Below are 54,844 nucleotides of genomic sequence, written 5' to 3'. Positions count from 1 at the left end.
GTCCTCGCCGTCGATGCGCGCGCCGTCATTGGCGATCATCAGCACGCGGCGATGGATCGCGCCGAATTTTGTAAGATAACCGTCATGCGATGTCGTGAGCAGCGTGCCGTTCTGCACGATCTCGCGATAGCTCTCGACCTCGACGGGGCCACTGGTGATCGGAGCGCCGTGCAAGAGCCGCTTCATCGCCGACATCTCCACGAACTGGCATGACGAGGTGTCGTGATAGGTCAGCGTCGAATGCGCCGCCGTGCCGCGTGCGAACGGCCGCCAATTGTCGCGGCCCGTGGTCGGCATGCCGCAATTGGTGACAATGCGGCTGATGCCGGAGGACAGTTCGAATGACAGGCAGCCGGCATGGGCGTCGTGGCTGACGCTGGCTGCCGGCGGCGGGCCGGTGTCGATGATCAAGGTGGTTTGGCCGGCATCGAGGCGCTGGAAACCGGTATGCGGCATGTTCGACATGGGCGCGCCGTGGGTGTCGTCATAGGCAAGCAGCGTCGCGAGCAGATCCGAGGGTGTCGCGCTCATGCCGTTGAACAGCGCGAAATTGCCGTCGCCGTGGCGGAAGAAGCGCAGCATCGGCATCATGCGGTCGATCGCGTTGAGCAGCGCGGGCGGCGGCGCGATGTTGCGCGCGGCAAAGGTCTGGCGCAGCGGCAACAGGTCGATCAACAACTCGATCAGCGCGCCCGGGTTGCGCGAGACATGCCCGCCGTCGGGCAGGATCTGCCGCTGCAATTCATCCGAGAGCTTTTTCGAGGCGCTGCGGATGTGACTTGCCTGGTTGGCGAGGCACAGCGCCGCATAGCACAGCGCGATCAGCACCTGGAGCTTCGGCACTCCGTCGGGAATGTTGACCATGGTGTAGCGCAGCAAGCGGATTTCGCGCGCCAGCGCGCGCAGATAGCGGCGGTAGAATTTGTTGTCAGTATCGTTGAGCACCAGCGGTGCCTGCGACAGCAGGGAGATCACGCGCCGCGCCAGCACGTCGGCGCGTCGCGCGACGGGGCGGCGCTTGCTGGCAGGATTGGCGATCCAGTCCTCGATCAGCGAGCGCGCATTCGCGCGCGTCAGCGCGGTGTCGGCGGCGCGCAAATGGCGCAGCCAGCCGAAGCCGAGCAGCGCAACCTCCCAATCCTCCGACGGCGGCTCGAGATCGAAGATCGAGCGGCCGTGGCAATTGACGATCTTGCCGGCGAAGACGAAGCGGCCGGCATATATTTCGGCGGCGCGGGTCGCATCCGCGGTGCGCAGATCATGCGGCGCGATGATCAGCCGGTCGGCGCGGCCGGGCCAGACCCGCGACAGGGCGACGGAACCGCCGCTCGCGCGCGCGAGCATGTTCCGCGCGAAGCGGTTCATCACCAGCGTCGAGATACGTCTGCGTTGAGCGACCGACACGCCTTGCCTTGATGGGGGAGAGGATTCCGACGAATCCTTATTAATCCCAAAATCGGACGGCCGACACCACCTTGAACGACGCGAATCAGCGCCGTGGTTGCAAAATCCAGTGCAAAATCAGGATTTAACGAGCCGGGCCGCGAAAAATCCGTCGAGCCCGCCGAGCTTGGGATCGGCGTTCGGCAGATGGCTGGGCAGAGTGCGCAAATCGCCCTCGGCGGTGACGATCTCGCTGAGCCCCGACACCTCGGACGCATCGATCGGGACCCGGCGAAGCCCAGGCTCTGTGGCCAGCAGCGCGGCGACCGCATGCTCGCCCTCTTCGGGTTCCAGCGAGCAGGTACAGTAGACCAGCGTCCCGCCGGGCTTGAGCAGGGAGACCGATTTTTGCAGCAGCCGCCGCTGGAGCACGGTCATTGCGGCGATGTCGGATTCCTGCCGGAGCCAGGAGACATCGGGGTGGCGGCGAATCGTCCCGGTCGAGGTGCAGGGCGCATCGATCAGGATGCCGTCGAAGCCATCGGCCGGACCCGCCCATTCCGCAGCGTCGGCGACGACAGTCTCGGCCTGGAGCGACAACCGCGTCAGATTCTCGCGCAGCCGCGCCACCCGGGCGGGTGAGCGGTCGATCGCCGTGACGTGCGCGCCGGCCTGCGCCAGTTGCGCGGTCTTGCCGCCGGGAGCGGCGCAGAGATCGGCGATGGATTTGCCCTTGATGTCGCCGAACAGCCGGGCTGGCAGCGCGGCGGCGGCGTCCTGCACCCACCATTGTCCTTCGGCGAAGCCGGGAAGCATGGTCACCGCGCCGTGCAGCACCGTGCGCACCGATCCGGTCGGCAGCACTTCGCCATGAAGCCGGCTCGCCCATTGCGCGGCGTCCGACTTCACGGTCAGATCCAGCGAAGGATCGTGGCTGAGCGCGAGCGCCATGTCCCTTGCGACTGCTTCGCCGTAATGCGCGCTCCAGCGTGCGACCATCCAGGGCGGCAGATCCAGTGACTGCGCCGCAACCTCGTCCACCAGCGCCTTGCCCTCGCGGGCGCAGCGGCGCAGCACGGCGTTGACGAGGCCGGCATAGCGCGCGGCGCGCCGGTCGGATTGCACGAGGCGAACGGAGAGATCGACGGCTGCGTGATCGGGCACGTCCATCCAGAGGATCTGGGCGGCGCCGATCAACAGCGCACTCTGCGCGCGCGGCGCATCGGAGGGAATGCCCTTGTCGAGCAAGCGGGACAGCACATGGCCGAGTGTGCCGAGCCGGCGCAGCACGGTAGCGACCAGGCGGCGCATCAGCGCGCGGTCGCGGTCGGGGAGCGTCTTCAGTCCGGGATGGGCGCCACTGCCGTCGAGCTGCTCGTCAAGCGTGCGGTGCTTTTGCAGCACGCCGTCGACGATGTCGGCGGCAATCCGCCGCGCCGCGAGACCGGGCACTTCGGATGGAGGAGCGAAACGTTGAGAAGGCATGCGGCTTAAGGTTCTTAGCGAGCGGCAGTTCCGCCGATACGGGCGCATGCCTTGAGAAGGCGATCTCTGGCACGCGAATATGCCAAATGTAAGAATCGCTTCCGGGTTTTTTAGCCCTTTCGGAGCCATTTCAGGAATGCGTTATTGGGCGTCGCGCCGCGGGCCGTCCCGCGCTAGAAAGGCGACGATGAGTGACCAGCCTTCCGTTCCCGACCGCAAGCCGCTCACGCCGGCCGCCCAGCGTGCGCTGGCCGAGGCCGAAGCGCGCCGGCAGGCTGCGGCAGTCCGAGCCAAAAATGACGGCCAGGCGGCGCCAAAGGAGTTGCAGGGCCCAAAAGGACCCGAGCCGACCCGCTATGGCGATTGGGAGCGCAAGGGCATCGCTTCCGACTTCTGAAGCTTGTCTTTTGAGGCTCGCTTGCCGGACTGCCCGACTCAGCCCTAGCGTGCGCGGATGTCGCGTTTCAATCCAAGCCATCGTTATCGGCGTTCGTACAGCGGCTCACCGTTTGGCTGCCGCTTCTCAGGCCTGTTGCCGTGGATGTTCGTGGTCGGAATCGTGGTGGCCGTGGTGTTCACGTTCCGGCACGGGATGAATTGGCCCTTCCCTCGTGCGACTGACGGTCAATCGCGAGACGCCGAAATCATCTTACAGCAGGCAAGTCCTGACCTCCGTGAGCCGGTCGACGTCATCCGCACCATCGACGGCGACACCTTCCTTGCGCGCGTGCATCAACGCGATGGCCGCGACCTCGTCGCGCGCGTTCGCCTGCGCGGCATCGATGCACCCGAGATGAAAGCCTCCTGCCAGGAGGAACTGGACAAGGCCGAAGCCGCGGCCCGCGCATTGCGCGACCTGCTCGGCCAAGGTGGCGTGACGATCACCAATCTCGGATCTGACAAATACGGACGCGTTCTCGCCGACGTCGCGACCAAACGCACGGCCAATGTCTCGGCGGCGTTGCTCGCCGGCGGTTACGCGCGAAGCTACAATGGCGGCCATCGCGACGGCTGGTGCGCGCGGAGCTGGCGCTTCTGGTAACAAAAAAGCCGCGTCGAAGGACGCGGCTCTTGCCGTCTCGCCCTGATGCCGGCGATCAGCGCGTCACGACCACCGTCGTGCCGACCGAGACGCGGCTATAGAGATCCGTGATGTCGTCGTTGAGCATGCGGATGCAGCCATAGGAGACGAAGCCGCCGATCGAGCCCGGCACGTTGGTCCCGTGGATGGCATATTCACCACCAGACAGCGTCATCGCGGCGACGCCCATCGGATTGCGCGGCGAGCCGCCCGGGATAACGTCCGGGATGCTCGGCTTGTCGCGCTTCACTTCGGCAGGCGGCGACCATGCCGGATTGCGGTACTTGCCGTCGATGCGGGTGGTGCCGGCCCACTGCTTGCCGGACTTGCCGACGCCGACCGGGTAGCGCACGGCGTGGCCGTTATCGAGGACGAGATAGAGCCGACGCTCGTTGGTTTTGACCACGATGGTGCCCGGCGAATAGTCGGCCAGGTGCGTCCCCACCATTTCCGGCCGCGCCTGCGCCGCCGTCGACATCAAGACCCCAGCCCCGACGGTGGCGGCCAGCGCCACAGCAATCCTCATCGACATCGATTTTCCCCTTGCCCCGAACGGACCGTCCAAAATTACGCAAAACCGGCAATCGCTGGCTCGCCAAGTCCTTGTTACAAGTCCTTGTCAGGGCACATTCTTAACCGCGCCTGTTAACCGGATGGTTTCCACGCACGGCCGCCAAGGGCCAGCCAGCAGGGGGAACAAAGGAAATGTTCGAAACAAAGTAAATGACCTGAAAACAACACTCAGCGGGAAAGATGCCCGGGCGCCGGGGCGCGGCCTGACAAGTGCGTGAGGTATGAACGGCCGTTGTTCGGGGAGGCGCGAACGCGGGGATGGGTCTCGTGTCCCCAGCGCAGCGCGAAGCGGTGCGACGCAGGGCCGGGACCGAGACAGCTACAGAGCCTGCCGTTGCATGGGCCCCGGCTCAGCAGCGCACCGCTAAAGAGCGCTGCGCTGCGTCCGGGGCACGAGACTGCCCTACGCGGACTTCTTGTTCTGCCGGTTCTTGACGAGGTCGTCGACCACGCCGGGATCGGCCAGGGTCGAGGTGTCGCCCAGGCTGCCCGGCTCGTCCTCGGCGATCTTGCGCAGGATGCGGCGCATGATCTTGCCGGAGCGGGTCTTTGGCAGACCCGGTGCGAACTGAATCTGGTCGGGCGAAGCGATCGGGCCGATCTCCTTGCGCACCCAGGTGACGAGCTCCTTGCGCAGATCCTCGGTTGGCTCGATGCCGGCCATCAGGGTCACATAGGCGTAGATGCCCTGGCCCTTGATGTCGTGCGGGAAGCCGACCACGGCGGCCTCCGATACCTTCTCATGCGCCACCAGCGCGCTTTCGACTTCGGCGGTACCCATGCGGTGGCCGGAGACGTTGATGACGTCGTCGACGCGGCCGGTGATCCAGTAATAACCATCAGCATCGCGCCGGCAGCCGTCGCCGGTGAAGTACTTGCCCTTGTAGGTCGAGAAATAAGTCTGCTCGAAGCGGGCGTGATCGCCATAGACCGTGCGCATCTGGCCCGGCCATGATCGCGTCAGGCACAGATTGCCTGATGTCTCGCCGTCCAGCACGTTGCCGTCGGCGTCGACGATCTCAGGCACCACGCCGAAGAACGGCTGCGTCGCCGAGCCCGGCTTGAGCTTCGTGGCGCCGGGCAGCGGCGTGATCAAAATGCCGCCGGTCTCGGTCTGCCACCAGGTGTCGACGATCGGGCAGCGGTCGTCGCCGACGACGCGGTGATACCACTCCCAGGCTTCCGGATTGATCGGCTCGCCGACCGAGCCGAGCAGGCGCAGGCTGGCGCGCGAGGTCTTCTTCACGGGCGCGTCGCCGCTCTGCATCAGCGCGCGGATTGCCGTCGGCGCGGTGTAGAAGATGTTGACCTTGTGCTTGTCGATGATGTTCCAGAATCGCGAATTATCCGGGTAATTCGGCACGCCTTCGAACATCAGCGTGGTCGCGCCGTTGGCGAGCGGTCCGTAGAGAATGTAGCTGTGGCCGGTGACCCAGCCGACGTCGGCGGTGCACCAGTAGATGTCGCCGTCGTGATAATCGAAGACGTATTGATGCGTCATCGCGGCGAACACGAGATAGCCGGCGGAGGTGTGCAGCACGCCCTTGGGTTGGCCGGTCGAGCCCGAGGTGTAGAGGATGAACAGCGGATCCTCGGCGTGCATGTGCTCGACCGGGCACTCGGTCGTCACCATCTTGGCGGCGTCGTGGTACCAGAGGTCGCGCGAGGGATTCATGTCGACCGCGCCGCCGGTGCGCTTGACCACGACAACCCAGTCGACGCCGTCTGCCTTGGCGAGTGCCGCGTCGACATTGGCCTTCAGCGGCACCTTCTTGCCGCCGCGCAGGCCCTCATCCGCAGTGATGATCACCTTGGACTGGCAATCGTTGATGCGCTGGGCAAGGCTGTCGGGCGAGAAGCCGGCGAACACCACGGAGTGAATTGCGCCGATCCGCGCGCAGGCCAGCATCGCGTAGGCTGCCTCCGGAATCATCGGCAGGTAGATGGTGACGCGGTCGCCCTTCTTGACGTTCCGGGTGCGCAGGATGTTGGCCATCCGGCAGACCTCGTCGTGCAGCTCCTTGTAAGTGATGTGCCGGGATTGGGAGGGATCGTCGCCTTCCCAGATGATCGCGGTCTGGTTGGCACGGCCGTGGAGATGCCGGTCGATGCAATTATGGGCGACGTTGAGGATGCCGTCCTCGAACCATTTGATGGAGATGTTGCCGGGCGCAAACGAGACGTTCTCGATCTTCGTCGGAGCGTGCATCCAGTCGATGCGCTTGGCCTGCTCGGCCCAGAAGGCGTTCGGGTCCGAGATCGAGCGGGCGTACATGTCCTTGTACTTGGCCTGGTCGACCCAGGCGCGCTTCGCCCATTCCGCGGGGACGTCGTAGATCTTCTCGGACATGCTTCCCTCCACATACGGCACGCCGAGCACAGACCACTGGCGAGCCGACTTGATCGTTGAACCGATTATGCGTCGGGCTAACCGGACCCGACAAGGTGCACAAGCTGGACCTTCGGCGAGCAGCCTGCCATGCGGAGGATCAAGCCGCTTCGAGCGACTGTCGCAGTTTTGAAACAGGGGCCACGGGCGGCTTTCGGGTCTTTGCCCCAGATCCTCTGAATGGGCCCGCGCAGAGCGCCATGCACCCAGCAGAGGTATTTAGAAACCGCCTCTCACTGATTCGGGACTCGCAATGCGGTTCGGAACACCCTAAGTGGCTAACCCGAGTCCAACGAGACCCCTTGGAACAAAAATCAGAACAGCGGCATTGACCGATAACAGACAGGGCTAAGGCATAAGACTATGATGGATCAGCAGAATCTCGGGACTTTGCGGCCCGCTTCAGCCGATCCTGCAGCCGTTGCGCTGGCCAAAGCCCTCGGACAATGGCCGAAACCGGCCGATTCCGGCCGCCCCAGCCCGAAAAAAGCGTTCGACTCGGCGCCTGCGGCGACGGTCGAGGCCCTCGCCAAGGAACTGGGCCTGCGGCTCGGCGACCAGAACGAGCTGACCATTCGCCGCATCAGGCGCGGCAAGGGCTATTCCTTCGTGCGGCCCAACGGCGTCCACATCCGCGACGCCCGCACCATTCGGCGGTTGCATTCGATGGCGGTGCCGCCAGCCTATCGCGAGGTGCGCTACTCGGCCGATCCGAGCACGCATCTCCAGGCGGTGGGACGCGATGCCGCGGGCCGGCTGCAATATCGCTATCACGCCGATTGGGAGAAGGTCCGCGAGCAACGCAAGGCGCATCGCCTGGAGAAGCTCGTCGGCGCGCTGCCCAAGATCCGGCGCAAGGTCTCGGCGTTCCTGTCGGGCGACGAGCCGACCCGCGAATTCGCGCTCTCTGCCGTCATCGAACTGATTGCGCGTACCGCGATCCGCCCCGGCAACGAATCCTATGCCCGTCTCAACGGCACCCGCGGCGCCACCACGCTGTTGAAGTCCAACGTCTCGCTGGAAGACGACAGCTTCGTGCTGACCTTCAAGGCAAAGGGCGGCAAGGCCGTGCGCAAGGAGTGCGACGCGGCCAAGCTCGTGCGCGCCATCGGGATTTTGCAGGGCGTTCCCGGCAAGCGCATGTTCCAGTATCGCGATCCCTACGGCATCGTGCGCGCGGTCAGCACCACGCAGGTGAACGCGTTTCTGCGCGAGATCGCCGGTATCAAGATCTCGCTGAAGGATTTCCGCACGCTGATGGCCTCTGCCGTCGTCGTGGAATCGCTGTCGCGGATCACGCCTGCGACCAGCCAACGCGGCCGCAAGAAGCAGGTGCTGGAAGCGATCCGCGGCGCGGCCGATCAGCTCTCCAACACGCCGGCGATCTGCCGCAAGAGCTACGTTCACGATACCATCGTCACCGCGTTCGAGGACGGCATCCTGGAACGCTTCGCCGCGACCATGAAGGGCCAGCGCTCGCAGGCCAGGCGTGAGCAACTTTTGCAGCAGGTGGTGGCGACCGCGGCGGTCTGACCCGCTCCCGTCGTTACGCCTTGTTGGAAACGCCGTTGTCGGCACCGGGATCGCCGCCCGCGGCTGCGGTCGTGAGCCTTCCCAGATAGTGCGCCCATCCCGTCGCGTGTGCGGCAGCCTGTTCCTCGGTCGGCAGCCCGCTATGGGTCATGCGCAGCAATGTGCCGCCGTCGCGTTCGATCAGGTCGATCTCGATCAGGCTCGAGCCGGGCGGCACTTCCTGGCCGCCATCCCATCCGAACGTGTAGGCGAGACGATGCACCGGCACGACTTCGCGGAACGCGCCGCGGGCAACGCCGCCGCGGGGGCCGATGCCTTTAAGCAGATACAGCCCGCCGGGATGCGGCTCCGTGGTTGCGTCGGAACCCATCCAGCTCAAAATCTTCTCGGGGTCGGTCAGGTAAGCGAAAACGGTGGCGCGTGGGGCGGCGATCTGGCTCTCGCGTCGCACTATGAACGGTTCGGTCATTGGCGATCATCCCTGGGCTGACTGTGGGACATGGCGGCGCCCGAGCGGCCCGTCAAGGATTGCCCGTGACAAAGACGGCCTGGCTTCGTCATGATCGGGCCATGCACCTCTCGCCGACGCTCGCCTGGCTTGTCGATGCCGCCGCCGATAGCACCGGGGCTGACCGCCTGCTCGCGGACCTCGGCGCACATCTGGTCGCCGACGGCGTGCCGCTTGCGGCAGGCAGCCTGACGCTGGAGGTGCCGCATCCGCTGATCGCGAAGCGGACCTGGTTGTGGCGCGCGGAGAACGGCCGGGTGATCGAAGCGCTCGGCTTCGCACCAGGCGGCCTCGCGCCCGACCCGCCCAACGACGCCGGCCGCCGCTGGTTGCGCGACATCGCGGACGGCGAGGTGCACGAGGACGTGGTCGGACGGGCCGACGGGCCGTTGCTCGGCTGGATCGGGCCGCGTCCGTTCACCACGGACGAGACCGAGCATTTGCGCCAGGCCGCGCGCTTTGCCGCGACACCTCTTGCGGTGCTTGCCGCGCGTGCAACCTTGCGCGCGACGCTGGATGCTTATCTCGGCAAGCGTAGCGCGGAGCGGGTGCTGGCGGCACCCCTGCGGCGCGATCTCGGCGAGACCATACAGGCCGCGCTGCTCTATGCCGATCTGCGCAGTTTCACGCTGCTTTCGGAAACCACAGCGCCTGCCGAAGTCATCGCGGCGCTCGATGCCTGGTTCGATCGCATCGCCGGCGCGGTTCACGCCTTCGGCGGCGAGGTGCTGAAATTCATCGGCGACGGTGTGCTCGCGATATTTCCGGTGGTCGGGGCGTCACCGCGTCACGCGTGCGAGGCGGCTCTGCGTGCCGCGAGCGCAGCCGAAGCCGGGATGGCGTATCTCAACGCGGAGCGCCGTGCCCAAGCTCTGCCGTCGCTCGCATTCGGCGCGGCGCTGCATCTCGGCGAAATGCTGTGGGGCAACATCGGCGCCGCCAACCGGCTCGATTTCACGGCGATCGGTCCCGCCGTCAATCTCGCCAGCCGGCTCGAAGGGTTGTGCAAGCCGCTCGAAAAGCCCGTGCTGGTGTCGGGCGCGCTCGCCGCCGAGACGGACATGCCTCTGATCGCGCTCGGATCGCATTCGCTGCGCGGCATTGCCGCGCCATGCGAGGTTTTTGCGTTGCCGGAGAAACAAGCTCCGATATCGTAGCCCGGATGGAGCGGAGCGCAATCCGGGTCTTGTGCCACATGAAGACTTCCCGGATTACGCTGCGCTCCATCCGGGCTACGGCAGCACTACATCCCGCCCATCTTGCAGACGAGCTTCCATTCCTCGGCCGTCACCGGCTGCACCGAGAGCCGCGAATATTTCACCAAGGCCATGTCGGCGAGTTTCTTCTCGGCCTTGATCGCGGCCATCGTCACCGGACTCTTCAACGGCTTGTCGGCCTTGATGTCGACGCAGACGAATTTTTCCGTCTTGTCGGTCGGATCGGGATAGGCTTCCTTGATAATTTCCGCGATGCCGACGATCTCCTTGCCCTCGTTGGAATGATAGAAGAACGCCTTGTCGCCCTTCTTCATGGCGACGAGGTTCTGGCGCGCGGTGTAATTGCGCACGCCGGTCCAGGCTTCGCCCTTGGCGCCCTTCGCCACCTGCTGGTCCCAGGACCACACCGATGGTTCGGATTTCATCAGCCAGTATGCCATCTTCATTCCTCTGCCTTGAAAGGTCGCGCCATCAGCCCCGAGATCGCGGCATCGATCGTGCTTCTGCCGGTCAGGATCGATGCGACGGCTTCCGATACTGGCATTTCGATGTTTTGCGAAGCCGCGAGCTCGATCAGGACCGGCGCGGTGAATTCGCCTTCAGCAAGCTTGCCGGTGGGCGGCTGCTCGCTGCGGCCAAGCGCCAGGCCGAGCGCAAAATTGCGCGATTGTGGGCTCGAGCAGGTCAGGATCAGATCGCCGAGGCCAGACAGGCCCGTGAGTGTTTCGCTGCGTGCGCCGAGCGCGCGGCCGAGGCGTGTCAGCTCGGCAAAGGCGCGGGTGGTGAGTGCGGCCTGGGCGGAAGCGCCGAGCTTGCGCCCGACCGCGATGCCGACCGCGATCGCCAGCACGTTCTTGGCGGCGCCGCCGATCTCGACGCCGCGGACATCGGTGGAGTGATAGGGCCGGAAGGTCGTCGAGCCCAGCGCCTGCACCAGGCTGTTGGCCAGCGCTTCCTCCCTCGCCGCCAGCGTGACCGCGGTCGGCAGGCCACGCGCGACATCATCGGCAAAGCTCGGGCCCGACAGGATCGCCGGCTGCGCGTGAGGCGCGGCCTCGGCGATCACGTCGGTCATGAATTTATGGGTGCCGTGCTCGATGCCTTTGGCGCAGGCAATGATCGGCACCGGCTTTTCCAGGTGGGAGGCGAGCATGTTGACAGCACCGCGCAGATGCTGCGCGGGCACTGCGATCAGCAGCATGTCCGCCTGCGCGGCGAGGGCCAGATCGCTCGTCACGACGATCTCCGGCGCAAGCCGCACGCCCGCCAGCCGCGGATTGTCGCGGGTCGATGCGATCCGCGTCGCGTGCTCGGGATTGCGCGCCCACAGCGTCACGTTCCGTCCGGCCCGCGCCGCCACCATCGCCAGCGCCGTCCCCCAGGCGCCCGCGCCGATCACCGCGACGGAGTGGAATGCGGCCATCGCTAGAATCCGGCGCGCGTTTTGCCGTATCCGGCCGGTGCCGTCGCGTTCGCATCGAGCAGCCAGCGCGCGCGGGGCTCTGCTTCCATCGTGTCGGTCATGCCGAGTGCGAGACGTTCGGCGCCGGCCCAGGCGATCATTGCACCATTGTCGGTGCAGAGCGCCGGCGGCGGCATGATCAATTGTGTTCCGGCTTTCCTCGCAACCTCATCCAAGGCGCCGCGGATCGCCTGATTGGCGGCGACACCGCCGGCCGCCACCAGCGCACGCGGCGCATCGAACTGCTCGCGGAAAAGTTTCAGACCCACGCTCAACCGGTCGGCGGTGGAATCGAGCACGGCAGCCTGGAAGCTCGCGCAGAGATCGCTGACGTCCTGCGGTGTGATCTCGACCAACCGGCTCGCTTCGTTACGCACCGCCGTCTTCAATCCCGACAGCGAGAAGTTGGCGTCGGGGCGTCCCTGCAGCGGCCGCGGAAATGCAAATCGCGCGGCATCGCCGCTGGCTGCCGCGCGCTCGACCTGCGGCCCGCCCGGATAGGGCAGGCCCAGCATCTTCGCGACCTTGTCGAAGGCTTCGCCGATTGCATCGTCGACGGTGGTGCCGAGCCGCACATACTGTCCGACGCCGGTGACGGCAACGATCTGGGTATGGCCGCCCGAGGCGAGAAACAGGCAATAGGGAAATTCGAGTGCGTCGGTCAGGCGCGGTGTCAGCGCATGCGCTTCCAGATGGTTCACCGCGACCAGCGGCGTGTCGTGCACCATCGCGATCGCCTTCGCGGTGGTGAGCCCGACGATGACGCCGCCGATCAGCCCCGGGCCCGCGGCGGCCGCGACACCGTCGAGCTGGGCGAAGTCGATGCCGGCCTCAGTCATGGCGCGGTCGATGATGCTGTCGAGCCGGTCGACATGGGCGCGGGCTGCGATCTCCGGTACCACGCCGCCGAAACGGGCATGCTCCTCGACCTGCGACCACACGATATTGGACAGGATCTTGCCGCTGCCGTCAGGCGCACGCTCGATCACCGCCGCGGCGGTCTCGTCGCAGGTGGTTTCGATGCCCAGTACCAGCATTGGCGAATTGTTATCCAATTTGCGCCCTTCTCACCCCCCTTGCGCTGATCCGCAAAGCAGAGTTCTGGTACGTCCGGTAGCATTCCGGGGTCGGCCAACGCAATCGTCACGCGCGGCCGTCCCTCGTGAAAGCGCCACCGCCACGTGGCTCGGGAACACAAGCGATGTCCATTCTTGTCACACGGCCGCATCCCGACAATGAGGCGACGTCGGAAAATCTGCGTGCACGGGGGCATGTGGTGCTGCTCGCGCCGGTGCTCAAGTTCGAGCCGGTCGCCTTCCATGACGAGAGTGAAGCAAGCTACAGCGCCGTCATTGTCACGTCGGCGAATGCAATTCGTGGTGTCGCACCGCAATTGCAGGACCTTGGTCTCCTGGAACTGCCGCTGTTCGCGGTCGGCGTGCACACGGCCGCCGCCGCGCGCGATGCCGGCTTTGCCGAGGTGGTCGTCGCCGGAGGCGATGCCGCCGCCTTGCGCGACAAGCTGATGCAGAGCGCGCGCGACAAGCGGCTCAGCAAAAAGAGCACGCTGCTCTATCTCGCGGGCGCGGATCTGTCGCGCGACCTCGGCAGTGAGCTGGGCGCCGAAGGCTTTAACGTCATCACGCAGACGACCTATCGCATGGCTCCGGTCAAGCTGTTGCCGCGCGATGTCTGTGAGGGCTTTGCCGCCCATGGAATCGAGGCGGTGCTGCATTACTCCCGGCGCAGCGCGCGGGCTTTCCTGGAGGCCGCGCGGGACGAAGGTGTCGAAATCTCGGCTCTGGCGATCCCGCAATGCTGCCTGTCCGAGACGGTCGCAGGCGTGCTGCGCGAGGCTGGTGCCTCGCAGGTTCTGGTGGCCGCGACCCCAGACGAAAATGCCTTAATTGACACCTTGGAGCGTGCTTTGCGCACCCGTTTGGCGTAAGAGGTCGGGCCGAATCCGACGCAATCGGGTCCGTTTAGGGCATGTAAGTGTGAGGAACCGTCACGATGGCCGACGACAAGCCTGAAGACGCAGGATTGGCTCCCGAGTCCGGCCGTGCCAAGCGCACTCCGCCCACCATTGACCTCGAGGCGACCGAAGTCTCGACCCAGCCGCAGGAGGTGGTGGGCGAGCCTGTGGCCGCGACCGAACAGGCCGCCGATGAGCAAGCCAAATTTGAAGAGGCCAAATCTGAAGAGGCAAAGTCTGAAGAGGGCAAGTCCGAACAGGCCAATGCCGCGCCGCAGCCCGAACCTGCCGAGGAAGAGTCATCCGTTGCGTCCGCGTCCGTATCGCCGTCGATTTCACCCTGGGTTATTGCTCCGTTCTCCGGCGCTGTCGCAGCCGCCATTGTGATCGCGGTCGGCTGGATGCTGGGCTGGCCTGCGGTGCAGGCGCCGGCTGCTCCGCAAGTGACGGGCGCAACGGTCGAGGCGCTGAGCGGTCGCGTGGCCGCGGTCGAAACCAAGGCGGGCAAGCCTGCCGCCGATCCGGCCATAATGGCGCGGATCGATGCGCTGGAGAAATCCGCAACGAGCCTGCGCAGCGACATCGCCACTCTGCGCGCGCAGTCCGACAAGACTGCCAGCGCCCTGAACGACGCGAAACCGGCGCCGTCTGCTGCCGCGCCAGATATTGCCGCTCTCAACGGCCGCCTCGCGCAGCTCGAGCGTGCCAGCAAAACCGAACGTGCGGAACTCGCACAGCAAAGCGAGAAGATCGCCGAGGCTAAGGCGATGGACGACAAGCCGCTGCGCCATGTGGTGGCGGCGGCCTTGCTCGATGTCGCCGTTCGCCACGGCGACGCTTACGAATCGCAGCTCGCCGCGGCGCGGTCGCTGGCAGCAAAGCCGGATATGCTTAAGCCGCTCGACACCTTTGCGTCGTCAGGCATTCCGACACCGGTCGCGCTCAGTCGCGAACTCCTCAACATCGTGCCGAAATTGTCGCCGCCGGCGGAAGCCCCGGCCAGCGGCACGGGAATCGTCGAGCGCCTTCAGGCGGGGGCGTCAAAACTCGTCCGCATCGAGCGTACCGATGGGGTGGGGACTGATCGCGGCGCCATCGTCGCGCGGGTGACGGCGGCTGCGTTGCGCAACGATTTCGTCGAGGCACGGCGCGAGTTGAAGACGCTGCCCGAGGCCGATCGCGCACCGGCACAGGCCTGGCTCGACAAGGCCGATGCCCGTGACGCCGCGCTCGCAGCCTCACGCAAATTCGCCGACGCCGCCATGGCGGATCTCGTCAAGCCTGGTCAATAAAGGTTCGCGCAACAATCTGCGCGTATAGGGATCGTCATGCTTCGCATCGTCCTCTTCCTCGTCCTGATCGCGCTGGCGGCGGCCGGCGCGGCCTGGGTTGCCGATCAGCCCGGCGACCTCGTCCTGACCGCGGGCAGTTTCCGCGCCACAACGACGCTTCCCCGATTCGTGTTCTTGCTTGGCCTCTTTGCCGCGGCAGTCGTGCTGGTCTGGAGCCTGCTGACGATGGTCTGGCGCGCTCCTGGGCGTCTGCGCCGCCGTCGTCACGAAAAGCGTCATGCGCGGGGCCGCCACGCCATTACCCACGGGCTGCTTGCGATCGGCCATGGCGACACCGCGCTTGCCCGTCGTCACGCCGATACCGCGCGGCGGCTGGCCGCAAACGATCCGCTTGCGCTACTCTTGCATGCGCAGTCGGCGCAGCTCGAGGGCAATCGCGACGAGGCCCAGCGCGTCTTCCGTGCCATGGCCGAGCGCGAGGACACGCGCCTGCTCGGCCTGCGTGGCCTGTTCATCGAGGCGCAGCGCGCCGACGATGCGGTCGGCGCCGTGATGATCGCCGAGGAAGCGATCAAGCTGTCGCCGTCCTCGACCTGGGCCTCGCATGCGGTGCTCGGCTTCCGCTGCGCGCGCGGTGACTGGAGCGGCGCGCTCGCGATCCTCGATTCGAATCTGTCCGCGGGCCTGATCGACAAGCAGGCCTATCGCCGCCAGCGCGGCGTGCTGCTCGCCGCCCGCGCGCTGGAATTGGAAACGATGGACCGCGACGTCGCGCGCGAGAGCGTGATGCAGGCGGTCAAGCTCGCGCCGACCCTGGTCCCGGCCGCGGTGCTCGCCGCAAAATTCGAGAGCGAGGCGCATCAGGTACGCCGCGCCATGAAGCTGGTGGAAACCGCTTGGCTCGCCAATCCGCATCCTGATCTCGCGGATGCCTATGCGCATGTGAAGCTCGGCGATTCCGCGCGGCAGCGTTTGCAGCGGGTCGAGACGCTTGCGGCCAAGATTCCTGCCGACAAGGCTGGTTATGTCGAGGGCCAGCTGGCGATCGCGCGCGCCGCGATCGATGCGTCTGAGTTCGCCCGTGCGCGCGCGGTGCTGGCGCCTTACGTCAACGATCCAACCCAGCGCGTGGCGCTGCTGATGGCCGAGATCGAGCGCACGGAGCATGGTGACGGCGGCCGGGCCCGCGCCTGGACCTTGCGCGCGGTGCGCGCCCGCCATGATCCAGCCTGGACTGCGGACGGTTATGTCAGCGACCGCTGGCGTCCGGTCTCCCCGGTCACCGGCCGCCTCGACGCCTTCCAGTGGCAAGCACCGGTCGCCAGTCTTCCATCCGACAAGGGCGCCATGATCGAATCCTCGGCCTTCGAGGAGGCCATGCTGGCGGCCCCGCCACCGAAGCGGGTGACGGCGGCCCCGAGCGAGAGCTCCGTGGAACCGGCTGTCATCGCGCCGGATCCGGCGCCTGCCGCGCAGGACAATTCGCCGCCCCTTGAGACCCATGAAATCTCAAAGGAAGCCGTCAAGGAGACCGCCAAGGAAACCGCCAAGGAAACCGTCAACGAAGAGCCGGTCGTCACGCCCGCCGAGCCGGTCAAACCTGCCCCTGAGATCGCCGAATCATCGCCCGCGGTGGCGACGCCGGTTTTCAGGACCCGCGCCGACCTCGGCAAACCTGCACCAGCGCCTATTCCCGCCGTCATCCCGATCGTCCGCGCCCCGGATGATCCCGGGATCGACGACGAGGGTCCGAGCGATGAATTTACGGAACAAATCGGCACGCCCAGGGACCATGCAAAGGCCCAGGCCGGCGGCTGGCGCGGATTCTGGTCTCGCTGGGGTGGGTGAGCGGCATTTGGGAGCCGGCTCCACCTTGCCAATTCGGGCCATGCCCGATATCAGGAGCGCGCGTATCGGGACCGGCCTCGCGCGGGCCCCGGCAGAGTTCGCCGCAATAGCTCAGTTGGTAGAGCACGTCATTCGTAATGACGGGGTCGGGGGTTCGAATCCCTCTTGCGGCACCAGCGCTCACAGCTCATTTGATCTCCGCACGCCAGACGTTCTGACCGGCGCAGACGGTCATCATGCGCGCACTGCGCAGATGAGTCCGGTCGAGCGCAGCCATTGCATCAGCGTGGCATCAATATCGCACGGCAGCCTGAGTGATCGTAATCACATAACCGCGCGATCGGCTCTCCTAGTGTCCAGCTCACGCCAAACACGGGGAGATTTCATATGCGCAAGATCATTCTGGTGGCCGCCATGGTGCTGGTCTCTGCCTCTGCCTCTGCCCAGGCCGGAGGCCCGCGCAGCCTGTCGCTGTCCGCGGTGAGCGAGCCGGCTTCGGCTCAGCAAATGGCGCCGGCGCTTGCTGCCGCGCCGACGCAGGTGAGCGAAGCAGCGCCAGCCGCCGAAGCTCCGAAATATCTCGATCGCCCGCCGGCGGTTTCGCTTGCTGCGCCTGCGGCGGCCGCCGGACCCACGACCACCCCGACGGCTACGACGGCCTCAGCGCCCGCGACGACGACCCAACCCGCCGCGAAGACCACCGCCAAAGCGGATAAGCCGAAGCACAAGCGCTCCTGGACCGAAGGCCGCATCGTCAGCGAGCTGCATCGCCACGGCATCTACTGGTAAGGTGCCTGCTCTCAAAACGCACATGGCCGGGACAAGCCCGGCCATGACGCAAGAGTTTTGGATCGGACTGGACGCGTTACTGCGAAACCGTCTGCACCACGCTTCCAATCGGACGTGCGCTCGAGGTCGGCACTTTCAGATCCTTCAGCAATGCTTCGTCATATTCCGGCAGCGACTCGAGCGTTGTCTTGGCCTTCATCTGCACGACCTTGTAGCCGCCGGCCTTGAGCCGCGCGAGCAGCGCCGGCATCGCTTCGCCGGTATGCTTCTGGAAGTCGTGCATCAGGATGATGCCCTTGCCGAGCTTGTCCAGCCTGGTCATCACGGTCTCGATGATCTTCTCCGGCGTGGCGCCCTTCCTGAAGTCGAAGGAGTCGATGTCGGTCGAGAACATCGCGACGTTGCGGGTGCCGAAATAGCTCACGATCGCCGGATTGTGCTGCAGCTGTGGGAAGCGGAAGAACGGCGCCGGGTTGGTGCCGAGCGCGTATTTCACCGCGCTAATGCCCTTCTCGACCTCGTCCTTGGCCATCTGCTCGGTCATCTTCTTGCCGTTCAGATTGACGTGCGACCAGGTGTGAGTGCCGACGGTATGGCCCTGGGCCAGCACCTGGCGCAGGATTTCGGGATGATAGGTCGCATGCTTGCCGACCGAGAAGAACAGGCCCTTGGTGCATTCATCCGCGAGCGCCTTCAGCACGGCGGGCGTGTTGACCGGCCAGGGGCCGTCGTCGAAAGTCAGCACGACCTCCTTGTCGGTGAGGAAGTCGAACTGCTTGAAATGATCGAAGCCGAAGCCCGGACCGCCGGTGGTGTCGATCTCGACCACGCGGGAGACGCCGAGCGCGTTCGGATTGGCGCAGGTCGATTTCTGCTGAACCGGCATCGGCGCGGGTGCGGGCGCCGGGGCGGCTGGCGCCGGCTTGGCCGCAATCGCCGCCGTGGTCGCGACGTCGTCCTTGGCGGCGAGCTTCGCCTGTGCCGGCAATGGATCGGCGGCACGGGCGGCAATCGTCTTGGGAGCGGCCTGGTCGGCGCGCGAGGAATAATAAAACCAACCGCCGGCGGCAATCACGACCGCCGCAACTACACTGGCCAGCATCAGGCCCAACGCATTACGCATCGCCATTCTTTCCAATTACGCAACCAAACTGGCGGAATTTCCCGCTTGCCGAGCCATTAATGCGAAGGAACAGTTAACGTGACACCAACACGACAGCGGATATGAAGGAATTTCAGCGAGGTGCGCCAACGTGACCATAGTCACAGAGGGTGGCCTCCCGTGACCGTCATCACAGTGGAAACTGTTTTGCTGGAGCATGGTCAATCCCATCAACAACGGGCCCGCTTCCAGCGGTGCCAATGGGAGCTTCAAATGACCAACTCGCTGAACACCAAGTCCTTGAGTAGCAAGATCCGCGACACCAGCCTGGCTCTGGGCTTTGCCGCCATCCTCTCGATCGCCTCGACCGGCTCGAGTTTCGCCTTCTCGTCCGAAGCGCAGCAGCAGTGCACTGGCGACGCCTTCCGTCTGTGCTCGTCGGAAATCCCGAACATCCCGAAGATCACGGCGTGCATGATGAAGCATCGTTCGGATCTGAGCACTGGTTGCCGCGCTGTGATGGACAAGGAACTCGCCAAGGGCGGCGCGTCACGCAAGGTCGCTGACGCCCAGGACAGCCAGTAAAGAGACAGTCAATAAGAGCCAGTAACAGCACGATAGCGTCGTTGCGTCTGTAAGCTCCCCTCGCGATGTGCCCCGGCGTCAAGCCGGGGCCACGCGGCGGCGCAAGCCCGCCTGCCAACAAAGCCGTTGCGGCCTCGGGATCGTCGCTCTAGCTTCCCCCGCACATCTTCCGGGTAAGAGGCATTACGCGATGACCAGAATTCTTTTCATCATTCCATTGATTCTGTTTGCATCGGCTGCGTCCGCGCAGCAGCCCGGTCACGACGCCTGTGCGCGCGACGTCACGCGCTTCTGCCGCCCGGTGATGAACAATGGCGATCAGGCTGTGCTCGCCTGCCTCAAGCAGAACCGTACGCGGCTCACCAAAGGCTGCGACAAGGTGCTGACGGATCACGGGCAGTAAGGCGTCGCTACGCACTCTCAAATCCTACGTGCTGCTTCCCGCCGCGGTGGCGACGACGGGCAGCACCTCACTTGCTGCCTGGTCCGGCGTCTCCTCTTTCCAGCGCACCGAGCCGAACGGACGCTCCAGCATGCGGCGGATCCGCACCGGATCGGGGCCGATGTGGAAATCGATCGCCTCCTGATGCAGAGCGCGTTCGGACTGCGTTGAGCGGTTGCGCTGGCGCAGATAGTCGAGCCATGTCGGACAGTGGTAGCGCTCGGTCCACAATTCGGGATCGGCGATGTCGCGCGCGATCGACCAGCCATAGGCACCGTTGCGCTGGCGAGAGAGCTGCACGTCCTGCATCACGTTGTGAAAGGCGCGCGCGTTCTCTTGGGCGACGCGGTATTCGATCTCGACCACCAGCGGCCCGCTGCGTGCCGTGAGCGACAGTTTGACTTCCGGATCCGCCAGCAAATCGGCATCTTCGTTGCGGGCGCCGACGCGCGGCATCGTGAGCCAGATCCCGAGCACCGGCGAGATCAGCATCAGCCCGGCGGCCGTCAGCAGCGCGAGCTCGACGCCGGCATAGTCGGTGAGATGGCCCCAGCCCCAGGCGCCGATCGCGATGCCGCCGGAAATCGAGGCCTGGAACGCCGCCAGCGAGCGGCCGGCGACCCAGCGCGGCGCCGAGAGCTGCACGCCGATATTGAACAGCGCGACGGCGGCCATCCAGACCGCGCCGGCGAGCACCAGCGCAGCCGCGGTCAGCACCGGCTCGGTGCTCACGGCGAGCGCGGCCATCGCGAACGCCATCGAGATGGTGCAGGCGCGGATCGCGGCTTCGCCGCTCATGCGCTTGCGCAATTCGTGGATGTTGAGCGCTCCGACCACGGCGCCCATGCCGAAGGCGCCGAGCATGATGCCGTAGGTCTGCGCGCCGCCATGCAGCAGATCGCGCGCCACCAGCGGCATCAACGCCATGATGGCGCCGCCAATCAGGCCCATCACCAGCGTGCGCAACAGCACGATCTTGATCGGCGGCGAATTGGTGATGTAGCGGAAGCCCGACACCATGGCGCGGTTGAGCTTCTCCCGCGGCAGCCGCGAGGGCTCGGTGTTGCGCCGCCAGAGCAGCAGCACCACCAGCAACGGCAAATAGAGGATCGCGTTACACGCAAATGCCGCGACGGCGCCGAGCGCGGCGACGATGACGCCGCCGACGGCCGGGCCGAAGCTGCGCGCGATGTTGTAGCTGATGCCGTTGAGCGCAACGGCCGACGGCAGGGCATCGGGCGGCACCTGCTCGCTGACGGAGGATTGCCAGGCCGGACCGAACAGTGCGTTGCCACTGCCGACCACGAAGCAGAACGCGAGCAGCGTTTCCGGGGAAATGTAGTTGAACCAGGCCAGGACCGTGAGCGCGGTCGCGCCGGTCAGCGCGATCATGAGCGCGATCAGGGTGACGATACGGCGGTCATACATGTCCGCGATGGCGCCTGCCGGCATCGAGATCAGCATGATCGGCAGCATCAAAGCGGTCTGCACCAGCGCCACCTTGTCCGCCGACGCCGCCATCTGCGTCATCGCCCAGGCGGCGCCCACGCCCTGGATCAGCAGGCCAAGATTGGAGAGCAGGCTGGCGAGCCAGATGCGCCGGAACACGGTGTACCGCAGCGGCGCCATGATGCCGTCGGCCGCAATTTTCTGACGGTTCGTCTGCTCGGTCATATCCCCTTCCAAATGGGCTGGCAGAAGTTGTCTTGACGTTGTCTTGGAGTGGTCTTCGGACGATTCCGGCAAGTTCAGTGATGCCCGCGAAAGTCCTTCGCTGTCCAGTGGTTAGGCCGGTATAAGCGGTGCACAGAGATGGTTTTGCGGGGGAGGAACAGATGAAGCTGTCACGACGGATGATCTTGCAAGCGGCCGGCAGCTTGCCCTTCGCAGTTGCGAGCTTGCGGACGGGCGCGCTGGCCCAAACGGCATCCGCCCCGCGGAGCGAGGTGCCGCCGATCCTGTTCGTCCACGGCAATGGCGATTACGACGCGCTCTGGATGACCACCATGTGGCGGATGGAATCCAACGGCATTGCGCGCGATCGCATGCATGCGATCAATTTCACCGATCCCAATGCACGAAGCGACGACAAGGTCGAGCAGGCGGCCCGCTCCTCGACCGAGGACCAGCGCCGCGAGCTCGCCGCCGCCATCGTTGAATTGAAGCGTCGGACCGGCGCAGCCCGCGTGGCGCTGGTCGGCAGCTCGCGCGGCGGCTATGCGATCCGCAACGTCATCAAGAACGGCGGCGCCGGCGATGTCAGCCACGCCGTGCTGTGCGGCACGCCCAATCATGGTGTGTTCGCGACCGACGACCAGCCCAACAGCGAGTTCAACGGCCGCGGCGCGTTCCTGCGCAGCCTCAATGAGGGCGAGAGCGAGGTGACGCCGGATGTCGCCTTCCTGACCTTGCGCAGCGACGGCATGGACAAATACGCGCAAGCCGATGGCCGTTTCATCGGCAAGCCCGGTACGCCAACCGGCGTCAGCGTCGAAGGTCCGGAGTTGAAGGGGGCCAGCAACCTCGTGCTCGGCGCACTCGATCATCGCGAAGTGGCGTTTCACCCCCGAGCCTTCCGCGAGATCTATAAGGTCATCGCCGGCCGCGAGCCCGCGCGCATTGCGATCATGCCGGAGGAGAGCGTGAAGCTGAGTGGCCTTGTTACCGGCACACCCGGCGGCGTGTCGACCAACCGCCCGGTGACGGGCGCAACGGTCGAAATATTCCGCGTCGACCCTGATACCGGGGAGCGCAAAGGCAGCCCTGTGCACAGCTCGAAGACCGGCACCGACGGTCGCTGGGGACCGGCGCAGGTCGAGCCTTCCTGGTCTCTCGAATTCGCCCTCGCATCGCCGGATGCGCCGACGACCCACATCTACCGCTCGCCCTTCCCGCGCTCATCGGACGTGGTGCATCTGCGCGCCGCGCGTCCGCTTGGGCCCGCGGACAAGGACGCCGGCGCTGTCGTGATCATGTCGCGTCCGCGCGGCTATTTCGGCCTGCCGCGGGACGTGGTGCTGCTCGACGGCAAGGAGCCGGCGGACGTCAAATCGGGTGTGCCCACGGATTCGACAGCAACATTGCGCCTTCCGGCCGGCGAGGTCGGGCGTATCATCGTAGCCCAATTTGGCGAAGAACGAATTGTGGCACGCGCCTGGCCTGCCTCGGAGAACAGGATTGCGATTGCCGAGCTGACTTACTAGCTATTTGCCTGCGTTACCTCTGCGGGAGAGAGCCATGAACATCGCCAGCGTGCGTCGGCCCATCGTCCCTCCGACCCCGCCGCGTGCGCCCGACGACATGTCGTTCCTCGGCCGGCTTGCCGTGCTCAAGCGAAACATGATCGCGACCTGGGGGCAGCGCGCCTACGAGGAAGACGTGATCGAGGGCCGCTTCTTCTTCCGCAACAGTTTCATCCTGAACCGGCCGGATGCGATCCGGCATGTCCTGCTCAGCAATTACGAGAATTATTCGCGCACCCCGGCGGGCATCCGCATGCTCCGCCCCGTGCTCGGCGACGGTCTTCTCATTGCGGAGGGCCATTCGTGGACGTTTCAGCGCCGCACTCTCGCGCCGGCGTTCACGCCGCGGGCGACGGCAAATCTCGTTCCGCACATGACCGCGGTGCTCGACGAGACCATCGCGAAGCTCGACGGGCGAACGAGCGAGCCGGTCGATCTGCGCGAAATCATGCAGCGCATGACACTGGAGATCGCCGGACGCACCATGTTCTCGTTCGGCATGGACCGGCATGGTCCGACCTTGCGCAACTTCGTCATGGAATATGGAGCCCGACTCGGGCGGCCGTACTTGCTCGACATGGTGCTGCCGCTGTCCTGGCCGAGCCCGATGGATTTTGCCCGTGCCCGTTTCCGCAAGCGCTGGACTGAATTCGTCGCGATGCTGATCGCCGAGCGGCGCGAGATGGGCAAGAAGGACGGCGCGCCGCCGCGCGACCTGTTCGATCTCATGGACGAGGCGCGCGATCCTGAAACCGGCAAGGGCTTTTCGGACGAACAACTGGTCGACGAAGTCGCGACCATGATCCTCGCGGGTCACGAGACCACGGCGACCGCGCTGTTCTGGGCGCTCTATTTGCTCGCGCTCGATCCCGATACGCAGGAGGAGATCGCCTCCGAGACCCGTGGCGAACATCTCGACAGCATGGCCGACATCGATCGCCAGAAATTCACCCGCGCCGCGATCGAGGAGACCATGCGGCTTTATCCGCCGGCCTTCCTGATCGCCCGGGCCGCGCGCGAGAAGGACAACGCGGCCGGCGTCGCCATCGGCAAGGGCGACATCATCATGATCGCGCCATGGCTGCTGCACCGGCACGAGAAGCTGTGGGATCAGCCGAACGCGTTCATTCCAAAACGCTTCGTGTCGACCGACGCGCCCGATCGCTTCGCCTATTTGCCGTTCGGTGCGGGTCCGCGCGTCTGCATCGGCGCACCGTTCGCGCAAGCCGAATCCGTGCTGGCGTTGGCCCGGCTGATCGGTGCGTTCCGCGTCGAGCTTGCCGATACCAGCCCTGTCATTCCGCTCGGCGTCGTCACGACCCAGCCGGACCGTTCGCCGCTGTTCCGCATCACGCGTCGGTGACAGGCGTTCGCCTGGCCGACGGCGTGATCCACACCAGATAGAGTTGCGCCATGAGCGATATCCAGGCCCAGTTTTCCGTTCTGAAGCAGACCGCCGATGCGAAAGTGGTCGACGCGATCGCGCGCCTCATCGAGGATGGCGAAGATCACGAGCTCAACCGCGTCAATGTCCTCGACTTCGCGAAGCAGCATGGTCTCGATGAAGAGCACGCGATCTCGGCATTCCTGCATTCGGCGCGGCTCGGTCTGTTCGATCTGGGCTGGAATGTGCTGTGCCCGGGCTGCGGCGGCGTGTTGGGTGCGCACTCGACCCTGAAAGCGCTCAAGCCCGACGACTATCACTGCGCGCTGTGCGCCTGCGGCTACAAGGCCTCCGTCGATGATCAGGTCGAAGTCTCCTTCACCGTCAATTCACGTGTCCGGCGCATTGCGGCGCATGATCCCGATACGCTTCCGGTCTGGGAGTACTTCAAGCAGGTGTTCTGGAGTTCCGGCGTCGACTTCAACAAGGAATCGTTTGCGACGCTCGCCAACGAGGTGACGCTGGATACGATGGAGCTGCCGGCCGGCGAGAAGGCGACCATGTCGCTGCAACTGCCGAACGATTTCATCATCATCTTCGAACCGGTGACGCACGCGGCCCATTTCATCGACGTGCAGGGCGAGCCCACCAAGGACCGTCAGCAGCTCGCCATCATGTACAACAGGGTGCAGGCGCCGACGGGAACCACCACCATGCGGCCGGGCCCGCTGCGGCTGTCGCTGGAGAATCAGGCCGGCGTGCGCGTGCTGCCGTCGGTGTTCATCGCGGCCGAGGCGCTCCATCACCTCATCGGCAAGCGCAAGCCGTTCCTGACAGCCAAGCGGATGCTGTCGAACCAGACGTTTCGCGATGTCTTCAAGGCGGACAATCTCAGTCTCGACCAGCGGCTCCAGATCACCTCGCTGACCTTCCTGTTCACCGATCTGAAGGGATCGACCGCGCTCTATGAGCGCGTCGGCGATCTCGCCGCCTTCGACCTCGTGCGCGCGCATTTCCATGCGCTGCTCGAGATCATCTCCTCCGAGAAAGGCGCGGTGGTGAAGACCATCGGCGACGCCGTGATGGCGACCTTCGTCCGTCCCGAGCATGCGATCGCGGCGGGTTTGCGGATGCGCGCGGCGATGGACGAGCTCAACAAAAAGCGCGGCACCGCCGATCTCATCGTCAAGATCGGCATCCACGAAGGTCCGTGCCTCGCGGTGATGCTGAACGAGCGGCAGGATTATTTCGGCCAGACCGTCAACATCGCCGCCCGCGTGCAGAGCCTCTCGACCGCGCAGGAGATCCACATCACCGGCCCGGTGCTGGATGCACCGGCGGTCGCCGAAGTCCTCAAGCAGCGCGAAATCAGGCCGATCCAGAAGCAGGCCGCACTGCGCGGCATCGCCGACAAGATGGTGGTGTACGAGATACCGTGAGGGATGTGGGACGATGCTGCCACATTCTCCGTCATTGCGAGCGCAGCACTACGCCTCTCCGAGTCGTCCTGGCGAAAGCCAGGACCCATTACCCCAGGGAGTAGTTTGGCGAAGACTGCTTGTTCGGGACGGGTACCGCGGACAATCGATAGATTCCGCGGTATGGGTCCTGGCTTTCGCCAGGACGACATCAGTGGAGATTGCCGAAACGTAATGCAACGCGCGGAACTGACGCACGTTGCGCCGGTTGAGTTTCCTGCTCATATAATGCTGGTAGCAGTCGCGCTCCGCGGCTTCATCGATTTCGGTAGGACCTTATGCTCGACGGCCTGCGCCAATTCATCGCCGACATTGTTGCTCCCCATGCCCAGGACCGCGCATTCGGTGACAGTGATTACCGGCTGGCGGCGACCGCGCTGCTGGTTCACGTGATTTCGCTGGACGGCCAGCCGACGGCTGCCGAGCAGCGCAAGTTGCACAGCCTGATCGAAAGCCACTTCGGGCTCGATCGTGGCACCGCGGATCGTCTGATCGCGGATGCGACGGAGGTCGAGGGCGAGGCGGTCGATCTCTATCACTTCACCAGCATCATGATGCGCTCGCTCGACGAAGAAGGCCGCAAGCGGGTCGTCCAGATGATGTGGGAGCTGGTCTACGCCGACGGCCAGGTCACGGAGTTCGAGGATAATGTGGTCTGGCGCGCGTCCGACCTGCTGGGGATTTCGCAGCGGGACCGGATCGACCTGAAGCACGCAGTCGCAGATCGTGCCGGCGGCCAGGTCAAGGACAGCGCAGTCGGTGGGTGATCCGTGTCAACACCGCCAATTGGCGGTTGTGCAGACCACATGACGAAACTTTAATGTAGCCTCGGGCTGCCCGGGTTCCGGATTTCCCCTGTTAATCCGTGGTTTTCCTGCTTCCCCCGTTTCCCGCTCAAGTGGCTATGCGGCGGACGCCGCTTGCCTGTCGCGCACGGCCTATGCTCTCGTTCCAGCATTGCGGGGCCAAAAAACTTACATCAAGAGACTTCGATCGTGACTGAGCGGGTAACGTTGATCACCGGTGCCTCGGCGGGCATCGGCACGGAGCTGGCGCGTGTGTTCGCCGCGAACGGACACCGTCTTGCGCTGACGGCGCGGCGCGCGGACCGGCTCGAGGCGCTCGCGAACGAGCTCGCCGCTAAGGGCGGCAAGAAGCCGATTGTGATCGCCTGCGATCTCCAGGAGGCGGATGCCGGCGAGAAGATCGCCGCTGCGCTCGCTGCCGAAGGCGTCGAGCTCGACAATCTCGTCAACAATGCCGGCTTCGGCGTATTCGGCGACGCAATCGAGCGCGACCGCGTCGAGCAGGTCGGCATCGTCGATGTGAATGTCCGGGCTCTGACGGATCTGTCGCTGCGCTTTGCCGATCAGCTCATCAGGAACAAGGGCGGTCTTCTCAACGTCGGATCGGTCGCCGGCTTTCTGCCCGGCCCCGGCATGGCCGTCTATTACGCGTCCAAGGCCTATGTCATTTCCCTGACCGAGGCCTTGCGGGCGGAGCTTGCACCGCATGGCGTTCGCGTCACCGTCCTTTGCCCGGGCCCGGTGCCCACCGAATTCCAGGCGCGCGCCCGCGTTGGGTCCGGACATGATACGGCCCTTCTCAATGTTCCTGCCGCCGATGTCGCACGGCAGGCCTATCGCGGCCTGATGGCCAACAAGCGGGCAGTGCTCCCCGGTCTGTGCATCAAGATGGTGCCATTCGCGCTGCGCTTCTTCCCGCGCGGCTTCATCCTGTACGCCACCAGCCGGTTTCAGAGGCAACGACACTAAAGGGAGCGCGCTTGGTCGGTCGTGGCCCGGAGCTTGCTTTCTATCGGGCGTGTGTGTGCGCAAACTCACACGAAATTAACGATCGCTTAGTTATGCTGGCGGTCTGAACCGATAGCACTCGCAGAGACCATGTCGTTCCGGACGGACAGATTTGGTGGCGCAGAAGTGGTGCCCTTCCCCAGAAGGACGCCGAACGTCGCCGCCTCCGAAACCCGGCTGCCGGTTCTGATCATCCTGCATCAGGAATCCTCGACGCCCGGCCGCGTCGGCAATGCGCTGCGCGCGCTCGGCCATCGCCTCGACATCCGCCGTCCCCGCTTCGGCGATCCGCTGCCCGAGACCCTCGACCAGCATGCCGGCGCGGTGGTCTTCGGCGGTCCCATGAGCGCCAACGATCCCGACGACTACATCCGCCGCGAGATCGACTGGATCGAAATCCCGCTCCGCGAACAGCGGCCGTTCCTCGGCATCTGCCTCGGCGCGCAGATGCTGGCGAAGCAGTTGGGGGCCCGCGTCGCGCCGCATGCGGATGCGCTGACCCAGATCGGCTACTACCCGATCCGCCCGACACCCGCGGGACACCGGCTCTGCCCGAATTGGCCGGCGCGGGTCTATCATTGGCATCGCGAAGGCTTCGAGTTGCCGGTCGGCGCTGAACTGCTTGCCGAAGGCGATGATTTTCCGGTGCAGGCATTCCGCACCGGCAACGCTTTCGGCGTGCAGTTCCATCCTGACGTGACCTACGCGATGATGCATTGCTGGACCACGCGCGGCTATGACGGCCTCAGCGCGCCCGGCGCGCGGCAGCGGCATCACCATTTCGCGGACCGTGCCGTCTACGATGCCGCCGAACGCGCCTGGCTCGATCATTTCATCGACGGCTGGCTGACGCGGCGGCCGGTTCTGGCGCAAGCAGCCGAGTGATCGCGCCTTAGCGCAAGCTCTTCTCATCCGTTTGTATGCTAGGCTCATTGTCAACGAGCGCGCGCGAACGCGTGCCGGCAAACAAAGGGAGAGCGCCATGGCCTACGAACACATTCTCTATGAGGTCAGCGACAAGGTCGCGACCATCACGCTCAACCGTCCCGATCGCATGAATGCGTGGACGCCCATCATGGAGCGCGACGTGCGCCATGCGATGGAAGCATCGAGCGCCGATGACAATGTCCGCGTCATCGTGATCACCGGCGCCGGCCGCGCCTTCTGCGCCGGTGCCGACATGGATGCATTGAAGGGGCTCGACCCCGATGATGTCAGGCGCGCGTCGAACCTGCCGCCGTTCGACATGAATCGGCGGCCCGATTGGCAGACCCGCTACGGCTTCTATCCGTCGATCGGAAAGCCTGTCATCGCCATGCTCAATGGCGCGACCGCCGGCATCGGCCTCGTCCACGCGCTCTATTGCGACCTGCGCTTTGCCGCCGACAACACCGTGTTCACCACCGCCTTCGCCCGGCGTGGTCTGATCGCCGAGCACGGCATCAGCTGGATGCTGCCGCGAATCGTCGGCCACGCCAACGCGATGGATCTGTTGCTCTCGGCGCGCCGCGTTTCGAGTGACGAGGCGCTGCGGATCGGGCTGGTGAATCGGCTCTGCTCGCCCGAGAAGCTGCGCGAGGAGACTTACGCCTATGCGCGCGACCTCGCCGATTTCGTCTCGCCGAGCGCGATGGCCGTGATCAAGCGGCAGCTCTACGAGGTGCCGTTCCAGACGCTGGCGGAGGCGACGATCGCAGCCAACCGGGACATGATGGTGGCGCTGAACGGCAGCGATTTCAGGGAGGGGGTCGCGAGCTTCATGGAGAAGCGGCCGCCGAGGTTTACGGGGAAGTAGGGGGGATTTCGGATGGAGCCCGCCGTCGCCCTTCGGGCTATGGCGGGGCAGCCTTCGCTCACTTCGCCGCGAGAGACCTTCCGGGCTTGCCTAGCCGTAGCTCGCGAAGCGAGCGAAGGCTGGTGGAGCCAGGCGGGATCGAACCGCCGACCTCGTCATTGCGAACGACGCGCTCTCCCAGCTGAGCTATGGCCCCTTTTGTAGGCCGCTCTGGTCAATGCGGCCGACAACCGGGCGCCATTTAAGTCCCCGCCAAGGTCAAGTCAAGGACGGCTGTAACCCGGTTTTAGCCATCCCGGCACCGACTTCCCTTGTTTGGACCGGGGGGAACCGATATCTAGCAAAAGACGTCAATCCCGACCGAAGCCAGAGTTTTCAAAAGCCATGCGTGCCGTTCTCGACATCGTCATCATCGTGCTCGACCTCTACGTCTGGCTGCTGATCGCGTCCGCGATCCTGTCCTGGCTGATCGCCTTCAACGTCGTGAACACCCGCAACCAGTTCGTTTCGGCGGTGGCGGAGTTCCTGTACCGAATCACGGAGCCGGTCCTGGCACCGATTCGCAATTTCCTGCCCAGCCTCGGCGGCCTCGATATCTCGCCGATTATCCTGATCCTGCTCATCATGTTCATCGAGCGGGTGATCCTGTACTACATCTACCCGAACGTGATCTAAGTCGACTGGAGCGCCCTGGGTTGCCAAAGAACCTTGTCATCAAGGAACCTTGGCGTTACGGGGCCGCAGGAATCAGCATCGCGCTACGGGTAACGCCGCGCGGCGGCCGCGACGATATCGACGGGATCGAGCAGCTCTCCGATGGCCGCAGCGTGCTCAAGGTGCGCGTCCGCGCCATCGCCGATGGCGGCGAGGCCAACAAGGCCGTTCTGGTGCTGCTGGCGAAATCGCTTGGCGTGCCCAAGGCCAGCGTCAAACTCCTGTCGGGAGCGACCTCGCGGCTGAAGCAGATCGCGGTCGACGGCGATCCGGCGCGGCTCGGCGAAGCCCTGCGCCAGCTCGCGTCAGCCAAATCGACAGACTGAGGGAACTGACATGACCGCCAAGATCATCGACGGAAAAGTCATCGCCGCGGAACTTCGCGCCCGCGTCGCCGACGAGGTCGCACGCGTCAAGCGCGAGCACAATCTGGTGCCGGGCCTTGCGGTGGTCCTGGTCGGAAGCGATCCGGCGAGCGAGGTGTATGTCCGTTCGAAACACACCCAGACCCAGGCCGCCGGCATGGCCTCGTTCGAGCACAAGCTGCCGGCGGACGTCTCGCAGGCAGATCTCCTGGCGCTGGTCGCAAAACTCAACCGCGATCCTGCCGTGCACGGTATTCTGGTGCAACTTCCGCTGCCCAAGGGCCTCGACACCGAAGCCGTGGTCAATGCCATCGATCCCGCCAAGGATGTCGACGGGCTGCATCCGAACAATGCCGGCCGCCTCGCCGGCGGTTTCGAGGCGCTGTCGCCCTGCACGCCGCTCGGCTGCATCATTTTGACCAAGAGCGTGCATGCCTCGCTCGAAGGCATGAACGCCATCGTCATCGGCCGCTCCAACCTCGTCGGCCGCCCGCTGGTGCAGCTATTGCTGAACGAGAACGCCACGGTGACCATCGCGCATTCGCGCTCGCGCGACCTGCCCGGGCTCGTGAAGTGCGCCGACCTCGTCTACGCCGCGGTCGGAAAGCCCGAGATGGTGCGCGGCGACTGGCTGAAGCCGGGGGCGACCGTGATCGACGTCGGCATCAACCGGATTCCGAAGGACGACGGCAAGACGCGTCTCGTCGGCGATGTTGCCTATCAGGAAGCGCTCGCAGTGGCTGGCGCCATCACGCCGGTGCCGGGCGGCGTCGGCCAGATGACGGTCGCCTGCCTGCTCGTGAACACGTTGCGCGCGGCTTGCGCGATTGCCGGGCTGCCGAAGCCGGCGGTGTAACGCCACTCTCGTGTCCCGGACGCGGCGCGGCATGAAATGACGCGACGCTGAGCCGGGGCACGAAAACTCACCCGTTCTTCTTTTTCTCGCGATCGATGCCTTCGAGGATCAGCTTGTGCGCATCCTCAGGGCCGCCCCAGCGCAGGATCTTCACCCACTTGCCGGGTTCAAGATCCTTGTAATGTTCGAAGAAGTGCTGGATCTGCTGGAGCGTGATGTCCGGCAAGTCGGAATACGACTTCACCTTGTCGTAGCGCTGCGTCAGCTTCGACGACGGCACCGCCAAAATCTTCTCATCGCCGCCGGCTTCGTCTTCCATGAACAGCACGCCGACCGGGCGCACGCTCATGACCGCGCCGGGGATGATGGCGCGCGTGTTGATGATGAGAACGTCGCAGGGATCGCCGTCATCGGACAGTGTGTGCGGGATGAAGCCGTAGTTCCCGGGGTAACGCATCGGCGTGTAGAGGAAGCGGTCGACCACCAGCGTGCCGGCTTCCTTGTCCATCTCGTATTTAATCGGTTCGCCGCCCACGGGGACTTCGATGATGACGTTGACGTCGTGGGGGACATTTTTCCCGATCGAGACCGCATCGATACGCATTCAAGGCTCCGTTGTTGCCGAGGTTAAATCGCACCCGGCAGCGATTTTGGCGCTGTCATACGCGGGCTTGGCCCGCTGATCCATCGCGTTTTTGTGAAATAATGAATCCAGCGATCACCGGCTCAAGGCAACGGTATCGACGGAAGGAAAACGCTGCCGGCGGGACTTCAGCAGCTCAATTGGTCCAAGCGAAGGCAACCTTGTCGAGCGACTTCGGCCCGAAACGCTCCGAGGAGCGTGCCACCATGCGGCCGCCCAGGGCGCGGTAGAACTCGGTGGCCGGATCGTTGTCCGAGAGCGCCCACACCACCATGCTCTTCAGGCCGCTCTGCATCAGGTCGCGGCGGGCCGCGGTGAAGAGGCGGCGGCCAAAGCCCAGGCCCTGGAATTCAGGACGCAGATAGAGCTCGTAGACCTCGCCGTCGAAATGCAGGCTGCGGGCGCGGTTGCGGCCATAATTGGCGTAGCCTGCGATCTTGTCGCCGAACACCAGCACGCTGACGCGGCTGCCCTTGCGGATCGCGCTGTCCCACCATTGCGGACCGCGGCGGTTGATCAGCTTTTCCAGTTCGGCGCCGGGAATGATGCCCTGATAGGCGGAGCGCCAGGCTTCGTCATGGGTGGACGCCACCGCAGTTGCATCTGCGGCTTTGGCCGGCCGGACCTCGATCAGGGTTGTGCTCATGGACGTGATCAAACCAAGTCGCCGCGCCGGCGGCAAGACCTATCCTTAATTATCGGTTAACCTGTGGACTTTCTGCATCAGTATTTGCACCGTGTTGTACCGAAAAAAGACAAGACGCCGATTCGAATGGCACCGGGGTGCTCTGCGCCGGTGCAAAACTGCTTTGCGGCAACGAATGAACGGCAATGGCAACGCAGAAAGTCTGCCGATATTGATTCGTTCCTACTAGTCTGACTGTCGCTGTTCTCGCCTCCGGCAATTCATGCGACTTCTCAACGTCCTCGTGCTTCTGGCTCTGTTGGACTTGCTGACTGCGCCACCCGTGTGCGCTCAGGTCATTTTTGGTGCGTCCGGAGCGGAGGGCGATCAGTTTCGGCGGCAGCAATGGCGCGTGCCGTCGCCGGATACCGACATCGCCGCTCATGCCCTGCTGTTTCGCCCGCCGGGTGCCGGCCCGTTCCGGCTTGCGGTGATCGCGCATGCTTCAACGCAAAATGGTTTGCGGCGCGCGCAAACGCCACAGCCGGAATACCGCGCACTCGCTGCGTTCCTCGTCGCGCGCGGGTTCGCCGTGTTGGTGCCGGAACGGCTCGGCCATGGCGTAACAGGCGGCCGCTATGTCGAGGACCAGGGTGGCTGTGACGAGGCGGACTATGCGCGCTCGGGCCGCGCAACGGCCGACGAAATCGCGCTAGCATTGGACTATGTGCGAAAGCAGGATTTTATCCGCAAGGACGCCGCGATCGTGATCGGCCATTCCGCCGGCGGTTGGGGTGCGCTGGCGCTCGCCAATGCCGATCCGAAGACGATCTCCACCATCATCGCCTTTGCGCCGGGGCGCGGCGGCCATGCCAATGACGAGCCGAACCGGATCTGCGCGCCGCATACGCTTCTCGCGGCGGCGGCTGAGTTCGGCAAGGCCGCGCGCATCCCCGTCACATGGATCGTTTCCGCCAATGACAGCTACTTTGCGCCGAAATTTTCGCTCGCGTTGGTCGACGCGTTTCGGCGCAGCGGCGGCAAGGTCGAGTTCCGTGCGCTGCCGGCCGTGGGCAGCGAGGGTCATTGGATGATCGAAGCCGAAGCCGGTGTCAAAGCTGCCAGTGCCGAACTCGATCGCGCGCTGAAGCCGGCGGCTGGCAAAAAGCCATGACGCTGACTTTCCTGATATTGGACAATCGCTGATGCCCAAATGGCCCGACGATGACGTCATCCTGTTCGACGGCGTCTGCATCTTCTGCTCGCGCTGGGTCCGCTTCGTCGCGCAACGTGATACAGCGAAGCGATTTCGCTTCACGCCGATCCAGTCGGACTATGGCGCCCGGCTCGCACGCACGTTCGGCATCGATCCCGATGATCCCGACACCAATGCCGTGGTTCATGGTGGCGAGGTGTTCATGAAGTCGGACGCTGCGCTGACGGTACTGTCGCAGCTTCCCGGCTGGAGCTGGGTGAGCGCGTTGTTCGCCGTGCCGAAAGCGTTGCGCGACCCGGTGTACAGCCTCATCGCACGCAACCGCTATCGCATCTTTGGCAAGTACGATGCGTGCTTCGTGCCTGATGCTGATTTGCGGGCGCGGGTGATCGAGTGATCCGTCACGCGAGCGGAGCGTGTGGTTACGGTTTGCCCGAAACCCCCAGCACTTCCTGCGCCGCCCGCTCCCCTGAGTCCCTCGCCCCGTGCGCGGTCGAGAAAAAGTTCGGCGACGTCGCCTCTCCCGCAAAGAACAGCCGCCCATCGACCGGTGCCGCCAGCACGGCGCGGTCACCGGCGTGGCCGGGCAGCGCGTGCGAATATGAGCCCCGCGCGAAGGGGTCGTGCGCCCAGCGCGACTGGTAGAGCGGCCTCAGCTTTCGCCTGATGTCGTTGCCGAGCAGGCCCGCGATCTCGTCGATGCTTTGCGCGGCAATCGCGCCGTCGCCGGCATCTTCCAGTTCGCGCGCAAAGCTGCCGCCGAAAAAGCCTTCGATGCAGGGCTGGCCGAACGGGCGGATATGATAGGTGCCCATGTCGGTGCGCATCGTGGCGCCACGCAAATTACCTTCTTTCGGGAAGGCTTCGGCATCGTCGAGCGCTAGCGTGATCTTGTCGTCGACGCCGAGCGGCAGGCCGGCCGCGGCATCGACCTTGGCGAGGAGAGGGGGCGAGAAGCGGATCGCCTCATTGGCGATCAGGTTGGTCGGCACGGTGACGATCACCTTGTCCGCACTCAGCGCGCCCTGCGATGTCTCGATGCGGATGCGCTGGTCGGAATGATCGATCAACGTGACGTTACAGTTCAGCGCCACCGGGCATGGCGCGCCATAGGCCGTGATCAGAGCGCCGTAGCCGCGGCGGACGCGCCAGTTGAGGTCACTGTCCTCATAGGCGTCCCAGTCCAGCGTCGACATGTCCTTCAGTTCGCAGCCGTTGATATAGGTCGAGATCGCGTCGATCATGGGATTCCAGCGATTGCCGGGCTCCAGGCTCAAGCTCGCGGGGACATCCTTGCCCTTCTGGGCAGTCGTCCACAGCCGCTGATAGAAGGCGTCCATCGCGTGCATGAAATCGTCGCGCTCGGCTTTCGGAAACGCGTTGCCATAGGCGCGCTCGCGCCAGGGCGGGAGGTCCTTGTTGACCTCGAAGCCGAGCTGCTTTGCAATCGCGACGAAGGAGTTATTGTCCGCCGAATGCAGCCAGCCGCAGCCGACGTCGAAGGTGACGTCGGGCGAGGCCTGCACCGTCCAGGCCCGCCCGCCGAGCCGGTCGCGCGCCTCGATCACGACCACGGAGAGGCCGGAGCCTGCCAGTGCATGCGCCGCGCCGAGGCCGGCGGCGCCCGCACCGATGATCGCGACGTCAACGGAGGAGGGGAGGGACATAGCGGTCAATTTCATCGTCATGCCCGGGCTTGTCCCGGGCATCCACGTAATTGACACCAGTATCGAAGACGTGGATGGCCGGGACAAGCCCGGCCATGACGCATTCGTCGTGTGTCCGAGTGGCCTTAAGCCACCGCTTCCTTGGACTTTTCCGCGCGCTTGCGCTCGTTCGGGTCGAGGTGCCGCTTGCGCAGCCGGATCGACTTCGGCGTGATCTCCACCAGCTCGTCGTCCTCGATATAGGCCAGCGCCTTTTCCAGCGTCATGCGGATCGGCGGGGTCAGGCGCACGGCTTCGTCCTTGGAGGTCGTGCGGATGTTGGTGAGCTGCTTGCCCTTGAGCACGTTGATCTCGAGGTCGTTGTCGCGGGTATGCTCGCCGACGATCATGCCCTTGTAGACCTTCCAGCCCGGCTCGATCATCATCGGGCCGCGATCTTCCAGCTTGAACATCGCGTAAGCCACCGCTTCGCCTTGGTCGTTGGAGATCAGCACGCCGTTGCGGCGGCCCTGGATCTCGCCCTTGTACGGCGCGTAGCCGTGGAACAGGCGGTTCATGATCGCGGTGCCGCGGGTGTCGGTGAGCAGTTCGCCCTGGTAGCCGATCAGGCCGCGGGTCGGCGCGTAGAACACCAGCCGCAGGCGGTTGCCGCCGGACGGCTTCATCTCGATCAGCTCGGACTTGCGCTCGCTCATCTTCTGCACGACGACGCCGGAATGCTCCTCGTCGACGTCGATGACGACTTCCTCGATCGGCTCCAGCGTGGCGCCGGTGGCCTCGTCTTTCTGAAATACGACGCGCGGACGCGACACCGAGAGCTCGAAGCCCTCGCGGCGCATGGTCTCGATCAGGATCGCGAGCTGCAATTCGCCGCGGCCCGAAACTTCCATCGCGTCCTTGTCGGAGGCTTCGACGACCCGCAGCGCGACGTTTCCTTCCGACTCGCGCAGCAGGCGGTCGCGGATCATGCGGCTGGTCACCTTGTCGCCTTCGGTGCCGGCGAGCGGCGAGTTGTTGACGATGAAAGACATCGACACTGTCGGCGGGTCGATCGGCTGCGCCACCAGTGGGGTGTCGACCGACGGATCGCAGAAGGTATCGGCGACGGTGCCCTTGGTCAGGCCGGCGATCGCGACGATGTCGCCTGCCTCGGCCTCGTCGAGAGGAGTGCGCTCGATGCCGCGGAAGGCGAGGATCTTGGTGATGCGGCCGGTCTCGATGGTCTTGCCGTCGGCGCCCAGCACCTTCACGGCCTGGTTCGGCTTGATCGAACCGGAAGAGATGCGGCCGGTGATGATGCGGCCGAGATAGGGGTTGGCTTCCAGAATGGTGCCGATCATGCGGAACGGGCCTTCCTCGACGGTCGGCGGCGCGACATGGCGCACGATCAGGTCGAACAGCGGCTGCATGCCGGCTTCCTGCGATCCATCCGGGCTGTCGGCCATCCAGCCTTGCTTGGCCGACCCGTAGAGGATCGGGAAGTCGAGCTGCTCCTCGCTGGCGTCGAGCGCCGCGAACAGATCGAACACCTCGTTGATGACTTCGGTCGCCCGCGCGTCGGGACGGTCGACCTTGTTGATCACGACGATCGGCTTCAAACCGACCTTGAGCGCCTTGGAGACCACGAATTTGGTCTGCGGCAGCGGGCCTTCGGCGGCGTCGACCAGCACCAGCGCGCCGTCCACCATGTTGAGGATGCGCTCGACCTCACCGCCGAAATCGGCGTGGCCTGGGGTGTCGACGATGTTGATGCGAGTGTCCTTCCACTGCACCGAGGCCGCCTTGGCCAGAATGGTGATGCCGCGCTCGCGCTCCAGATCGTTGGAGTCCATGGCGCGTTCGGTCACCTTCTGGTTCTCGCGATAGGTGCCGGATTGCTGGAGGAGGCGGTCGACCAGGGTCGTCTTGCCGTGGTCGACGTGGGCGATGATGGCGATGTTGCGAAGGTTCATGAGTGAGCTTCTTTGCGGTCGGACAATGGGTTAAGCGCGATCTCGCCGGTCAGACCGGGACCTCTTCTCGAAACAACGCTTGAAGACTGGAAACGGGGCGCTTTCCGCCCAAAAGGGAAAGCCCGGCATATCGACCGGGCACCCTACGCGTTGCGGCGCAATATAGGCAAAAACGGCCAAAAAACAATGTGTTCTTTGGCCATTGGTTGATTGAATTTTGTCCGGGAATTCCCGGGGGTTAGGCGAAAAGCCGGGCTCAGCCGCGCCGGCCCTTGATGGCGGCCCAGATCAGGGCGACCCCGCCCAGCCCCACGACCAGGCCCAGGAAGACCAGAGGCGCGACGTCGGAATCGATCCGGCCCCTGTCGGATATGGAGATTCCGCCGAACAGGATTGCGCAGGCACCGGGCAGCAGCAGGAGGATCCCGAAGATCGCCATGAGCGCGGTCAGGCAGCCGCTGCGCTTGGTCGGCGGGGCGGGAGGCGGTCCCGGAGGGGCTGGCGGCGGCGTGTCGCTGATGCTCATGCCTGCAGGGCTCCTTCGGTTGACTGCGCCGCCAGTTCGGCGCGGATGCCGTCGATCTTTCCGTTCCGGTAGAACAGATTGTAGGTGTCGAACGGAATGATCGCGCCGCTCTCGGTGACGAAATGGATGCAGCTGCGCTTGACGTTGCCGACGCAGAAATTGAAGCGGTCGAGAAACTGCACGATGGTGACGCGGAATACGTTCTCGTAAGTGATGCCTTGCGGGACCTCGAAGCTCGGCAGGCAGCACAACAATTCGCAGACGCGCTCGCTGGTGTTCAGCGGTCCCGAGGACAGCGAAAACAGATCGATGAATTTCTCCCTCAGCGCCGGATGCTTCTCCGGGCTTATCGTATTGGGCAACAAGGCGACGAGTTGCTCCTGCGGGATCAGTGAGGTCAGCGGCAGCACTTTCTCGCCGTTGCGCAGGCCGTAACCGATCGAGATGCTTTCGGGGTTGCAGGGCAGCGGGATCATGTCCTTGTCGCCGAACACGCCGGTTTCGACCACGCGCTTGCGGATCTCCGACAGCATGATGCGGTCGGTGTTCTTGTCGAAATTCTCGTTGCGGCCGGCATCCTGCACCGGCTGCAGCGTGACGCCGCGCACGCATTTGCACGTGAGCGCATGGCGAACGATGTCGCCGATCTCGGCATCGTTGACGCCGCGCTTGATGGTCGCCACCAGCGTGGTCGACACGCCGTAATGCTCGAGATTCTCCAGCGCCTGCTGACGGATCTTGCGCAAATCGGCGCCGCGCAGATTGATCAGCGCGTCGCGTTCGAGCGAGTCGAACTGGAGATAGACCTCGAGCCCGCGCTTGTTCTCGGCGAGCCGCGCCACGAAATCCTTTTCGCGGGCGATACGCAGGCCGTTGGTGTTGATCATGACATGGCGGATCGGGCGGGCGCGCACCGCATCGAGGATCGCGAAGAAATCCGGATGCAGCGTCGGCTCGCCGCCGGAGATCTGCACCAAATCAGGCTCGCCTTCGCTCGCGACCAGCGCGTCGAGCATTCGCTCGACCTTGGCCAGCGGCGTGAAGCTGGTCCGCGCCGGTGAGGAATCGGCAAAGCACACCGGGCAGGTCAGATTGCAATGCTCGGTGATCTCGATCAGGGCCAGGCAGGAATGCTGCTCGTGGTCGGGGCACAGGCCGCAATCGTAGGGACAGCCGAATTCGGTATGCCGTTGAAAGGCGAGCGGCCGGTCGCCGGGCTTGATGAAATCCTTGCACAGGCGCCAATAGGCTGCGTCCGTCGACACCAGCGTGGACTGGACGCCATGCTCCTTGCAGCGCTTCTCGTACCAGACCTCGTTGTCGAGGATCTGGATCTTGGCCGGCACCAGCTTCAGGCAGGTCTCGCAGAGAGATTGAGTCTGGCCCCAGAAGATATAAGGGCGCGACTTACGCAACGGCGCGTTCATGCATGGGTCTCGCTTTGGGCGCCCTCGCCAGCATGACGACAGCGTAGAGCAGGATGGACAGCGACAGCAGGTGAAACAGCGTGAAGGGGCCGATCAGCGTGCCGTAGGGCTTGAGGAATTCCCACAGGAAGCGCTGTGCGCCATAGTAGACAAGGACGAGGTAGAAACCATTGGTGATCACAAACGCGCTCCGGTTCAAGACCGCCAGCACGTAGAGCAACGCGAATACCCCCATCGCGGCGCTTTCGTAGAGCTGCACGGGATGGCGCGGGACGCCGTCGCCGAAATCATGACCCCAGGGCCATGCCGTCGGGGTGCCGTAGGTGAAATCGTCGAGGCCCGCGAAATAGCAGCCGAGCCGGCCGATCGCGATGCCGATCGCCAGTGGCAGCGCAAAACGGACGCCGGTTCGGACCGTGATCCCTGCGGACCATTTGTAGAGCTCGATCGCCACGATGCCGCCGGCGAGCGCACCTTCCACAGAGCGCGCAATGCCGCTCTGGCCCGACAGCCACAAATTGGCGGAGCCGAACAGATAGGCGCCGAGCCCCGCACCGAACACCAAAGCGGCGAGGTAGGACCGCTCGAAGGATTGCGCCGGAAACCGCAAGCCCTGTCGCGACAGCCAGTACAGCGCCGCGGCCGCAGCCAGCCACGCCCCGACATCGAAGAGAGTGTGAAGGAAAGCCCCGCTCATGCGGGGGACATTAGCCCAGGTTCCCGCTTGGCGGGATAGTGCGGCCGCTTCTTATCCCCGAAGAGGAGCGAGGCAGGCGGCTAGCCCGCTTGCCGCTCTTCGGTCGGATAGACCCCGCGCAGCACCTCTTCGAAGTGCAACTTCACAGCCTCGTTGCACAGGCAGGCGCGCAGGCGCAGGCCTTCGCGGTTGCGGACGAGGATCGATCCGCGCCGCGTGTCGAGCACGCCTTCCGCCTTAAACGACTGGAGCACGCGGCTGGCATAGCTGCGGCCGACGCCGAGCAGTGTCGCGAGCTGCTCGTGCGTCAGAGGCACGCTGCTCTCGTCGCCGGTCCGTTCCATCGCCGCCAGCATCCATTTGGCGGTGCGCTGCTCGATCGAGTGAATGGCGTTGCAGGCGGTGGACTGGAAGATCTGCGCCAGCATGCAGTCGGCGTAGCGGGCGAAGACATGGCGCAACGAGGACGAGCGCTGCTTGGCGGCCTCCAGCTTGCTGACGTGAATGCGCGCAAAGGGCCCACCGAATTTCACGCAGATCCGGGTGTAGGCCGGCAGATAACCCTCGCTGACGATGCCGCCCACCGCGCCTTCGCGGCCAACCAGGATGGTCTCGACGTCACGGCCGTCCTCATTGGGAACGAGGAAGGTTGCAAGCGATGGTCCGCAGGGGAAGTGGACGACCTGGACGTCGTCGCCGGGGTTATAGAGCAATTCATTCGCCGCGGCGCTTTCGAGCATGACATGCGGCGCAAGCAGGGCGAAGTCGGCCGGGCTCAAGCGCCGCAGCAGATTGTTGGTCGGCCGGCTATCGATCTCGGTGGCCTTGCTGGTCCGCGCGTCCATCTTAAACTCCCATCCGCCTCCACATTAGCGAGTTCCGACGAGGCCCTGTGTGCACAAGTGGACAGACCTGACAACTGTGATGTGGTGGTTTCGTTCCGGGAACCCTCCGCGCTGGGTAAAGGCGTCGTGACCGGTATCCCAGTCAGAGACACCTCATGCTCCACGTTACGATGATGGCACCCGCCGTTTCCGATGGTTCAAATTGTCCCGCCGATGTCCTCATCGTCGAGGACGATCCGATCATCGCAATCGACTTCGAGGATCGCCTGCTCGGATTTGGCGTGAAGAGCGTGCGCACGGCAGGTTCAGTGGCGCAGGCGCTGGCCGCGATCGCGGCGCGTGCCCCCGAATTCGCCTTGCTCGACGTCGGATTGAGTCGCGAGAACAGCTTTGCGGTCGCCGAACGGCTCGCGGCCCTGAAAATTCCGTTCGTCTTCGTCACTGGTTACGGCGCTGACGCGCGCATCCCGCCGGTATTCGCCGGCCAGCCGCGACTGCAGAAGCCGTGTTCGAGCGACGCGCTGGAGGCGGCGCTCCAGGTCCGCGCGGCGGACTAGCGATACGGTCAGGCCTGCTTCGGATCGAGCGTGGTCGACCACAGCGCGACGTCGGCGCGGTCGCGCAAGGTCACCGTCATCTGGCCGGAAGCGCCATCGATCTTGACGTGACCGAAGAACTGCATGCCGGCCGATGGCGGCAGGTTCTGGCTGTCTTTCCCGGGCGCCTTGACGAAACGCACCTCCGGCCCAAACGTATTGTCGAGCGCGTTCGGACCGAATGTGCCCGCGTGAAGCGGGCCTGACACGAACTCCCAGAACGGCTCGAAATCCTGGAATTGCGCCTTGTTCGGATCGTAATAGTGCGCGGCGGCGTAATGCACGTCCGCCGTCAGCCATACGGTGTTGCTGATCGGCGCCATCTTGATGAAACGCAGGATGTCGGCGATCTCGAACTCGCGGCCGCGCACCGGGCCGTCGCCCTGCGCAATGGCTTCCGATCCACCCTTTGCCGTATCTGATACGACGAGGCTGAGCGGCATATCGGAGGCGATCACCTTCCAGGTCGCGCGAGAATTCAACAGGCCGTGCTTGAGCCAGGCGGTTTGGTCGGGGCCGAGGAAATAGCTGGCCGGGCCGTAAGCGGTTTCGAGGTTGGCGCCGTTCGGGCCGCGATAGCTGCGCTCGTCGAGCACGAACACATCGAGGTGGGGACCATAGGAGATCTGGCGATAGACGCGGCCGGGCTCGACGATGCTCTCGCGCATCGGATACATCTCGTGGAAGGCACGGCCTGCGCGGGCCGCAAGCAGTGCGATGTCGCGCTCCTTATAGGTCGCCGGCAGCTCCTTCGAAAGCGACCAGTTGTTGGTCACCTCATGGTCGTCCCACTGCACGAAGATCGGCACTTCGGCATTGAAGGCGCGAAGATTGTCGTCAGTGAAATTGTATTTGTGCGCGGCGCGGTACTCGTCCAGCGTCTCGGCGACCTTGGCTTTCTCGGGGATCGTGACGTTCTTCCAGATCTTGCCGTCGGCGAGCTTAACCTCGGACTGGATAGGGCCGTCGGCATAGATGGTGTCGCCGGAATGCAGGAAGAAATCCGGACGGTGCTTGCGCATCGCCGAGAAGGTGAACATGCCGCCGTCATCGGGGTTGATGCCCCAGCCTTGTCCTGCGACATCGCCGCCCCAGACGAAGCTGACGTCGCGGCGGTCGGCGGGCGCGGTGCGGAAGCGGCCGGTCACCGGCTCGCCCTCCACCGCGGTGTGCGACAGATCGCGGAAGCGGACGCGATAAAAGATGTCCTGTCCGCTAGGCAGGTTTTCGATCAGCATCTTTGCGGTGAAGTCGCTCTCGGGCAGCGCCGCGATCGGCGGCAGTGCGCGGGCATCCCTGAACGACTCCGTCGTCGCCACCTCGACCAGCATCTGTGCGGGCCGGTCGGTGCGCGCCCAGACCACGCCGCCGTCGACGGTGACGTCGCCCGACTGCACGCCGTGGGTCACCGCCGGCCGGTCGGCCGCGCGGGAGAGATGCGGCATTGCGACCGCGCCGAGCGCGCCCGCACTGGTGGTCAGGAAACGGCGGCGGGAGAATTTGATGTTCATGGGATGGTCTCGATATCGCGTGAGGCGGTCGTCCAGGGCGGTCGCATGGTGAAGCCCGACGCTATATGGAGACAATGTGACGAAGCGATTACGCGCGCACGCGCTTACGCGTTGCCGGCGGCCCGGAATTGCGCGCCGGTACGCTGCAGGTTCTGCGGCAGGCTGAATAGCACCGCTTTGCGGTCGGCAACCGCCGCATGGAACTGGTCGAGCGCGATGTTGAAGGCGGTGAGCGCACCTTCCTCGATCGCGCCGTGGTCGTAGCAGCGCAACGTGTCGCGCAGGATCTCGTCGGCCTCGGTCTGCATCTGATCGAGATCTTCGGTCGTCTCGCTCTTTCGTGCGGCGGTGATCATGTCGAGCAGCCGCTCGCGCAGATGGCTGTTGTTGTCGCGCTCGTCCTTCTTCAGATAGCCCGCAAACCAGGCGCCGATCGAGCCCATGGCCGAGAGCGCCATCAGGGTCCACCAGATGTAATCGCTGTACCTGTCGAGGAACGTCTTTTCTTCGCCGTCGACGAAAGCGGCGGCGCCGGGATGCACGGGAATCACCGCATCCTTGTCGGTGTCGGGCGTTTCGATCTTCGCCGCCAGCGGGAATTCCGTCACCAATTGCTGGCGGACGGAGAATAGTTGGCGCGTGAACGCCGCGATGGTGGTTTCGGACACAGCCTTGCGCGCCACGATGTGGTGCGAGAAGCTGATGGTCTTGACCTCGTCGTCGGGACGATCGGGCGAGCCGCCGTAAGTGCCCGCGGGAATCTCGGCCGCTTCATAGACGGGATGATTTTGCGCAATCGCATCGGCGGAATCGATCGCGAGGAAAGTCGGGGTGCCGAACTCCTTGGCGGAAGTGGCGATCGCGTCCGAAGTGATCTTGCTGTTGACGGGACCGGCCGCGAGATAGGCATCGACCTTCTGAGACTTGATCGCCTCGGCAACTTCATTGGCCGGGAATTGCACGATCTCGACCTTGGCGGGATCGACGCCGTATTGCTGCAGGATTACCTTGAGCAAATTGACGTTGGCCTGGGTGCGGCCAACCACGCCGACCCGATGCCCGGCGAGCTGCGCGATCTTGGTGATCTTCGCACCCTTCTTCTTACCCTTGACGGGTATGGACCACAACACCACGACATTCTTGCGCAGGGTCGCAACGGCTTGCGCGTTTTTCGGCACGTCGAGATCGCCGCGGACGATGGCAAGATCGGCTTTGCCTTCCGCCACCAGATTGGCGCTGGCGGTGGCGCCGTCGGTCTGGATCGGACGCAGTCGCACAGAGCTCTTGTGCTGTGCGAAGGCCTGGGTCAGTGCCTGCACGACCTTGACGTCGTCGCTGTTGGCGGGGCCGACCGCGATCTTCAGCGTCACCGGCCGCATGGCAAAGTAGTAGCCGCCGGCGAGCGCGCCAACGATCGCGAGCACCAGCGCGAGAGTCACGAGCGCCGTCTTCCGCGCCGACGATCGCGGCGAGGGCGGGGTGGGCGCTTCGGCCAGGTCCAATCCCCCGGTCATCGATCTCCCGAACAGTCGCTTGAGGCTCAGTTTCATCTTGGCCGGCGATTTACGCCCGCAAGTGTAGCAAATTTCTTGTCCGGCAGGGTTACATCTCCGTCATGGTTAGCGGATGGGGTCTAATCCCGTATGAACCCGGGGCGTCGGTGCGGTGTTAGGGTAAAGTTCCCCTAAAAGGATGGAGGCGACGATGGCAGAACGGCTCTCGGCGGAGGCGCGCAGGCAGGCGCTGGGCGGACTACCTGATTGGACCGAGGTTCAGGGACGCGACGCGATCGGGAAAACCTTTGTCTTCAGGGATTTCAACGAGGCGTTCGGATTCATGACGCGCGCGGCGCTGGTCGCCGAGAAGATGGACCACCACCCCGAATGGCGCAATGTCTACAAGACGGTGGAGGTGCTGCTGTCGACCCATGACGCCGGCGGCCTCACCGCGCTCGACATCGAGCTCGCCAAGGCGATGAACGCCATCGCCAAGCTGACACCAGGCTGACGTCTTGCGGGGACCGGCCGAGTTCCCATCTTGTGATCAGCCGGGGATGCGGCGATCTGCCACCCCTGACGCGACCCTTGGCTGGAACGGGGAGTTTGTCGAACATGGCTGCCGAACACAGTGTCGGTTTCGAGCCGGCCGACCGGCTCGCGGAAGATCGTGAGAGCGTGCGCCGCCGCTTCTGGCGCAAGCTGAAGCGTGTCGCCGCGCGACTGCCGTTCGCGGAGGATCTGCTCGCCGCCTATTACTGCGCCTTCGACCGGCAGACGCCGCGCCATGTCCAGGCCTCGCTGCTCGGCGCGATTGCCTATTTCATCCTGCCGTTCGACTTCGTTCCCGACGTGATGCCGATCCTCGGCTTCACCGATGACGCCGCCGTGCTCGCCACCGCGATCCGCATGGTCGCGAGCCATATCACGAACGAGCATCGCGAAGCGGCCCGCGCCGCGTTGAAGCGTGGGGTGGTCGAGGGCGACGCGGAAGCCGCGCAGTAGCTGTCGCCGCATCCTTCACTGTCATTCCCCGCGAAGGCGGGGAATCCAGTACGCCGCGGCTCATCGATTCAACAACACTCGTGACGGAGTCCTGGATCGCCCGGTCAAGCCGGGCAATGACAGTTGAGTATGTGGTGACGATGTCGCAACACTCTACGCGCCGACACCCTCACGGATGCAGGATCACCTTGCCCATGGCCTGACGTCCCGCGAGCACCTTCAGCGCGTCGGCGGTCTGTGCCAGCGGGAAGACACGGTCGACATGCGAGGAGATTTTTCCTTCCGCTGTCCACTTCACAAGCTTCTCGAGATTGGCGCGGTTCTTTTCCGGGTTAAGTCGGGTCCAGGCGCCCCAGAACACGCCGCGGATGTCGCAGCCCTTCAGCAGCGCGAGGTTCAGCGGCATCTTTGGAATGTCGCCGGCAGCAAAGCCGATCACGAGGAATCGGCCTTCCCAGGCAATCGAGCGCAGGGCCTGCTCGGCATAGGTGCCGCCCACGGGATCGAAGATGATGTCGACACCCTTGCCGCCGGTGAGCTTTCGCAAGCCTTCCTTCAAATCTTCCTTGCCGTAATTGAGCGTGAGTTCTGCGCCGTGCGCCTTCGCGAATTCGAGCTTCTCGTCCGACGAGGCGCAGGCGATCACCTTCAGGCCCATCAGCTTGCCCAGCTCGCACGCGGCAAGTCCGGTGCCGCCGGCGGCGCCGAGCACCGCGAGCGTTTCGCCCGGCTTCGGGCTCGCGCGATCTTCCAGCGCATGCAGCGCCGTGCCGTAGATGATGATGATGCCGGCCGCGCGGTCATAATCGAGATTGTCGGGGATTTTCACGATCGATGCGGCCGGCAGCGCGATCTTTTCGCGCGCCCCGTTGTGGCCGCAGGAGGCGACGACGCGATCGCCGACCTTCAGATCGGTTACGCCGGGACCGATGCTCTCGATCACGCCCGCAACTTCGGCGGCCGGCGAGAACGGGAACGGCGGCTTGATCTGGTACTTGCCCTGAATCATCAGGATGTCGAAGAAGTTCAGCGCCGCAGCCTTGATCGCGATCACGGCTTCGCCGGGACCGGCCACCGGATCCGGCACGTCGGCCAGAACGAGATCGTCGGGCTGGCAATATTGCGAGCAGAGGATGGCTTTCATGGCGGCACCTTCTTGAGAGCACTTGGCGTTTCGAGGCAGAATTATAGTTTGGCTGTTTCTGCCGGATTTAGCGCGGTCCCACAATCCGGTTTCTTTGTCTGAAATTGCATTCGGTCCTATCCTCGTCATTGCGAGCGAAGCGAAGCAATCCAGAATCCGTGCCGCGGAAATAGCCTGGATTGCTTCGCTTCGCTCGCAGTGACGGAAGAAGAAAAGGGAGGAATCAAACGATGTTTGAAACAGGCCTGCTCAAGCACAAGCGCATCCTCGTCACCGGCGGCGGTTCGGGTCTCGGTGCTGCGATGGCGCACCGCTTCCTCGCGCTCGGCGCCGAGCTCGTGATCTGCGGCCGCAAGCTCGACCGGCTCGAGGCGGCGGCGAGCGAGATGCGCGAAGAGACAGGCGGCAAGGTCACGACGATCGCCTGCGATATCCGCGACGGCGCCGCCGTCGAGAGCATGATGGACGCCATCTGGCGCGAGGCGCCGCTCGATATTCTCGTCAACAACGCGGCTGCGACTTTCATCGCGCAGAGTGAGCATCTCTCATTCCGCGCCGCGGATGCGATCTTTGCGCCGACACTGCATGGCGCGATGTATTGCACGCTCGCCGCCGGCAAGCGCTGGATCGACGGTAAGCATGGCGGCGTCGTGCTCTCGATCCTCTCGACCTCGACCATCACCGGCCGCGCCTTCACCGTGCCGTCGGCGATGGCGAAGTCGGCCGTGCTGGCGATGACCAAGAGTCTTGCCGTCGAGTGGGGGCCGAAGGGCATCCGCACCGTCGCGATCGCGCCGGGACCGTTCCCGACCGCGGGCGCCTCGGGCCAGCTCCGCCCCGAGGGTCGCGACGAAGGGTGGGCCGCGCGCAACCCGATGGGACGCGCCGGCGAGCATAGCGAGCTTGCCGACCTCGCCAGCTTCCTGGTCTCCGACCGTGCCGGCTACATCAACGGCGAGATGGTGGTGATCGACGGTGGCGCGCATTTGCGCAGCTCCGGCGCCGAGGATTTGTTGCGCTGGACCGATGCGCAATGGTCGGAGCAGCGCGCGGCGCGATCCAGGGCCTAGTCGCCGCGAGCTTCGCTAACTGCCTTCCCAAATTGGACTTTCCCGGCTATCCCTGCCTCGGGGACAATGCGCGACCGGGCCATCTTCCAGTCACAATATTGAGGGAACCACTCCAGCATGTGGCGGGTGCTGATTTTAGCTTTGATGACGGGCGTGGCGGCCTGTGGAATCACCGATTCCGCGCGGGCGCAGACGGCGCAGCCTGCGCCCAAAACTGCACCGAAAGAGGCCGCGCCGAAATCGGCTGCGCCGGCGACCAATACGACTGGAAAGACGGCTGCAAAGCCCGAGAGCAAGCCGGCGGCCCCGCACGCGGCGGTTGCGGGCGGCGCCGAGCCGACCCTGATCGGTCAGTTCGGCACCTGGGGCGCTTATTCGGCCGCGCCCAACGGCAAAAAGGTCTGCTTCGCGCTGGCCAAGCCGTCGTCGTCGAAGACCAACCCGCCGAATCGGCCGCGCGATCCTGCCTATGCCTTTGTCTCCACCCGCCCGGCGGAGAAGGTCAACAACGAAGTCTCGGTCATGATCGGCTACGCGCTGAAGCCGGGCTCTGAATCCTCGGTCGAGGTCGGCGGCGCCGCTTTCGCCATGTACTCGCAGGGCGATGGTCTCTGGATCAAGAACGCGGCCGAGGAAGAGCGGATGGTCGAGGCCATGCGCAAATCCGCCGATCTCGTGGTCAAGGGCATCTCGTCCAAGGGGACCGAGACGACCGACACCTTCTCGCTGAAGGGCCTTGCCCAGGCGCTCGACAGGATCGCCCAGGATTGCAGGCGTTAAGCCTGCGGTCGATAAGGTCGCAATCGGCGGTTCCGGTTGCTATATAGGGGCGGTTCCAAAGGTACAGACGTCATGGCCGGGCTAGAGCGCGAAGCGCGTATCCCGGCCATCCACGCGCTGGCTACGGACAGAAAAGAACGCGGATGCCCGGGACAAGCCCGGGCATGACGAGACAGCAGCAGCAATCTCAGGCACCGATGACCGAGCCGCACAACGCAACGCTGGTGGAGAAGACTCCGCTCGAAACCTATGTGCCGCCGGCCAAGCCGTCGCTGATCGGCTTGTCGCGCACCGAGTTGGCCGATCGCCTCGGGGAGATCGGCGTCGCTCCGGCTCAGCGCAAGATGCGCGTACAGCAGCTGTGGCACTGGATGTATTTCCGGGGCGCCCAGAATTTCGAAGAGATGACCTCGGTCTCGAAGGGCATTCGCGCCGACCTCGCCCAGCATTTCACGGTCGACCGGCCCGAAGTCGTGGCCGAGCAGATCTCCAACGACGGAACCCGCAAATGGCTGCTGCGGCTGCCGAGCGGCGACAATGTCGAGCGGGCGCACGAAGTCGAGTGCGTCTACATCCCGGAAACCGATCGCGGCACGCTGTGCGTCTCCTCGCAGGTCGGCTGCACCTTGAACTGCTCGTTCTGTCACACCGGCACGCAGCGCCTGGTGCGCAATCTCACCGCCGGCGAGATCGTCGGACAGGTGATGGTCGCGCGGGATCGTCTGAACGACTGGGCCGATCGAGAAGACGGTACGCGCCGCGTCACCAACATCGTGATGATGGGCATGGGCGAGCCGCTCTACAATTTCGACGCGGTGCGCGATGCGCTGCTCATCGTCGGCGACAACGAAGGCATCGGCATCTCCCGCCGCCGCATCACGCTGTCGACCTCGGGTGTGGTCCCGAATATCGTGCGCGCGGGCGAGGAGATCGGCGTCATGCTCGCGATCTCGCTGCATGCGGTGCGCGACGAGCTGCGCAACGAGCTGGTCCCGCTCAACCGCAAATATCCGATCAAGGAATTGCTGCAGGCCTGCCGCGACTATCCGGGCGCCTCGAACGCGCGTCGCATCACCTTCGAATATGTGATGCTCAAGGGCGTCAACGATTCGCTGGACGATGCCAAGCTGCTGGTGAAGATGCTCAAGGGCATTCACGCCAAGATCAATTTGATCCCGTTCAACCCCTGGCCCGGCACCGCCTATGAATGCTCGGACTGGGACCAGATCGAAAAATTCTCCGAGTACGTCTTCAACGCGGGTTACTCCTCGCCGGTGCGCACTCCGCGCGGCCGCGACATCCTGGCGGCCTGCGGCCAGCTCAAGTCGGAGACCGAAAAACTCTCCGCCAGGGAACGCCAGACGCTGCGGGCCATGGCGATGACGGACTAGCTTGACAGGCGCACTGTGTTGCTTGCCCGTCATTGCGAGGAGCGCAGCGACGAAGCAATCCAGACTGCCTCCGCAGACGCATCTCTGGATTGCTTCGCTCGCAATGACGGTAACGTTGGCTTCCTCTGCATGTCCCTGATCGGCCGCCTCGTCGTCATCTTCATCGGCTTTCTCGCCGCCTGCTTCGTCGGCGGCATGATCGTCGTCGTCGCGCTGTTGTTTCCGGAGTTCGCCGATCTCGGCGCCGGTCCCGTCGACCAGGGCACGATCGATATCCTGCTCGGGTTCGGCTTCATCTTCGTTTCCGGTTTTGCGCTGGTGCCGGCGGCGGTGATCGTCGCGATCACCGAGGCGCTCTACATCCGCAGCGCGCTCGCCTATGCCGTGGGCGGCGGGGTCGTGGGGCTCGCCTGCTATCTCGGGCTGGTCCCGTTTCATTCCGACACGCTGCAATTCGAAGGCATCGTGCGGCGGCATCTGGAGATCATGACCGGCGCGGGTATCGTCGCCGGTGTCGTCTACTGGCTGATCGCCGGCCGCAATGCCGGCGCCTGGCGCAATCCGCCGCTGCCGCGCAAGCCGCCTCCGCCACTGCCGTCGAATTCGCGGCCGGATGCACGGTGACTTTCTGACTTGCCACGGGGTTTTCATCCCCTTCCCACTCGGCTAAACCGCGCGCCATGAACCGGACCGGACTCTTCATCGCCCTGGCGCTGTGGCTCGTGATCGGCGTCGTTTTCGGCCTCTATCCCGAGCTCGATCTCAAGCTCGCCGCGCTGTTCTTCGACCCTGATACCAAATCGTTTCCGCTCAAGCTGAACGATTGGGCAGGCTTCGCGCGCGATGCCGCGATGTGGGTTGCCTGGGCGTTCGTGCTGCCTGCGCTGACAGCGCTCGTGGTCAAGATGGTCAGGCCCGACCGCCCGCTGATGGTATCCGGGCGCGCGATCGTCTTCCTGCTGGTCACGATCATCATGTCGGCCGGCATCCTCACCAATCTCGCCTTCAAGTCCTATTGGGGCCGGCCGCGCCCGGTGGTGGTGACGCAGTTTGCCGGCGACCAGCAATTCGTGCCGTGGTGGGATCCGCGCGGCGGCTGCGCGCGCAACTGCTCGTTCTTCTCGGGCGAGGGCGCGACCGCGTTCTGGACGCTGGCGCCCGCCGCACTGGCACCGCCGCCGTGGCGGCCGCTCGCTTATGCCGGAGCCGTGGTGTTCGGCCTCGTGACCAGCGGCCTGCGGATGGCCTTTGGCGGCCACTTCTTCACCGATGTCTCGATCGCCGGCCTCGTCACCTTCGTCGTGATCTGGTTTGCCTACGCGCTGATTTACCGCTGGCCGCGGACCCGGTTTTCGGACGAGGCGGTCGATGCCGCCCTGACCCGGTTGAACATGCCCGCCTACCGGCTGCGCCAGCGCCTGTTCGGCCGCAAGACGGACCCCGAGCCGTCAGTTTGAGCCATTAAAGGGGTGCCGAGCCCCGCGAAATTTGATAATCGCGCGGTCAACCCGTGAAACGACACCCGCCCTTCGAGACCGATTGGAAGCCCCATGACCACGATCCTGAAAAGCCTGCCCAAGGGTGAGAAAGTCGGCATCGCTTTTTCGGGCGGCCTCGACACGTCAGCGGCGCTGCTCTGGATGAAGCAGAAGGGCGCGCGCTGCTACGCCTATACCGCCAATCTCGGCCAGCCTGACGAGGCTGACTACAACGAGATCCCGCGCAAGGCGATGGAGTTCGGCGCGGAGAAAGCGCTGCTGGTCGATTGCCGCACGCAGCTCGTCCATGAAGGCATCGCCGCGATCCAGTCCGGCGCCTTCCACATCTCGACCGGCGGCATCACCTATTTCAACACCACGCCATTGGGGCGCGCGGTCACCGGCACGATGCTGGTTGCGGCGATGAAGGAGGACGGCGTCAACATCTGGGGCGACGGCTCGACCTTCAAGGGCAACGACATCGAGCGCTTCTATCGCTACGGCCTGCTGACCAATCCGGGCCTGCGCATCTACAAGCCCTGGCTCGACCAGCAGTTCATCGACGAGCTTGGCGGCCGCGCCGAGATGTCGGCGTTCATGACGGCGCAGGGCTTTGCCTACAAGATGAGCGCCGAGAAGGCATATTCGACCGACAGCAATCTGCTCGGCGCCACGCATGAAGCCAAGGATCTCGAGAGCCTCGACAGCGGCATCAAGATCGTCAACCCGATCATGGGCGTGCCGTTCTGGCGTGACGACTGCAGCGTCAAGGCCGAGAAGGTCGTGGTGCGTTTCGAGGAAGGTGAGCCGGTGGCGCTGAACGGCCAGACCTTCGGCGATCCCGTCGCGCTGTTCCTCGAAGCCAACGCGATCGGCGGACGGCACGGCCTCGGCATGAGCGATCAGATCGAGAACCGCATCATCGAGGCCAAGAGCCGCGGCATCTATGAAGCGCCCGGCATGGCGCTGCTGCACATCGCCTATGAGCGCCTCGTCACCGGCATCCACAACGAGGACACCATCGAACAATACCGCATCAGCGGCATGCGTCTCGGTCGCCTGCTCTATCAGGGCCGCTGGTTCGATTCGCAGGCCCTGATGCTGCGCGAGACCGCGCAGCGCTGGGTCGCGCGCGCGGTCACCGGCGAGGTCACGCTCGAGCTGCGCCGCGGCAACGACTACTCGATCCTCAACACCGAAAGCCCGAACCTGACCTATGCGCCGGAGCGGCTCAGCATGGAGAAGGTCGAGGACGCGGCGTTCACACCGGCCGATCGCATCGGTCAGCTCACCATGCGCAACCTCGACATCAACGATACCCGCGCCAAGCTGAAGCTCTACAGCGACACGGGCCTGTTGTCGGGCAGCGAAGGCTCGCAGATCTTCCGGCTGGAGAGCGACAAGGGCTGAGGCATCTGCTCGTGTCCCGGACGCGATGCAGCGCGAAGCGGTGCGTCGCAGAGCCGGGACCGACGCCGATCCAACTGCATCGATAGTATGGGCCCCGGCTCAGCAGCGCATCACTACGTGCTGCGCTGCGTCCGGGGCACGCGACTGGAAAAACAAAAATGGCCGGGATTGCTCCCGGCCATTTTGCATTTGTGCTTCGCCTCAGCGCGGCGGCGCGGTGCCGGGCGGGGGCGGCGGCAGCGAGGCCTGGCCGCCATTGAGCAGCGGCGTGATGTTGCGGACGGTGACGCGCCGGTTGATCGCGCTCGGCCCTTGCGTCTGCTCCTTCAGGTACTGCTCGCCATAGCCCTGCGACGTCAGGTTCTCAGACGGCACACCGAATTGCTGGGTCAGCAATTCGGCGGCGGACTGCGCACGACGATCCGACAATGACAAATTGTCGACGTCGTTGCCGACCGCGTCAGTGTGTCCCTCGATCAGGAACACCGCGCGCGGGTTGGCCTGGATCGCCTGATTAAGACCGTCGGCGATCACTTGCAGCTTGGCCGCCTGATCCGGTGGGATCGTCCACGACCCCGTCTCGAAACTGATCGAGTTGACGTCGATGCTCGGCATCTGCATGCGAACATTGGGGCTGTAGCGGATTTCGTCGAGCGTATAACGCCGATCGATCCGCTGCACCGGTGGTGCCCGCATGGTCTGGTAGATCACGTCCGGCGACGCCTCCTGGGCATCGACGATATAGCGGTCGTAGGGAATGTTCACGACCGGCGGCGGCGCGTCGACATAGAAGCCGCCGACCGACTGCGGATCGCGGTAACTGTTGTCGATGATGATAAGCTCGCGGCCGCGAGGATCCCTGCGAATTCGCCGCAGCAGCCGACCGTCCGGACCGACAACAGTAATGATCTCGCTGCCATCGGGACGGATCACCACGGTGCGGGTATCGGCGCCGACAGTCTCGGTGCGGATGTCGCGGGCGCCGTAGCGGAAGCGATAGAGATCGTTGCCGCGGACGTATGTCTGCCCACCGGGATCGCGGATGATGATGCGGTCCGGCTCGGTGTAGACGGTGCGGCCGCCTTCGACGGATTCGCGCCGCTGATTGTGGAGGTCTGCGATGGTGGCTCCGATCACGGCACCGGCCACCACGCCAGCACCGATCGCGAGCGGCGTGAGGTCACGCTGCGGCGGACGCGGTGCTGGCGGCAGCGGTGCTGCGACCCTCGGCGCGGTTCGGAAGGCTGGCGCAACCGTTGGCGGCGCGTATTCCGCCCTGTTGGGCGGAGGCGTTGCGGCCGCGGAGCCCGGGACGGTGCTCGGCGCCGCGGCGCCGGCGGGGGGGGCTGGCGGTCGAGGCGGGGCGCCTGCCTGCGGCTGGGTCGGCGGAGCTCCGGCAGCGGGCGCGCCAGCAGGAGGCGTTCCTCCCTGCTGACCGGGGGTTGGCGCCGCGGTTGGAGCCGGGGTCGCGCCAGGAGCGGGCGTGGGTCCCGCACCGGGACGTCCGGGCGGGGGCGTCGGAGCGCCACCGGGGGTCGGCGTGGCCGTCGGCGCGGGTGTGGCGCCCGGAGCAGGTGTTGCTGATCCTGCAGCCGGGGGCGCGCCAGGACGTCCGCCGGGGGGCGGCGCACCGGGGCGGCCAGTCGGCGGCGTGCCCGGCGTGCTGCCCGGAGCCGGCGTTGCGGTCGGCGCAGGTGTTGCTGTCGGAGCAGGCGTGGCGGTTGGGGCAGCAGGCGTCGCCGGGCGCGCTGCGGGAGCAGCAGGTGCCGGGGGAGTTGCTGTCGGCGCAGGCGCAGGCCGTCCCGAAGGACCGGCCGCAGCCGGAGGTGTCGGTGCGTGCTGCTGCGGAGCGGCGGTGGGCGGTGTGGGAGCCGGACGAGCCGCGGGCGGCGTCGCAGGCGGAGGCGTCGGCGCATGCTGCTGCGGAGCCGCGGCGGGCGGCGGTGCCGGGGGCGTGGGAGCCGGGCGTGCCGCGGGCGGTGCAGGAGGCGGCGCATGCTGTTGCGGAGCCGCAGCCGGTGGCGGCGAAGGCGGCTTCGGGGCGGCAGGGGGC

General features: G+C 65.0%; 53 protein-coding genes and 2 tRNA genes (1 of these 55 cut by a window edge). 32 read left to right on the top strand and 23 right to left on the bottom strand.

Features of this window, described 5'->3' with window-relative positions:
• Both AC0L21_RS31280 and AC0L21_RS31275 read right to left on the bottom strand, forming a co-directional pair.
• Positions 1-1,365 carry the 5' portion of a heparinase II/III family protein gene (locus tag AC0L21_RS31280; RefSeq protein ID WP_473265617.1) on the bottom strand. Its footprint begins 354 nt before the window's first position, so only the first 1,365 of its 1,719 coding nucleotides appear in the window; it begins with the start codon at positions 1,363-1,365; its stop codon lies off the left edge, out of view.
• Between the two features lie 156 nt (positions 1,366-1,521).
• Positions 1,522-2,868, bottom strand: a complete 1,347-nt coding sequence (locus tag AC0L21_RS31275; protein WP_473265595.1) for an RsmB/NOP family class I SAM-dependent RNA methyltransferase — start codon at positions 2,866-2,868, stop codon at positions 1,522-1,524.
• 187 nt (positions 2,869-3,055) lie between these two features.
• Here AC0L21_RS31275 and AC0L21_RS31270 point away from each other — a divergent pair, with 187 nt between their 5' ends.
• Together AC0L21_RS31270 and AC0L21_RS31265 are read left to right on the top strand one after the other, a co-directional pair.
• Entirely contained in the window at positions 3,056-3,265 is a 210-nt protein-coding gene (locus tag AC0L21_RS31270; RefSeq protein ID WP_063992276.1) for a DUF1674 domain-containing protein, read from the top strand.
• 57 nt (positions 3,266-3,322) lie between these two features.
• Positions 3,323-3,910: a thermonuclease family protein gene (locus tag AC0L21_RS31265; RefSeq protein ID WP_473265594.1), complete on the top strand. Its 588-nt coding sequence runs from the start codon at positions 3,323-3,325 to the stop codon at positions 3,908-3,910.
• Positions 3,911-3,965: 55 nt separating this feature from the next.
• On the opposite strand, the gene AC0L21_RS31260 is transcribed toward AC0L21_RS31265, so the two are convergent.
• Together AC0L21_RS31260 and acs are read right to left on the bottom strand one after the other, a co-directional pair.
• Positions 3,966-4,481: a L,D-transpeptidase gene (locus tag AC0L21_RS31260; protein WP_007598677.1), complete on the bottom strand. Its 516-nt coding sequence runs from the start codon at positions 4,479-4,481 to the stop codon at positions 3,966-3,968.
• Positions 4,482-4,925: 444 nt separating this feature from the next.
• Positions 4,926-6,872 carry an acetate--CoA ligase gene (gene acs, locus AC0L21_RS31255; protein WP_473265593.1) on the bottom strand — a complete coding sequence of 649 codons (1,947 nt, stop codon included), beginning with the start codon at positions 6,870-6,872 and terminating at the stop codon, positions 4,926-4,928.
• A gap of 402 nt (positions 6,873-7,274) precedes the next feature.
• Here acs and AC0L21_RS31250 point away from each other — a divergent pair, with 402 nt between their 5' ends.
• Entirely contained in the window at positions 7,275-8,444 is a 1,170-nt protein-coding gene (locus AC0L21_RS31250) for a DNA topoisomerase IB (protein WP_473265592.1), read from the top strand.
• Between the two features lie 13 nt (positions 8,445-8,457).
• Here AC0L21_RS31250 and AC0L21_RS31245 read toward each other — a convergent pair whose 3' ends face one another.
• Positions 8,458-8,913: an SRPBCC family protein gene (locus tag AC0L21_RS31245; protein WP_473265591.1), complete on the bottom strand. Its 456-nt coding sequence runs from the start codon at positions 8,911-8,913 to the stop codon at positions 8,458-8,460.
• Between the two features lie 101 nt (positions 8,914-9,014).
• Between AC0L21_RS31245 and AC0L21_RS31240 the strand changes: the two genes are divergently transcribed.
• Positions 9,015-10,109 (top strand): adenylate/guanylate cyclase domain-containing protein, encoded by a 1,095-nt coding sequence (locus tag AC0L21_RS31240; protein ID WP_473265616.1) that lies wholly within the window; start codon positions 9,015-9,017, stop codon positions 10,107-10,109.
• Positions 10,110-10,195: 86 nt separating this feature from the next.
• On the opposite strand, the gene AC0L21_RS31235 is transcribed toward AC0L21_RS31240, so the two are convergent.
• From AC0L21_RS31235 to tsaD, 3 genes are read right to left on the bottom strand one after another with little or no spacing between them, the layout of a single operon-like run.
• Positions 10,196-10,609 (bottom strand): EVE domain-containing protein, encoded by a 414-nt coding sequence (locus AC0L21_RS31235; protein ID WP_473265590.1) that lies wholly within the window; start codon positions 10,607-10,609, stop codon positions 10,196-10,198.
• 2 nt (positions 10,610-10,611) lie between these two features.
• Positions 10,612-11,592: an NAD(P)H-dependent glycerol-3-phosphate dehydrogenase gene (locus AC0L21_RS31230; protein ID WP_473265589.1), complete on the bottom strand. Its 981-nt coding sequence runs from the start codon at positions 11,590-11,592 to the stop codon at positions 10,612-10,614.
• A gap of 2 nt (positions 11,593-11,594) precedes the next feature.
• A complete protein-coding gene (gene tsaD / locus AC0L21_RS31225; protein WP_473265588.1) occupies positions 11,595-12,668 on the bottom strand; it encodes a tRNA (adenosine(37)-N6)-threonylcarbamoyltransferase complex transferase subunit TsaD in 1,074 nt (357 codons plus the stop codon).
• A 164-nt stretch (positions 12,669-12,832) separates the two neighbouring features.
• On the opposite strand from tsaD, the gene AC0L21_RS31220 reads away from it, so the two are divergent.
• The 5 genes from AC0L21_RS31220 to AC0L21_RS31200 all read left to right on the top strand — a co-directional run bounded on the left by AC0L21_RS31220 (position 12,833) and on the right by AC0L21_RS31200 (position 17,535).
• Positions 12,833-13,579 (top strand): uroporphyrinogen-III synthase, encoded by a 747-nt coding sequence (locus tag AC0L21_RS31220; RefSeq protein WP_473265587.1) that lies wholly within the window; start codon positions 12,833-12,835, stop codon positions 13,577-13,579.
• Between the two features lie 65 nt (positions 13,580-13,644).
• On the top strand, positions 13,645-14,898 hold the full coding sequence (locus AC0L21_RS31215) for a COG4223 family protein (RefSeq protein ID WP_473265586.1): 1,254 nt from the start codon (positions 13,645-13,647) through the stop codon (positions 14,896-14,898).
• A 36-nt stretch (positions 14,899-14,934) separates the two neighbouring features.
• A complete protein-coding gene (locus tag AC0L21_RS31210) occupies positions 14,935-16,746 on the top strand; it encodes a heme biosynthesis HemY N-terminal domain-containing protein (RefSeq protein ID WP_473265585.1) in 1,812 nt (603 codons plus the stop codon).
• A 100-nt stretch (positions 16,747-16,846) separates the two neighbouring features.
• A tRNA-Thr gene (locus AC0L21_RS31205) sits at positions 16,847-16,922 on the top strand.
• 211 nt (positions 16,923-17,133) lie between these two features.
• Positions 17,134-17,535 (top strand): hypothetical protein, encoded by a 402-nt coding sequence (locus AC0L21_RS31200; protein ID WP_473265584.1) that lies wholly within the window; start codon positions 17,134-17,136, stop codon positions 17,533-17,535.
• 76 nt (positions 17,536-17,611) lie between these two features.
• On the opposite strand, the gene AC0L21_RS31195 is transcribed toward AC0L21_RS31200, so the two are convergent.
• The gene (locus tag AC0L21_RS31195) at positions 17,612-18,658 is read right to left on the bottom strand and encodes a polysaccharide deacetylase family protein (protein WP_473265583.1); all 1,047 of its coding nucleotides are present in this window, start codon (positions 18,656-18,658) and stop codon (positions 17,612-17,614) included.
• A gap of 252 nt (positions 18,659-18,910) precedes the next feature.
• Here AC0L21_RS31195 and AC0L21_RS31190 point away from each other — a divergent pair, with 252 nt between their 5' ends.
• Both AC0L21_RS31190 and AC0L21_RS31185 read left to right on the top strand, forming a co-directional pair.
• The gene (locus AC0L21_RS31190) at positions 18,911-19,222 is read left to right on the top strand and encodes a hypothetical protein (protein WP_473265615.1); all 312 of its coding nucleotides are present in this window, start codon (positions 18,911-18,913) and stop codon (positions 19,220-19,222) included.
• A 190-nt stretch (positions 19,223-19,412) separates the two neighbouring features.
• Positions 19,413-19,625: a hypothetical protein gene (locus tag AC0L21_RS31185; RefSeq protein WP_473265582.1), complete on the top strand. Its 213-nt coding sequence runs from the start codon at positions 19,413-19,415 to the stop codon at positions 19,623-19,625.
• A 24-nt stretch (positions 19,626-19,649) separates the two neighbouring features.
• Here the strand turns inward: AC0L21_RS31185 and AC0L21_RS31180 are convergent, their stop codons facing one another.
• On the bottom strand, positions 19,650-21,338 hold the full coding sequence (locus tag AC0L21_RS31180; protein ID WP_473265581.1) for an MFS transporter: 1,689 nt from the start codon (positions 21,336-21,338) through the stop codon (positions 19,650-19,652).
• Positions 21,339-21,499: 161 nt separating this feature from the next.
• Here AC0L21_RS31180 and AC0L21_RS31175 point away from each other — a divergent pair, with 161 nt between their 5' ends.
• The 7 genes from AC0L21_RS31175 to AC0L21_RS31145 all read left to right on the top strand — a co-directional run bounded on the left by AC0L21_RS31175 (position 21,500) and on the right by AC0L21_RS31145 (position 29,377).
• Positions 21,500-22,867, top strand: coding sequence for a hydrolase (locus AC0L21_RS31175; protein ID WP_473265580.1), 1,368 nt, complete (start codon positions 21,500-21,502; stop codon positions 22,865-22,867).
• A 34-nt stretch (positions 22,868-22,901) separates the two neighbouring features.
• On the top strand, positions 22,902-24,269 hold the full coding sequence (locus AC0L21_RS31170; RefSeq protein ID WP_473265579.1) for a cytochrome P450: 1,368 nt from the start codon (positions 22,902-22,904) through the stop codon (positions 24,267-24,269).
• A 50-nt stretch (positions 24,270-24,319) separates the two neighbouring features.
• Positions 24,320-25,729, top strand: a complete 1,410-nt coding sequence (locus AC0L21_RS31165) for an adenylate/guanylate cyclase domain-containing protein (RefSeq protein WP_247474935.1) — start codon at positions 24,320-24,322, stop codon at positions 25,727-25,729.
• A 317-nt stretch (positions 25,730-26,046) separates the two neighbouring features.
• Positions 26,047-26,535, top strand: coding sequence for a tellurite resistance TerB family protein (locus tag AC0L21_RS31160; protein WP_007604151.1), 489 nt, complete (start codon positions 26,047-26,049; stop codon positions 26,533-26,535).
• 228 nt (positions 26,536-26,763) lie between these two features.
• The gene (locus AC0L21_RS31155) at positions 26,764-27,543 is read left to right on the top strand and encodes an SDR family NAD(P)-dependent oxidoreductase (RefSeq protein ID WP_473265578.1); all 780 of its coding nucleotides are present in this window, start codon (positions 26,764-26,766) and stop codon (positions 27,541-27,543) included.
• A gap of 129 nt (positions 27,544-27,672) precedes the next feature.
• Positions 27,673-28,467, top strand: coding sequence for a glutamine amidotransferase (locus AC0L21_RS31150; protein ID WP_473265577.1), 795 nt, complete (start codon positions 27,673-27,675; stop codon positions 28,465-28,467).
• Positions 28,468-28,564: 97 nt separating this feature from the next.
• Positions 28,565-29,377 carry an enoyl-CoA hydratase gene (locus AC0L21_RS31145; protein ID WP_007604155.1) on the top strand — a complete coding sequence of 271 codons (813 nt, stop codon included), beginning with the start codon at positions 28,565-28,567 and terminating at the stop codon, positions 29,375-29,377.
• Between the two features lie 120 nt (positions 29,378-29,497).
• Here the strand turns inward: AC0L21_RS31145 and AC0L21_RS31140 are convergent.
• Positions 29,498-29,573: transfer RNA gene (locus AC0L21_RS31140), tRNA-Ala, on the bottom strand.
• A 188-nt stretch (positions 29,574-29,761) separates the two neighbouring features.
• Between AC0L21_RS31140 and AC0L21_RS31135 the strand changes: the two genes are divergently transcribed.
• The 3 genes from AC0L21_RS31135 to folD are packed head-to-tail and all read left to right on the top strand — an operon-like array spanning position 29,762 to position 31,312.
• Entirely contained in the window at positions 29,762-30,052 is a 291-nt protein-coding gene (locus AC0L21_RS31135) for a YggT family protein (protein WP_007598721.1), read from the top strand.
• A 20-nt stretch (positions 30,053-30,072) separates the two neighbouring features.
• Entirely contained in the window at positions 30,073-30,417 is a 345-nt protein-coding gene (locus AC0L21_RS31130; RefSeq protein WP_027566322.1) for a DUF167 domain-containing protein, read from the top strand.
• Positions 30,418-30,427: 10 nt separating this feature from the next.
• The gene (gene folD / locus AC0L21_RS31125) at positions 30,428-31,312 is read left to right on the top strand and encodes a bifunctional methylenetetrahydrofolate dehydrogenase/methenyltetrahydrofolate cyclohydrolase FolD (protein ID WP_473265576.1); all 885 of its coding nucleotides are present in this window, start codon (positions 30,428-30,430) and stop codon (positions 31,310-31,312) included.
• Between the two features lie 67 nt (positions 31,313-31,379).
• On the opposite strand, the gene ppa is transcribed toward folD, so the two are convergent.
• Both ppa and AC0L21_RS31115 read right to left on the bottom strand, forming a co-directional pair.
• The gene (gene ppa, locus AC0L21_RS31120) at positions 31,380-31,916 is read right to left on the bottom strand and encodes an inorganic diphosphatase (RefSeq protein WP_211394934.1); all 537 of its coding nucleotides are present in this window, start codon (positions 31,914-31,916) and stop codon (positions 31,380-31,382) included.
• A gap of 175 nt (positions 31,917-32,091) precedes the next feature.
• Positions 32,092-32,601, bottom strand: a complete 510-nt coding sequence (locus tag AC0L21_RS31115) for a GNAT family N-acetyltransferase (protein WP_007598725.1) — start codon at positions 32,599-32,601, stop codon at positions 32,092-32,094.
• 262 nt (positions 32,602-32,863) lie between these two features.
• Here AC0L21_RS31115 and AC0L21_RS31110 point away from each other — a divergent pair, with 262 nt between their 5' ends.
• Both AC0L21_RS31110 and AC0L21_RS31105 read left to right on the top strand, forming a co-directional pair.
• Positions 32,864-33,754 carry an alpha/beta hydrolase family protein gene (locus AC0L21_RS31110; RefSeq protein ID WP_473265575.1) on the top strand — a complete coding sequence of 297 codons (891 nt, stop codon included), beginning with the start codon at positions 32,864-32,866 and terminating at the stop codon, positions 33,752-33,754.
• 31 nt (positions 33,755-33,785) lie between these two features.
• Positions 33,786-34,193 carry a thiol-disulfide oxidoreductase DCC family protein gene (locus tag AC0L21_RS31105; protein WP_473265574.1) on the top strand — a complete coding sequence of 136 codons (408 nt, stop codon included), beginning with the start codon at positions 33,786-33,788 and terminating at the stop codon, positions 34,191-34,193.
• Between the two features lie 25 nt (positions 34,194-34,218).
• Here the strand turns inward: AC0L21_RS31105 and AC0L21_RS31100 are convergent, their stop codons facing one another.
• From AC0L21_RS31100 to AC0L21_RS31075, 6 genes are all read right to left on the bottom strand, one after another.
• Complete coding sequence (locus tag AC0L21_RS31100) at positions 34,219-35,463, bottom strand: flavin monoamine oxidase family protein (protein WP_473265614.1); 1,245 nt, start codon at positions 35,461-35,463, stop codon at positions 34,219-34,221.
• A gap of 125 nt (positions 35,464-35,588) precedes the next feature.
• Positions 35,589-37,415 (bottom strand): translational GTPase TypA, encoded by a 1,827-nt coding sequence (typA, locus tag AC0L21_RS31095; RefSeq protein WP_473265573.1) that lies wholly within the window; start codon positions 37,413-37,415, stop codon positions 35,589-35,591.
• A gap of 256 nt (positions 37,416-37,671) precedes the next feature.
• A complete protein-coding gene (locus AC0L21_RS31090) occupies positions 37,672-37,941 on the bottom strand; it encodes a hypothetical protein (RefSeq protein ID WP_473265572.1) in 270 nt (89 codons plus the stop codon).
• Positions 37,938-39,368 (bottom strand): radical SAM protein, encoded by a 1,431-nt coding sequence (locus tag AC0L21_RS31085; RefSeq protein ID WP_473265571.1) that lies wholly within the window; start codon positions 39,366-39,368, stop codon positions 37,938-37,940. The genes AC0L21_RS31090 and AC0L21_RS31085 overlap by 4 nt, the downstream gene beginning before the upstream one ends.
• Positions 39,349-40,065: a prolipoprotein diacylglyceryl transferase gene (locus AC0L21_RS31080; RefSeq protein ID WP_473265570.1), complete on the bottom strand. Its 717-nt coding sequence runs from the start codon at positions 40,063-40,065 to the stop codon at positions 39,349-39,351. The genes AC0L21_RS31085 and AC0L21_RS31080 overlap by 20 nt, the downstream gene beginning before the upstream one ends.
• Before the next feature lie 80 nt (positions 40,066-40,145).
• Positions 40,146-40,910 carry a Crp/Fnr family transcriptional regulator gene (locus AC0L21_RS31075; RefSeq protein ID WP_473265569.1) on the bottom strand — a complete coding sequence of 255 codons (765 nt, stop codon included), beginning with the start codon at positions 40,908-40,910 and terminating at the stop codon, positions 40,146-40,148.
• Positions 40,911-41,065: 155 nt separating this feature from the next.
• Between AC0L21_RS31075 and AC0L21_RS31070 the strand changes: the two genes are divergently transcribed.
• Positions 41,066-41,467 carry a response regulator gene (locus AC0L21_RS31070; RefSeq protein WP_473265568.1) on the top strand — a complete coding sequence of 134 codons (402 nt, stop codon included), beginning with the start codon at positions 41,066-41,068 and terminating at the stop codon, positions 41,465-41,467.
• A gap of 8 nt (positions 41,468-41,475) precedes the next feature.
• On the opposite strand, the gene AC0L21_RS31065 is transcribed toward AC0L21_RS31070, so the two are convergent.
• Complete coding sequence (locus tag AC0L21_RS31065; RefSeq protein WP_473265567.1) at positions 41,476-43,017, bottom strand: alkaline phosphatase D family protein; 1,542 nt, start codon at positions 43,015-43,017, stop codon at positions 41,476-41,478.
• Positions 43,018-43,121: 104 nt separating this feature from the next.
• Positions 43,122-44,567: a TAXI family TRAP transporter solute-binding subunit gene (locus tag AC0L21_RS31060; RefSeq protein WP_473265566.1), complete on the bottom strand. Its 1,446-nt coding sequence runs from the start codon at positions 44,565-44,567 to the stop codon at positions 43,122-43,124.
• A gap of 154 nt (positions 44,568-44,721) precedes the next feature.
• Between AC0L21_RS31060 and AC0L21_RS31055 the strand changes: the two genes are divergently transcribed.
• Positions 44,722-45,024, top strand: a complete 303-nt coding sequence (locus AC0L21_RS31055; protein WP_473265565.1) for a 4a-hydroxytetrahydrobiopterin dehydratase — start codon at positions 44,722-44,724, stop codon at positions 45,022-45,024.
• A gap of 104 nt (positions 45,025-45,128) precedes the next feature.
• The gene (locus tag AC0L21_RS31050; protein ID WP_473265564.1) at positions 45,129-45,518 is read left to right on the top strand and encodes a YkvA family protein; all 390 of its coding nucleotides are present in this window, start codon (positions 45,129-45,131) and stop codon (positions 45,516-45,518) included.
• Between the two features lie 169 nt (positions 45,519-45,687).
• Here AC0L21_RS31050 and AC0L21_RS31045 read toward each other — a convergent pair whose 3' ends face one another.
• A complete protein-coding gene (locus tag AC0L21_RS31045) occupies positions 45,688-46,662 on the bottom strand; it encodes an NADPH:quinone oxidoreductase family protein (protein ID WP_007598751.1) in 975 nt (324 codons plus the stop codon).
• 230 nt (positions 46,663-46,892) lie between these two features.
• Between AC0L21_RS31045 and AC0L21_RS31040 the strand changes: the two genes are divergently transcribed.
• The 6 genes from AC0L21_RS31040 (at position 46,893) to argG (ending at position 52,791) form a co-directional block, all read left to right on the top strand.
• Positions 46,893-47,732 carry an SDR family oxidoreductase gene (locus AC0L21_RS31040; protein ID WP_473265563.1) on the top strand — a complete coding sequence of 280 codons (840 nt, stop codon included), beginning with the start codon at positions 46,893-46,895 and terminating at the stop codon, positions 47,730-47,732.
• A 117-nt stretch (positions 47,733-47,849) separates the two neighbouring features.
• Entirely contained in the window at positions 47,850-48,512 is a 663-nt protein-coding gene (locus tag AC0L21_RS31035; protein WP_473265562.1) for an invasion associated locus B family protein, read from the top strand.
• A 197-nt stretch (positions 48,513-48,709) separates the two neighbouring features.
• Positions 48,710-49,903, top strand: a complete 1,194-nt coding sequence (rlmN, locus tag AC0L21_RS31030) for a dual-specificity RNA methyltransferase RlmN (RefSeq protein WP_473265613.1) — start codon at positions 48,710-48,712, stop codon at positions 49,901-49,903.
• Between the two features lie 129 nt (positions 49,904-50,032).
• Positions 50,033-50,527 carry a hypothetical protein gene (locus AC0L21_RS31025; protein ID WP_473265561.1) on the top strand — a complete coding sequence of 165 codons (495 nt, stop codon included), beginning with the start codon at positions 50,033-50,035 and terminating at the stop codon, positions 50,525-50,527.
• Between the two features lie 56 nt (positions 50,528-50,583).
• The gene (locus AC0L21_RS31020) at positions 50,584-51,360 is read left to right on the top strand and encodes a phosphatase PAP2 family protein (protein ID WP_473265560.1); all 777 of its coding nucleotides are present in this window, start codon (positions 50,584-50,586) and stop codon (positions 51,358-51,360) included.
• A gap of 93 nt (positions 51,361-51,453) precedes the next feature.
• Complete coding sequence (gene argG / locus AC0L21_RS31015) at positions 51,454-52,791, top strand: argininosuccinate synthase (RefSeq protein WP_473265559.1); 1,338 nt, start codon at positions 51,454-51,456, stop codon at positions 52,789-52,791.
• Between the two features lie 201 nt (positions 52,792-52,992).
• Here the strand turns inward: argG and AC0L21_RS31010 are convergent.
• Positions 52,993-54,844, bottom strand: a 1,852-nt coding sequence (locus AC0L21_RS31010) for an OmpA family protein (protein ID WP_473265558.1), incomplete at its 5' end; no start/stop codon positions are given.

The organism is Bradyrhizobium sp. WSM4873, from assembly GCF_055811355.1.
The sequence above is the reverse complement of the archived record's forward strand: the minus strand, read 5'-3'. Positions and strand labels throughout refer to the sequence as shown.

What these genes read in the sequence shown, in the direction of transcription:
- AC0L21_RS31275 (WP_473265595.1), bottom strand. Translation starts at nt 2,868, where the DNA reads ATGCCTTCTCAACGTTTCGCTCCTCCATCCGAAGTGCCCGGTCTCGCG.
- AC0L21_RS31270 (WP_063992276.1), top strand. Translation starts at nt 3,056, where the DNA reads ATGAGTGACCAGCCTTCCGTTCCCGACCGCAAGCCGCTCACGCCGGCC.
- AC0L21_RS31265 (WP_473265594.1), top strand. Translation starts at nt 3,323, where the DNA reads ATGTCGCGTTTCAATCCAAGCCATCGTTATCGGCGTTCGTACAGCGGC.
- AC0L21_RS31260 (WP_007598677.1), bottom strand. Translation starts at nt 4,481, where the DNA reads ATGTCGATGAGGATTGCTGTGGCGCTGGCCGCCACCGTCGGGGCTGGG.
- acs (WP_473265593.1), bottom strand. Translation starts at nt 6,872, where the DNA reads ATGTCCGAGAAGATCTACGACGTCCCCGCGGAATGGGCGAAGCGCGCC.
- AC0L21_RS31250 (WP_473265592.1), top strand. Translation starts at nt 7,275, where the DNA reads ATGATGGATCAGCAGAATCTCGGGACTTTGCGGCCCGCTTCAGCCGAT.
- AC0L21_RS31245 (WP_473265591.1), bottom strand. Translation starts at nt 8,913, where the DNA reads ATGACCGAACCGTTCATAGTGCGACGCGAGAGCCAGATCGCCGCCCCA.
- AC0L21_RS31240 (WP_473265616.1), top strand. Translation starts at nt 9,015, where the DNA reads ATGCACCTCTCGCCGACGCTCGCCTGGCTTGTCGATGCCGCCGCCGAT.
- AC0L21_RS31235 (WP_473265590.1), bottom strand. Translation starts at nt 10,609, where the DNA reads ATGGCATACTGGCTGATGAAATCCGAACCATCGGTGTGGTCCTGGGAC.
- AC0L21_RS31230 (WP_473265589.1), bottom strand. Translation starts at nt 11,592, where the DNA reads ATGGCCGCATTCCACTCCGTCGCGGTGATCGGCGCGGGCGCCTGGGGG.
- tsaD (WP_473265588.1), bottom strand. Translation starts at nt 12,668, where the DNA reads ATGCTGGTACTGGGCATCGAAACCACCTGCGACGAGACCGCCGCGGCG.
- AC0L21_RS31220 (WP_473265587.1), top strand. Translation starts at nt 12,833, where the DNA reads ATGTCCATTCTTGTCACACGGCCGCATCCCGACAATGAGGCGACGTCG.
- AC0L21_RS31215 (WP_473265586.1), top strand. Translation starts at nt 13,645, where the DNA reads ATGGCCGACGACAAGCCTGAAGACGCAGGATTGGCTCCCGAGTCCGGC.
- AC0L21_RS31210 (WP_473265585.1), top strand. Translation starts at nt 14,935, where the DNA reads ATGCTTCGCATCGTCCTCTTCCTCGTCCTGATCGCGCTGGCGGCGGCC.
- AC0L21_RS31200 (WP_473265584.1), top strand. Translation starts at nt 17,134, where the DNA reads ATGCGCAAGATCATTCTGGTGGCCGCCATGGTGCTGGTCTCTGCCTCT.
- AC0L21_RS31195 (WP_473265583.1), bottom strand. Translation starts at nt 18,658, where the DNA reads ATGCGTAATGCGTTGGGCCTGATGCTGGCCAGTGTAGTTGCGGCGGTC.
- AC0L21_RS31190 (WP_473265615.1), top strand. Translation starts at nt 18,911, where the DNA reads ATGACCAACTCGCTGAACACCAAGTCCTTGAGTAGCAAGATCCGCGAC.
- AC0L21_RS31185 (WP_473265582.1), top strand. Translation starts at nt 19,413, where the DNA reads ATGACCAGAATTCTTTTCATCATTCCATTGATTCTGTTTGCATCGGCT.
- AC0L21_RS31180 (WP_473265581.1), bottom strand. Translation starts at nt 21,338, where the DNA reads ATGACCGAGCAGACGAACCGTCAGAAAATTGCGGCCGACGGCATCATG.
- AC0L21_RS31175 (WP_473265580.1), top strand. Translation starts at nt 21,500, where the DNA reads ATGAAGCTGTCACGACGGATGATCTTGCAAGCGGCCGGCAGCTTGCCC.
- AC0L21_RS31170 (WP_473265579.1), top strand. Translation starts at nt 22,902, where the DNA reads ATGAACATCGCCAGCGTGCGTCGGCCCATCGTCCCTCCGACCCCGCCG.
- AC0L21_RS31165 (WP_247474935.1), top strand. Translation starts at nt 24,320, where the DNA reads ATGAGCGATATCCAGGCCCAGTTTTCCGTTCTGAAGCAGACCGCCGAT.
- AC0L21_RS31160 (WP_007604151.1), top strand. Translation starts at nt 26,047, where the DNA reads ATGCTCGACGGCCTGCGCCAATTCATCGCCGACATTGTTGCTCCCCAT.
- AC0L21_RS31150 (WP_473265577.1), top strand. Translation starts at nt 27,673, where the DNA reads ATGTCGTTCCGGACGGACAGATTTGGTGGCGCAGAAGTGGTGCCCTTC.
- AC0L21_RS31145 (WP_007604155.1), top strand. Translation starts at nt 28,565, where the DNA reads ATGGCCTACGAACACATTCTCTATGAGGTCAGCGACAAGGTCGCGACC.
- AC0L21_RS31135 (WP_007598721.1), top strand. Translation starts at nt 29,762, where the DNA reads ATGCGTGCCGTTCTCGACATCGTCATCATCGTGCTCGACCTCTACGTC.
- folD (WP_473265576.1), top strand. Translation starts at nt 30,428, where the DNA reads ATGACCGCCAAGATCATCGACGGAAAAGTCATCGCCGCGGAACTTCGC.
- ppa (WP_211394934.1), bottom strand. Translation starts at nt 31,916, where the DNA reads ATGCGTATCGATGCGGTCTCGATCGGGAAAAATGTCCCCCACGACGTC.
- AC0L21_RS31115 (WP_007598725.1), bottom strand. Translation starts at nt 32,601, where the DNA reads ATGAGCACAACCCTGATCGAGGTCCGGCCGGCCAAAGCCGCAGATGCA.
- AC0L21_RS31110 (WP_473265575.1), top strand. Translation starts at nt 32,864, where the DNA reads ATGCGACTTCTCAACGTCCTCGTGCTTCTGGCTCTGTTGGACTTGCTG.
- AC0L21_RS31105 (WP_473265574.1), top strand. Translation starts at nt 33,786, where the DNA reads ATGCCCAAATGGCCCGACGATGACGTCATCCTGTTCGACGGCGTCTGC.
- AC0L21_RS31100 (WP_473265614.1), bottom strand. Translation starts at nt 35,463, where the DNA reads ATGTCCCTCCCCTCCTCCGTTGACGTCGCGATCATCGGTGCGGGCGCC.
- typA (WP_473265573.1), bottom strand. Translation starts at nt 37,415, where the DNA reads ATGAACCTTCGCAACATCGCCATCATCGCCCACGTCGACCACGGCAAG.
- AC0L21_RS31090 (WP_473265572.1), bottom strand. Translation starts at nt 37,941, where the DNA reads ATGAGCATCAGCGACACGCCGCCGCCAGCCCCTCCGGGACCGCCTCCC.
- AC0L21_RS31085 (WP_473265571.1), bottom strand. Translation starts at nt 39,368, where the DNA reads ATGAACGCGCCGTTGCGTAAGTCGCGCCCTTATATCTTCTGGGGCCAG.
- AC0L21_RS31080 (WP_473265570.1), bottom strand. Translation starts at nt 40,065, where the DNA reads ATGAGCGGGGCTTTCCTTCACACTCTCTTCGATGTCGGGGCGTGGCTG.
- AC0L21_RS31075 (WP_473265569.1), bottom strand. Translation starts at nt 40,910, where the DNA reads ATGGACGCGCGGACCAGCAAGGCCACCGAGATCGATAGCCGGCCGACC.
- AC0L21_RS31070 (WP_473265568.1), top strand. Translation starts at nt 41,066, where the DNA reads ATGCTCCACGTTACGATGATGGCACCCGCCGTTTCCGATGGTTCAAAT.
- AC0L21_RS31065 (WP_473265567.1), bottom strand. Translation starts at nt 43,017, where the DNA reads ATGAACATCAAATTCTCCCGCCGCCGTTTCCTGACCACCAGTGCGGGC.
- AC0L21_RS31060 (WP_473265566.1), bottom strand. Translation starts at nt 44,567, where the DNA reads ATGAAACTGAGCCTCAAGCGACTGTTCGGGAGATCGATGACCGGGGGA.
- AC0L21_RS31055 (WP_473265565.1), top strand. Translation starts at nt 44,722, where the DNA reads ATGGCAGAACGGCTCTCGGCGGAGGCGCGCAGGCAGGCGCTGGGCGGA.
- AC0L21_RS31050 (WP_473265564.1), top strand. Translation starts at nt 45,129, where the DNA reads ATGGCTGCCGAACACAGTGTCGGTTTCGAGCCGGCCGACCGGCTCGCG.
- AC0L21_RS31045 (WP_007598751.1), bottom strand. Translation starts at nt 46,662, where the DNA reads ATGAAAGCCATCCTCTGCTCGCAATATTGCCAGCCCGACGATCTCGTT.
- AC0L21_RS31040 (WP_473265563.1), top strand. Translation starts at nt 46,893, where the DNA reads ATGTTTGAAACAGGCCTGCTCAAGCACAAGCGCATCCTCGTCACCGGC.
- AC0L21_RS31035 (WP_473265562.1), top strand. Translation starts at nt 47,850, where the DNA reads ATGTGGCGGGTGCTGATTTTAGCTTTGATGACGGGCGTGGCGGCCTGT.
- rlmN (WP_473265613.1), top strand. Translation starts at nt 48,710, where the DNA reads ATGACCGAGCCGCACAACGCAACGCTGGTGGAGAAGACTCCGCTCGAA.
- AC0L21_RS31025 (WP_473265561.1), top strand. Translation starts at nt 50,033, where the DNA reads ATGTCCCTGATCGGCCGCCTCGTCGTCATCTTCATCGGCTTTCTCGCC.
- AC0L21_RS31020 (WP_473265560.1), top strand. Translation starts at nt 50,584, where the DNA reads ATGAACCGGACCGGACTCTTCATCGCCCTGGCGCTGTGGCTCGTGATC.
- argG (WP_473265559.1), top strand. Translation starts at nt 51,454, where the DNA reads ATGACCACGATCCTGAAAAGCCTGCCCAAGGGTGAGAAAGTCGGCATC.